Annotated in this window: 52 protein-coding genes and 2 riboswitches (2 of these 54 only partly in view); of the genes, 27 read left to right on the top strand and 25 right to left on the bottom strand. The window is 73.8% G+C overall.

Annotated features, from left to right (window positions below; translation table 11 throughout):
* The 4 genes from ACIP5K_RS15280 to ACIP5K_RS15265 all read right to left on the bottom strand — a co-directional run.
* Nucleotides 1–285, bottom strand: partial view of a Na+/H+ antiporter gene (locus ACIP5K_RS15280; RefSeq protein ID WP_401409584.1) — the 5' portion only. 1329 nt of this gene lie to the left of the window's left edge; the window shows 285 of its 1614 coding nt (coding positions 1–285); its start codon is at nt 283–285; the stop codon falls past the left edge of the window.
* Between the two features lie 92 nt (nt 286–377).
* The gene (locus tag ACIP5K_RS15275; RefSeq protein ID WP_401409583.1) at nt 378–815 is read right to left on the bottom strand and encodes a hypothetical protein; all 438 of its coding nucleotides are present in this window, start codon (nt 813–815) and stop codon (nt 378–380) included.
* Nucleotides 812–1507: an RNA polymerase sigma factor gene (locus tag ACIP5K_RS15270; RefSeq protein WP_401409581.1), complete on the bottom strand. Its 696-nt coding sequence runs from the start codon at nt 1505–1507 to the stop codon at nt 812–814. Before ACIP5K_RS15270 ends, ACIP5K_RS15275 begins: the two co-directional genes overlap by 4 nt.
* Nucleotides 1508–1528: 21 nt before the next feature.
* Nucleotides 1529–1963 carry a sortase-dependent protein gene (locus tag ACIP5K_RS15265; RefSeq protein WP_401409579.1) on the bottom strand — a complete coding sequence of 145 codons (435 nt, stop codon included), beginning with the start codon at nt 1961–1963 and terminating at the stop codon, nt 1529–1531.
* Between the two features lie 222 nt (nt 1964–2185).
* Nucleotides 2186–2422, top strand: a riboswitch (cobalamin riboswitch).
* Between the two features lie 160 nt (nt 2423–2582).
* Between ACIP5K_RS15265 and metE the strand changes: the two genes are divergently transcribed.
* Together metE and nrdR are read left to right on the top strand one after the other, a co-directional pair.
* Nucleotides 2583–4901, top strand: a complete 2319-nt coding sequence (metE, locus tag ACIP5K_RS15260; RefSeq protein ID WP_401409577.1) for a 5-methyltetrahydropteroyltriglutamate--homocysteine S-methyltransferase — start codon at nt 2583–2585, stop codon at nt 4899–4901.
* Nucleotides 4902–5135: 234 nt separating this feature from the next.
* Nucleotides 5136–5597 carry a transcriptional regulator NrdR gene (gene nrdR / locus ACIP5K_RS15255; RefSeq protein WP_401409575.1) on the top strand — a complete coding sequence of 154 codons (462 nt, stop codon included), beginning with the start codon at nt 5136–5138 and terminating at the stop codon, nt 5595–5597.
* 33 nt (nt 5598–5630) lie between these two features.
* On the opposite strand, the gene cobF is transcribed toward nrdR, so the two are convergent.
* A complete protein-coding gene (gene cobF, locus ACIP5K_RS15250) occupies nt 5631–6542 on the bottom strand; it encodes a precorrin-6A synthase (deacetylating) (RefSeq protein ID WP_401409574.1) in 912 nt (303 codons plus the stop codon).
* A gap of 276 nt (nt 6543–6818) precedes the next feature.
* Here cobF and ACIP5K_RS15245 point away from each other — a divergent pair, with 276 nt between their 5' ends.
* Nucleotides 6819–7478: a histidine phosphatase family protein gene (locus ACIP5K_RS15245; protein ID WP_401409572.1), complete on the top strand. Its 660-nt coding sequence runs from the start codon at nt 6819–6821 to the stop codon at nt 7476–7478.
* A 441-nt stretch (nt 7479–7919) separates the two neighbouring features.
* Here ACIP5K_RS15245 and ACIP5K_RS15240 read toward each other — a convergent pair whose 3' ends face one another.
* Both ACIP5K_RS15240 and ACIP5K_RS15235 read right to left on the bottom strand, forming a co-directional pair.
* Complete coding sequence (locus ACIP5K_RS15240; protein ID WP_401409570.1) at nt 7920–8675, bottom strand: CbtA family protein; 756 nt, start codon at nt 8673–8675, stop codon at nt 7920–7922.
* A gap of 25 nt (nt 8676–8700) precedes the next feature.
* Nucleotides 8701–8922 carry a CbtB-domain containing protein gene (locus ACIP5K_RS15235; protein ID WP_401409568.1) on the bottom strand — a complete coding sequence of 74 codons (222 nt, stop codon included), beginning with the start codon at nt 8920–8922 and terminating at the stop codon, nt 8701–8703.
* 62 nt (nt 8923–8984) lie between these two features.
* Nucleotides 8985–9055: riboswitch (cobalamin riboswitch) on the bottom strand.
* 559 nt (nt 9056–9614) lie between these two features.
* On the opposite strand from ACIP5K_RS15235, the gene ACIP5K_RS15230 reads away from it, so the two are divergent.
* From ACIP5K_RS15230 to ACIP5K_RS15200, 7 genes are all read left to right on the top strand, one after another.
* Entirely contained in the window at nt 9615–10850 is a 1236-nt protein-coding gene (locus ACIP5K_RS15230) for an ATP-binding protein (RefSeq protein WP_401409566.1), read from the top strand.
* Nucleotides 10847–11692, top strand: a complete 846-nt coding sequence (locus ACIP5K_RS15225) for a roadblock/LC7 domain-containing protein (protein ID WP_401409564.1) — start codon at nt 10847–10849, stop codon at nt 11690–11692. The genes ACIP5K_RS15230 and ACIP5K_RS15225 overlap by 4 nt, the downstream gene beginning before the upstream one ends.
* Entirely contained in the window at nt 11685–12071 is a 387-nt protein-coding gene (locus tag ACIP5K_RS15220) for a DUF742 domain-containing protein (protein WP_401409562.1), read from the top strand. Before ACIP5K_RS15225 ends, ACIP5K_RS15220 begins: the two co-directional genes overlap by 8 nt.
* Before the next feature lies 1 nt (nt 12072).
* Nucleotides 12073–12633: a GTP-binding protein gene (locus ACIP5K_RS15215; RefSeq protein ID WP_401409561.1), complete on the top strand. Its 561-nt coding sequence runs from the start codon at nt 12073–12075 to the stop codon at nt 12631–12633.
* An 88-nt stretch (nt 12634–12721) separates the two neighbouring features.
* Complete coding sequence (locus ACIP5K_RS15210) at nt 12722–14116, top strand: cytochrome P450 (protein WP_401409560.1); 1395 nt, start codon at nt 12722–12724, stop codon at nt 14114–14116.
* Between the two features lie 93 nt (nt 14117–14209).
* Nucleotides 14210–15460: a cytochrome P450 gene (locus tag ACIP5K_RS15205; RefSeq protein WP_401409558.1), complete on the top strand. Its 1251-nt coding sequence runs from the start codon at nt 14210–14212 to the stop codon at nt 15458–15460.
* 14 nt (nt 15461–15474) lie between these two features.
* A complete protein-coding gene (locus ACIP5K_RS15200; RefSeq protein WP_401409556.1) occupies nt 15475–16248 on the top strand; it encodes an enoyl-CoA hydratase/isomerase family protein in 774 nt (257 codons plus the stop codon).
* Nucleotides 16249–16340: 92 nt separating this feature from the next.
* Here the strand turns inward: ACIP5K_RS15200 and ACIP5K_RS15195 are convergent, their stop codons facing one another.
* Nucleotides 16341–17123 (bottom strand): SDR family NAD(P)-dependent oxidoreductase, encoded by a 783-nt coding sequence (locus ACIP5K_RS15195; protein ID WP_401409555.1) that lies wholly within the window; start codon nt 17121–17123, stop codon nt 16341–16343.
* Between the two features lie 85 nt (nt 17124–17208).
* On the opposite strand from ACIP5K_RS15195, the gene ACIP5K_RS15190 reads away from it, so the two are divergent.
* Nucleotides 17209–18060, top strand: a complete 852-nt coding sequence (locus ACIP5K_RS15190; protein WP_401409554.1) for a helix-turn-helix transcriptional regulator — start codon at nt 17209–17211, stop codon at nt 18058–18060.
* Between the two features lie 13 nt (nt 18061–18073).
* On the opposite strand, the gene ACIP5K_RS15185 is transcribed toward ACIP5K_RS15190, so the two are convergent.
* Nucleotides 18074–18910 (bottom strand): SDR family NAD(P)-dependent oxidoreductase, encoded by an 837-nt coding sequence (locus tag ACIP5K_RS15185; RefSeq protein WP_401409552.1) that lies wholly within the window; start codon nt 18908–18910, stop codon nt 18074–18076.
* 171 nt (nt 18911–19081) lie between these two features.
* Here ACIP5K_RS15185 and ACIP5K_RS15180 point away from each other — a divergent pair, with 171 nt between their 5' ends.
* Nucleotides 19082–19759, top strand: coding sequence for a TetR family transcriptional regulator (locus ACIP5K_RS15180; protein WP_401409550.1), 678 nt, complete (start codon nt 19082–19084; stop codon nt 19757–19759).
* Between the two features lie 112 nt (nt 19760–19871).
* Nucleotides 19872–22115 carry a hypothetical protein gene (locus ACIP5K_RS15175; RefSeq protein ID WP_401409549.1) on the top strand — a complete coding sequence of 748 codons (2244 nt, stop codon included), beginning with the start codon at nt 19872–19874 and terminating at the stop codon, nt 22113–22115.
* Nucleotides 22116–22188: 73 nt separating this feature from the next.
* Here ACIP5K_RS15175 and ACIP5K_RS15170 read toward each other — a convergent pair whose 3' ends face one another.
* Nucleotides 22189–22509, bottom strand: coding sequence for a hypothetical protein (locus tag ACIP5K_RS15170; RefSeq protein WP_401409547.1), 321 nt, complete (start codon nt 22507–22509; stop codon nt 22189–22191).
* Nucleotides 22510–22804: 295 nt separating this feature from the next.
* Between ACIP5K_RS15170 and ACIP5K_RS15165 the strand changes: the two genes are divergently transcribed.
* Nucleotides 22805–23056 carry a hypothetical protein gene (locus ACIP5K_RS15165; RefSeq protein WP_401409545.1) on the top strand — a complete coding sequence of 84 codons (252 nt, stop codon included), beginning with the start codon at nt 22805–22807 and terminating at the stop codon, nt 23054–23056.
* A 91-nt stretch (nt 23057–23147) separates the two neighbouring features.
* On the opposite strand, the gene ACIP5K_RS15160 is transcribed toward ACIP5K_RS15165, so the two are convergent.
* The 4 genes from ACIP5K_RS15160 to ACIP5K_RS15145 all read right to left on the bottom strand — a co-directional run bounded on the left by ACIP5K_RS15160 (nt 23148) and on the right by ACIP5K_RS15145 (nt 28157).
* Nucleotides 23148–23480: a hypothetical protein gene (locus ACIP5K_RS15160; RefSeq protein ID WP_401409544.1), complete on the bottom strand. Its 333-nt coding sequence runs from the start codon at nt 23478–23480 to the stop codon at nt 23148–23150.
* A 29-nt stretch (nt 23481–23509) separates the two neighbouring features.
* Nucleotides 23510–24229 carry a hypothetical protein gene (locus tag ACIP5K_RS15155; RefSeq protein WP_401409543.1) on the bottom strand — a complete coding sequence of 240 codons (720 nt, stop codon included), beginning with the start codon at nt 24227–24229 and terminating at the stop codon, nt 23510–23512.
* A gap of 209 nt (nt 24230–24438) precedes the next feature.
* On the bottom strand, nt 24439–25425 hold the full coding sequence (locus ACIP5K_RS15150; RefSeq protein ID WP_401409541.1) for a GNAT family N-acetyltransferase: 987 nt from the start codon (nt 25423–25425) through the stop codon (nt 24439–24441).
* A 200-nt stretch (nt 25426–25625) separates the two neighbouring features.
* Nucleotides 25626–28157, bottom strand: coding sequence for a discoidin domain-containing protein (locus ACIP5K_RS15145; RefSeq protein WP_401409540.1), 2532 nt, complete (start codon nt 28155–28157; stop codon nt 25626–25628).
* Nucleotides 28158–28551: 394 nt separating this feature from the next.
* Between ACIP5K_RS15145 and ACIP5K_RS15140 the strand changes: the two genes are divergently transcribed.
* The gene (locus ACIP5K_RS15140; protein ID WP_401409538.1) at nt 28552–30861 is read left to right on the top strand and encodes an Ig-like domain-containing protein; all 2310 of its coding nucleotides are present in this window, start codon (nt 28552–28554) and stop codon (nt 30859–30861) included.
* Nucleotides 30862–30995: 134 nt separating this feature from the next.
* Here the strand turns inward: ACIP5K_RS15140 and ACIP5K_RS15135 are convergent, their stop codons facing one another.
* The 7 genes from ACIP5K_RS15135 to ACIP5K_RS15105 all read right to left on the bottom strand — a co-directional run bounded on the left by ACIP5K_RS15135 (nt 30996) and on the right by ACIP5K_RS15105 (nt 35834).
* Nucleotides 30996–31457 carry a hypothetical protein gene (locus tag ACIP5K_RS15135; RefSeq protein WP_401409536.1) on the bottom strand — a complete coding sequence of 154 codons (462 nt, stop codon included), beginning with the start codon at nt 31455–31457 and terminating at the stop codon, nt 30996–30998.
* A 96-nt stretch (nt 31458–31553) separates the two neighbouring features.
* Nucleotides 31554–31955, bottom strand: coding sequence for a VOC family protein (locus ACIP5K_RS15130; RefSeq protein WP_401409534.1), 402 nt, complete (start codon nt 31953–31955; stop codon nt 31554–31556).
* A 152-nt stretch (nt 31956–32107) separates the two neighbouring features.
* On the bottom strand, nt 32108–32662 hold the full coding sequence (locus ACIP5K_RS15125) for a GNAT family N-acetyltransferase (protein WP_401409532.1): 555 nt from the start codon (nt 32660–32662) through the stop codon (nt 32108–32110).
* Nucleotides 32663–32699: 37 nt separating this feature from the next.
* Nucleotides 32700–32987, bottom strand: coding sequence for a hypothetical protein (locus ACIP5K_RS15120; RefSeq protein WP_401409531.1), 288 nt, complete (start codon nt 32985–32987; stop codon nt 32700–32702).
* A gap of 7 nt (nt 32988–32994) precedes the next feature.
* Nucleotides 32995–33651, bottom strand: coding sequence for a DUF5994 family protein (locus ACIP5K_RS15115; RefSeq protein ID WP_401409530.1), 657 nt, complete (start codon nt 33649–33651; stop codon nt 32995–32997).
* Between the two features lie 218 nt (nt 33652–33869).
* Complete coding sequence (locus tag ACIP5K_RS15110; RefSeq protein ID WP_401409528.1) at nt 33870–35120, bottom strand: low temperature requirement protein A; 1251 nt, start codon at nt 35118–35120, stop codon at nt 33870–33872.
* Nucleotides 35121–35204: 84 nt separating this feature from the next.
* Nucleotides 35205–35834 carry a TetR/AcrR family transcriptional regulator gene (locus ACIP5K_RS15105; RefSeq protein WP_401409526.1) on the bottom strand — a complete coding sequence of 210 codons (630 nt, stop codon included), beginning with the start codon at nt 35832–35834 and terminating at the stop codon, nt 35205–35207.
* 195 nt (nt 35835–36029) lie between these two features.
* On the opposite strand from ACIP5K_RS15105, the gene ACIP5K_RS15100 reads away from it, so the two are divergent.
* The 4 genes from ACIP5K_RS15100 to ACIP5K_RS15085 all read left to right on the top strand — a co-directional run bounded on the left by ACIP5K_RS15100 (nt 36030) and on the right by ACIP5K_RS15085 (nt 41853).
* On the top strand, nt 36030–37592 hold the full coding sequence (locus ACIP5K_RS15100; protein WP_401409524.1) for an MDR family MFS transporter: 1563 nt from the start codon (nt 36030–36032) through the stop codon (nt 37590–37592).
* Nucleotides 37593–37703: 111 nt separating this feature from the next.
* Nucleotides 37704–38561 (top strand): hypothetical protein, encoded by an 858-nt coding sequence (locus ACIP5K_RS15095; RefSeq protein WP_401409522.1) that lies wholly within the window; start codon nt 37704–37706, stop codon nt 38559–38561.
* 184 nt (nt 38562–38745) lie between these two features.
* The gene (locus ACIP5K_RS15090) at nt 38746–40332 is read left to right on the top strand and encodes a Na+/H+ antiporter (protein ID WP_401409520.1); all 1587 of its coding nucleotides are present in this window, start codon (nt 38746–38748) and stop codon (nt 40330–40332) included.
* Nucleotides 40333–40629: 297 nt separating this feature from the next.
* Nucleotides 40630–41853, top strand: a complete 1224-nt coding sequence (locus tag ACIP5K_RS15085) for a cytochrome P450 (RefSeq protein WP_401409518.1) — start codon at nt 40630–40632, stop codon at nt 41851–41853.
* A 341-nt stretch (nt 41854–42194) separates the two neighbouring features.
* Here ACIP5K_RS15085 and ACIP5K_RS15080 read toward each other — a convergent pair whose 3' ends face one another.
* From ACIP5K_RS15080 to ACIP5K_RS15065, 4 genes are all read right to left on the bottom strand, one after another.
* The gene (locus ACIP5K_RS15080; RefSeq protein WP_401409516.1) at nt 42195–43010 is read right to left on the bottom strand and encodes an MBL fold metallo-hydrolase; all 816 of its coding nucleotides are present in this window, start codon (nt 43008–43010) and stop codon (nt 42195–42197) included.
* 47 nt (nt 43011–43057) lie between these two features.
* The gene (locus ACIP5K_RS15075) at nt 43058–44224 is read right to left on the bottom strand and encodes an MFS transporter (protein ID WP_401409515.1); all 1167 of its coding nucleotides are present in this window, start codon (nt 44222–44224) and stop codon (nt 43058–43060) included.
* Between the two features lie 187 nt (nt 44225–44411).
* A complete protein-coding gene (locus ACIP5K_RS15070; RefSeq protein WP_401409514.1) occupies nt 44412–45701 on the bottom strand; it encodes an amidohydrolase family protein in 1290 nt (429 codons plus the stop codon).
* Between the two features lie 54 nt (nt 45702–45755).
* A complete protein-coding gene (locus tag ACIP5K_RS15065) occupies nt 45756–46934 on the bottom strand; it encodes a trans-sulfuration enzyme family protein (RefSeq protein ID WP_401409513.1) in 1179 nt (392 codons plus the stop codon).
* Between the two features lie 158 nt (nt 46935–47092).
* Here ACIP5K_RS15065 and ACIP5K_RS15060 point away from each other — a divergent pair, with 158 nt between their 5' ends.
* The 8 genes from ACIP5K_RS15060 to ACIP5K_RS15025 all read left to right on the top strand — a co-directional run.
* Nucleotides 47093–47530, top strand: a complete 438-nt coding sequence (locus ACIP5K_RS15060) for an Lrp/AsnC family transcriptional regulator (protein WP_401409511.1) — start codon at nt 47093–47095, stop codon at nt 47528–47530.
* Nucleotides 47531–47702: 172 nt separating this feature from the next.
* Nucleotides 47703–47906, top strand: coding sequence for a hypothetical protein (locus ACIP5K_RS15055; RefSeq protein WP_401409509.1), 204 nt, complete (start codon nt 47703–47705; stop codon nt 47904–47906).
* A 367-nt stretch (nt 47907–48273) separates the two neighbouring features.
* The gene (locus ACIP5K_RS15050; RefSeq protein ID WP_401409507.1) at nt 48274–49326 is read left to right on the top strand and encodes a pyridoxal-phosphate dependent enzyme; all 1053 of its coding nucleotides are present in this window, start codon (nt 48274–48276) and stop codon (nt 49324–49326) included.
* Entirely contained in the window at nt 49323–50597 is a 1275-nt protein-coding gene (locus ACIP5K_RS15045) for an MFS transporter (protein WP_401409505.1), read from the top strand. The genes ACIP5K_RS15050 and ACIP5K_RS15045 overlap by 4 nt, the downstream gene beginning before the upstream one ends.
* A 67-nt stretch (nt 50598–50664) precedes the next feature.
* Nucleotides 50665–51738, top strand: a complete 1074-nt coding sequence (locus ACIP5K_RS15040) for an ornithine cyclodeaminase family protein (protein WP_401409504.1) — start codon at nt 50665–50667, stop codon at nt 51736–51738.
* 12 nt (nt 51739–51750) lie between these two features.
* Entirely contained in the window at nt 51751–52566 is an 816-nt protein-coding gene (locus ACIP5K_RS15035; protein WP_401409502.1) for a class I SAM-dependent methyltransferase, read from the top strand.
* Nucleotides 52563–55880 (top strand): amino acid adenylation domain-containing protein, encoded by a 3318-nt coding sequence (locus ACIP5K_RS15030; protein ID WP_401409500.1) that lies wholly within the window; start codon nt 52563–52565, stop codon nt 55878–55880. The genes ACIP5K_RS15035 and ACIP5K_RS15030 overlap by 4 nt, the downstream gene beginning before the upstream one ends.
* Nucleotides 55877–56264, top strand: the start of a protein-coding gene (locus tag ACIP5K_RS15025; RefSeq protein ID WP_401409498.1) for an AMP-binding protein. The gene runs 1367 nt beyond the window's last position; only the first 388 of its 1755 coding nucleotides appear in the window; its start codon is at nt 55877–55879; its stop codon lies off the right edge, out of view. The genes ACIP5K_RS15030 and ACIP5K_RS15025 overlap by 4 nt, the downstream gene beginning before the upstream one ends.

Here is a 56264-nt window from a genome sequence, read left to right as displayed (position 1 = left end):
GGCCGAGGCGATGACCAGCACGGTGGCGGCGAGGGCGACGTCGGTGAGGTGGCGGCGGATCTCGCGCAGGGAGGTGTTGAGGCTCTCCCAGGCCAGCAGCACGGGCAGGAACAGCAGCAGCACCACCTCGGAGGGCAGTTCCACCTCCCGCAGCGCGGGGATCAGGCCGATGAGCACGCCCATGACCATGAGCACCACCGGCGGTGCGATGCGCAGTCGGTCACCGAGCGCGGAGCCGACCAGTACGGCGATCCCCAACAGCACGACCAGTTCCAGACCGAGCACGCGTTCCTCCCTCAGGCACGGCACCGACACGGTGCTGCCCCAACTGTGCCGTGTGCCCGGGCGGAAGACCGCGCCGGTGTGCCGGTGTCGGGTCAGCCGGGGGTGTTCGGCGTCGCCGAGGGGGCGCCCCGGTCCGCGTCGGCCGGGGCCGACGGTGACGGCACCGCGGTCGACGGCGGCGGCGAGGCGGACGGTGTCGGCGGCGTGGGGCGGGGTGTGGGCCGGCCGTCGGGCGCGGCCGGCGGGGCGGGCACGCGGTGCGGCTCCGGGTCCGGGGCCAGGGCGGACCAGCCGGCGACGAGGGCCGCGGCGGCGGCGAGCCCGGCGAGCGGCAGCGCGATCCGGCGCCGGACGTGGTGGAGCAGGGGCGGCCGGCGCGGGTGGGGTCCGGGCGGGGCGGCCGGGCGCAACGCCCGGACGGTGACGGCGTCGGCGCGGGCGGCGAGCGCGTCGTGCAGGCGGCGTTCGGTCGGCCGGGCGGGCCGTCCGGCGGGGTCCGGCCATGGGGGGCGGGGCGGTCGGGGCGTCATATCCGGCCCTCCAGGATCTTTTCGAGTGCGTCCAGCGCGCGGCTGGCGTTCGACTTCACCGCGCCCCTGCTGATGCCGAGGGTGGTGGCGATCTCGGCCTCGCTGAGGTCGGCCCAGTAGCGCAGCACGAGGACCTCGCGGCGGCGCGGGGTGAGCCGGGCGAGCGCGGCGAGGACCTCGCGGTGCGCCTCGTCGAGGACGACGGATTCCTCGGCGGAGGGCGTCTCGCCGGCCGGCGGCGGGGTCCAGGCGCGGGCCGTGCGGCGCCGGCGCAGCACCGAACGGGCGGTGTTGACGACCGACGTCCGCAGGTAGCCGAGCGCGTTGTCGACCTCCGTGATCCGCTCGCCGTGGCGTCGGTAGAGCGCGGTGAACGCGTCCTGCACGACGTCCTCGGCGGTGGACAGGTCGTCCACGAGCAGCACCGCGAGCCGGACCATGCGCAGCCGGTGCGCGTGGTAGAGCTCGCTGATCGTGGGCGGCCGCTCGGGCCGTGCGGGCGGGTACGGGCGCGTGCCGCCGTACGCGGAGGTGTGCGGCGGCGTGTCCGGTCCCGGCGCCGTTTCGAGCGTGCCGCGGTCGTGGCGCAGCAGCCCGCGCAGCACCTCCCGCCACCCGGGGCGGCCCCGGCCGTGCGGGAGCGTGAACGGCCGGGGCCGGTGGGCGGGTTCGATGGCTGCGGGGCTGTGCACGGGGGTTCCTCGGGGCGGGTGTCAGCGGTGCGAGCGGCGGCGTGCGGCGAAGAGGGCACCCGCCCCGCCGGCGACGAGGACGGCGGCCCCGGCGCCCAGGGCGGTGGTGCCGGTCCGCGAGGCGCCGGTGTGGGCCAGCTCGTCCTGGGAGGGGGCGGGCGCGGGCGCCGCGGTGCCGCCGGGCGCCGCCGAGGGGGCTTCGCTCCCCGCCTTCCCCGGGGCGGCCGGCGCGGCCGAGGGCGCGTCGGACGGCGGCTCGCTGGCGGCCGGGGTCGGAGCGGCGGTGCCGGGGGCGGAGGGCACGGGGCTCGGCGTGGCGGTGGCGGCGGCCGTGGCAGCGGCCGTGGGGGCGGCCGACGCGTGGGCCGGGGCGGCGTGGGCGGCGGGCGTCGTGGCCAGGGCGGCCAGCAGGCCGGTGGCGATCAGGGCGCTGCGGACGGGGACGAGGTGGTTCACGGTCGTACTCCACATGTCGGGACGGGCAGACGGTCGGGGCCGTCGGGGGGACGGGGACGAGTCGGGAGGGTCGGGAGGGTCGGGACGGGGCGCCGGAGGGCGCCCTTCACCTCCACACGACGCGCGAGCCCGCCGCGGGTTGCCGCGCTCGGAGAGATTTCTTCGCCGGGAGCGCGGCGGGCGCCGGGGCCCCAGTCTGGCCATCGCGGACGGCGGGCCCGTAGGGTGGGCCCCGCAGCTGGTTCGCCCCGTCCGCCAGGCGGGATGCGTCGCAAGAGGGAACCCGGTGGGAATCCGGGACTGCCCCGCAGCGGTGAGTGGGAACGACCGCCGTCATACGCACTGGGCCCGAGGAACGGGACCTGGGAAGCGACGGCCAGTAGATGTCCTCCGTCCGGACGAACCGTACGGAGAACGCGCCCGCGAGTCCGAAGACCTGCCAACTGCCCGTGCGCGTACGACGCGTGCGCGGACATCCCGGTGACCTCGTGGGCGGGTCGGCGTGCATATCCGGCGGACGGCCGCGCGGCACAGCGCGGGGAGCCCCGCCGTTTCTGTCGCTCCTTCACGCGTTCGGGTCCTCGGGATCCCAGGGATACGTCTCTCGAAGGAGAACTCCGTGACCACGAGGACCGCAGCCGCGGCAGCACGGGCCACCGTGTACGGCTACCCCCGTCAGGGGAGCGACCGTGAACTGAAGAAGGCCGTCGAGGGGTACTGGAAGGGCCGGGTCACCGCCGACGCCCTGCGGGACACCGCCGCCGGGCTGCGCCGCGCCCGCCGCGCGGAGCTGGCGGCCGCCGGCATCGACGAGATCCCCACCGGCGACTTCTCGTACTACGACCACGTCCTGGACACCACGGTGATGGTCGGCGCGATCCCCGAGCGCCACCGGGCCGCCGTCGAGGCCGACGCCCTGGACGGCTACTTCGCGATGGCGCGCGGCACCCAGGACGTGGCGCCGCTGGAGATGACCAAGTGGTTCGACACGAACTACCACTACCTGGTGCCCGAGTTGGGACCGGACACGGTGTTCGGCGCCGACTCCGCCCGGCAGGTCGCCGAGTTCCGGGAGGCGTCCGCCGAGGGCCGCGCCGCCCGTCCGGTCCTGGTCGGCCCCGTCACGTACCTCCTGCTGGCGAAGCCCGCTCCGGGCGTCGCCGCCGGGTTCGACCCGCTGACCCTGCTGGACCGGCTGCTGCCGGTGTACGCCGAGGTCCTCGCCGACCTGCGGGCCGCCGGGGCGGACTGGGTGCAGCTCGACGAGCCCGCGCTGGTGCAGGACCGCACGCCGGCCGAACTGAACGCCGCGGAACGGGCCTACCGCGAGCTGGGTGGGGCGAGCGACCGGCCCCGGCTGCTGGTGGCCTCCTACTTCGACCGGCTCGGCGACGCCCTGCCGGTGCTGGCGAAGGCGCCCGTCGAGGGTCTCGCCCTCGACTTCACCGGCGCCGCGGCGGGCCAACTGGACGCGCTCGCCGCCGTCGGCGGGCTGCCGGGCAAGCGGCTGGTCGCCGGCGTGGTCGACGGCCGCAACATCTGGGTCAACGACCTGGAGAAGTCCCTCGCCACGCTCGGCACCCTGCTGGGGCTCGCCGACCGGGTGGACGTCGCCGCGTCCTGCTCGCTGCTGCACGTGCCGCTGGACACCGCCCTGGAGCGGGAGATCGACCCGCAGATCCTGCGCTGGCTCGCCTTCGCCCGCCAGAAGACGGCGGAGGTCGCCACGCTCGCCAGGGGGATCGCCCGCGGCACGGACGCGATCGCCGCGGAGCTGGCGGTGAACCGTGCGGCGCTCTCCTCCCGTGCCACCTCGCCCCTCACCCGTGACCCCGCGGTGCGGGCCCGCGCCGCCGCGGTCACCGGCGCGGACACCCGGCGCTCGCTGCCGTACCCCGAGCGGGCGGCGGCCCAGCGCGCCCGGCTGAAGCTGCCGCTGCTGCCGACGACCACCATCGGCTCGTTCCCGCAGACCGCCGAACTGCGCACGGCGCGCGCCGATGTGCGTGCGGGACGGATCGACACCGCGGGCTACGAGGAGCGCGTCAGGGACGAGATCCGCGAGGTCGTCGCCTTCCAGGAGAAGACCGGCATCGACGTCCTGGTGCACGGTGAGCCCGAACGGAACGACATGGTGCAGTACTTCGCGGAGCGGCTCACCGGCTTTCTGGCGACGCGGCACGGCTGGGTGCAGTCCTACGGCACCCGTTACGTCCGGCCGCCGGTCCTGGCCGGTGACATCTCCCGTCCCGAGCCGATGACGGTGCGCTGGACGTCGTACGCGCAGTCGCTGTCCGAGCGCCCCGTCAAGGGCATGCTGACCGGGCCGGTGACCATGCTCGCCTGGTCCTTCGTCCGCGACGACCAGCCGCTCGGCGACACCGCGCGCCAGGTCGCGCTCGCGCTGCGCGACGAGGTCCACGACCTGGAGGCGAGCGGCACCCCGGTCATCCAGGTCGACGAGCCCGCGCTGCGCGAGACGCTGCCGCTGCGGGCCGCCGGCCGCGCCGCCTACCTGGACTGGGCGACGGAGGCGTTCCGGCTGACCACCGCGGGCGTGCGGCCGGACACCCAGATCCACACGCACATGTGCTACGCCGAGTTCGGCGACATCGTGCAGGCGATCGACGACCTCGACGCCGACGTGATCAGCCTGGAGGCGGCGCGCTCGCACATGCAGGTCGCCGCGGAACTCGCCGCGCACGGCTACCCGCGCGAGGCCGGTCCCGGGGTGTACGACATCCACTCGCCGCGCGTGCCGAGCGCGCGGGAGGCGGCGGCCCTGCTGCGCAAGGGACTTGAGGCGATTCCGGCCGAGCGGCTGTGGGTCAATCCGGACTGCGGCCTGAAGACCCGCGGCTGGCCGGAGACCCGCTCGTCCCTGGAGAACCTGGTGTCGGCCGCGCGGACCGTGCGCGGGGAGCTCGGTCCGGCCTGATCCGGTGTCACCGGGCCGGGACCCGAACGGTGTCCCGGCCCGGTGACGACGCGCAGGTCGGAGCGGACATCCCGGGTCCCGCCCGGCCGGCCGCGCGCGTGCCGAATGCGGGCAGAATCGGCCGAGTTCGAGAAAAACTGCAGGTCAGTTGCGTTACCATGAGCGTCGCTCCACGATCGGCCGGACACCGGACACGCACCCCACGGTCCGAGGCAATCCGAGAGGACATGAACGGTGTACTGCCCCTTCTGCAGGCTCCCCGACAGCCGTGTCATCGACAGCCGGTCGACCGATGACGGCACATCGATCCGCCGCCGCCGGCAGTGCGCGCACTGCCAGCGCCGTTTCACCACGCTGGAGACGTACTCCCTGCTCGTGGTCAAGCGCAGCGGTGTGACCGAGCCGTTCAGCCGCACCAAGATCGTCAGCAGTGTCCGCAAGGCGTGCCAGGGGCGTCCCATCACGGAGGACATGCTCGACCGGCTCGGCCAGCAGGTGGAGGAGAACCTGCGGGCCGCGGGGAGCGCCCAATTGAGCACCCATGACGTGGGGCTCGCCGTTCTGGAGCCGCTCAGCGAGCTGGACCCGGTGGCCTACATGCGGTTCGCCTCCGTCTACCGCGCCTTCGAGTCCCTCAGCGACTTCGAGAACGCCATCGCGGAGCTGCGGGCCAAGTGCGGCCAGGCGGTGGACTGACCACCGCGGGGTGGTCAGTCCGTGGAGGGGTGGTCAGTCCGTGGCGGGCGCGGGCCGCTCGCCCGGCCCGTCCGGGTTCCGCAGCAGGTAGGTGTCCATGATCCAGCCGTGCCGCGCGCGGGCCTCGGAGCGCACCTGCCGGATGCGGTCGCGGACCTCGTCCAGGGGCCCGGCGATCAGCAGTTCGTCCGGGGTACCCAGGTAGGCGCCCCAGTAGATCCACCGGCCCGCGCCCTCGACCCGGGTGAACGACTCGCCGCCGTCGAGCATGACGACGACGTCCCCGTCGTCGTGCCGGTCGACCTCGGGCAGCCGGCGGGCCGGGGTGATGTGCACGGGGCGGCCGACCTGGTTGAGGGGGATGCGGTGGCGCGCGGCGAGCGTGGACACGCTGGTGATGCCGGGGATCACCTCGACGGCCGCGTCGACCCGGCCGCGGGTCCCGATGTCGGCGAGGATGCCGAGGGTGCTGTCGTAGAGCGACGGGTCGCCCCACACGAGGAACGCTCCGGTCCCGCCGGGCTCCAGCTCGTCCAGCATCAGCCGCTCGAAGAGGTCGCCGCGCCGGGCGCGCCAGTCCTCGATGGTGGACGTGTAGGCGGAGCGGTCCATGGGACGGCGGTTGCGGCTCGGGTCCTCGACCTCCACCACGCGGTACGGGGCCTCGGCGTGCTCCTCCAGCATCTGGTGGCGCAGGTCCGTGAGCGCGGACTTGTCGGCCCCCTTGCCGACGACGAAGAAGACGTCGGCGCGCCGGATGGCCTTCACGGCCTGGAGGGTCAGGTGGTCGGGGTCGCCGGCGCCGATCCCGATGACGAGGATGGTGCGCTGCCGTGTGTCCGACGCGTCCGGCGTCTCCAGTGTGTCCGACGTGTGCGGCGTGTCCGCTGTGTGCGCGTCGTCCTGCGTGTGCGCGTGCTGCGTGCCCGTGTTCTGCGTGCCCATGACGACAGTCTCGCAGTACCCGGCGGCCGTCTCCGTGCGGGCCCCTGAGTGGGGGCAGGTCGGGCGTGGCGGGGAGGTCCGTGGCGGGCGGGGGCCGGTACGGGCCGGGTGCTAGGTTCGCCACGCCGCGGGGACCGGCGCCCGCCGGGGGCTCCCCGACCTCCTCCGCCGAACTCCCCTGGACTCCCTTGGACTCCCCTGGACTCTCCCGGGGTGGCTCTCCCGCACTCCCCCGAAGGCTCTCCTGAAGGCTCACCCGGAAAGAAGGAACGCGTCGTGACCCGCCGTGTCTGGTTCGTCCCGCCCGCCCTGAACGCCTCGCTGCGGCAGGCCCGGTTCGACGACGGGGCCGCGCTGGATCCCGCCGGCCGGGCGGCCGCCCGCGCGGCGGCGCCCGCACTGCCCGCGCCCGCGCGTGCCGTGGCATCCGGGAGCCCGCGCTGCCGGGAGACGGCCGCGCTGCTGGGGCTCGGCGCGCCGTCGACGCCGGAGGCGCTGGCCGCGCCGGACACGGGGAGCTGGCGCGGCCGGACCCTGGCCGAGGTGAGCGGGTCGTCGCCGGAGGAGGTGGGCCGCTGGCTCGGCGATCCCGCGTTCCGGGCCGGCGGCGGGGAGTCGGTGGCGGACGTGTGCGCGCGGGTGGCCGGCTGGCTGGACGCGCTCGACGCACCCGGGGTTCCCGGCGCGCCCGGCGGGAGTGCGGCGGGGGCGGACGCCGGGCTCGTGATCGGGGTGGTGGAGCCCGAGCTGGTGCGCGCGGCCGTGGTGCACGCCCTGGGCGCGCCGCTGTCGGCGTACTGGCGCTGCGACGTGGCGCCGCTGACGGTCACCGAGCTGAGCGGGCGCGCGGGCCGGTGGAACGTGCGCTGCGGACGGCCGCTGACGGCGCCCGGCTCCGCCACCGGCGCGGACTCCCAGGAGGCGTCGTCCCGGTAGCGGCGCAGCGCCCTGGCGAGGGCGCACCGCGGGCAGCCGGGATCGGGGGGCGGCCCGCGCCCGGGGTATGGCGCAGGTGGTCCCGATGCAGTCGCCCGCAGTGCTTCCAGGTCCGCCAGCGGGCGCGCGGTCCGCTTGGCCTGCCGGGCCAGGACGCGGACCCGTGCGCTCCGGCCGCCGATCCGCCGTCCGCTCGCGACGAGCCGGCCGTACTCCTCGACGGTGACGGCGATCGCCTCGCGACCGTCGAGCACGATGTGCCGTGGTCGAGCACGATGTGCCCGTGGTCGAGCACGATGTGCCCGCGGTCGTGGCGCTCCGCTCCTTCGGCTCCTCGCTCCGTGCGCCGGACCCGCGGGGCCCCGGTTCGACGCGAGAGGGCCCGCGGATGGTTCCGCGGGCCCTCTGCTCAGGTTCGATCCGGCTGCGCGAACGGCCTGTTCAGTTCGCCGCGGGTACCGCCCGGCGGACCGGGGCGGGCCCGGGGTTGAGCAGCCGTTCGGCCAACTCGCCGAAGAGCAGCCCGAATCCGGTCCACAGCGTGATCTGGATGGCCAGCGTGGAGACCCGGAAGCGCCAGAGCACCGAGGCCGGGAAGTGTTCGGGCACCTCGTTGATCGCGGGCAGGAACTGGAAGGCCAGTGCGATGACGACGGCGAAGGCGAGGACGGCGGTCACGGTGGCCCACCAGGTGCCCAGGCGCGGCGCGAGTCGCTTGCCGAGGATGGTCGCCGCGACCGCGAGGAGGATGCTGAGCACCATCATGAGGAAGTACAGGGTGGTCCGTTTGCCGATGGTGTCGTGGTTGCCGACGGCGGGCGGATTGGCCGGGTACTTCAGGAACGGGACGAGGTAGACGGCGACCAGCGCACAGCCCGACAGCAGCAGGGCGGTCGCGCGGGGGCCGAAGCGTCCCACCCGGCCGAGCGCGAAGCAGAAGGCGAGTGCGGCGATGCCGCCGAAGGCGACGCCGTAGACGAGGACCCCGGTGGCGAGTCCGGCCGTCGATTGCAGGCTGCGGGAGACGAGTTCGACCTCGTCGCCGTGCGCGTGCCCGGCGTGGGCCTCCTCGAAGCCGATCGCCTTGTCGACGAGCGGCTCACCGAGCCAGTAGGAGATGACCAGGGCGAGCACGCCGGCGGCGAGGCCGGCGAGCATGCCCCGGACGAGCAGGTTTCGTACGGTGGTCGAGTTCATGGGAGCGCGACGTTCCTCCGCCTTCTCAGTGGCAGGGGAAGCCGAGCAGGTGACGGGCGTCGTGCACCCATTCGTGGACACCCGCCCCGCTGAACACGGAGGTGGCGCCCTGTTCGGCGCCGACGAAGTACAGCAGGACCAACATCAGGACGCCGAAGAACGCCGCCCAGGGGGCGATGGCCTTCAGCGGCAGCTTGGCCGGTATGGCGGGGGTGGTGGCGGTCGGCTGGGCGACATGCTGCGCCATGGCTGGGCCTCCTTCGGGAGTTCGCGTCCCGTCTCGGTGGTGCACATGGACGACCGTCACGGGTCTGACTCAGCGGGCGCGCGAGGCGTCCGTATCACAGTGGCGCGACCGTGCCGGATTCTCACCGGCTTCCGTCGACCGTCGTCGATAACGCCCTGACATTACCTTCTGTCGCGTTCATGGCCAAGACCACCCGGCTCCGGGCCGCGCTCCCGGGCGCCTCCGGACCCGGCCCGCCCCGGCCGCCGCTCCCGCCAGGATCCCTTCCGGCCAAATTCGGCCGTCGAGCTGGCCGAAAAGAGCCCTTCACGGCGGACGGGCGGGCTCCGCTACACCCCATACCCCCTAGAGGTATGAGCCCACCCTCTCACCGCCCCTCGCCACCCACTTTTGTCAACGCGCTGTCAAAACCGGCGCATTGAGGCTGGTGGCGCCGTCGGGCCGGGCCCCGGGCACCCTCTCCGCGCGCGCCCCGGCGGCCCGTCCCCCCGCCCCCAAAGGCCGCTGTGGGCGCGGAATCTGAGGGGGGATCACGGTGATAGCATCCCGGCATCCGCGATCTTGATCCACATCGTCCCGCGCGCCTCCTTGCGATGTGCCCCCGTGTGTGCATCGCCGGTCGGGTGACGCTCTGGGCCGTGTCGCGGGCCCTGACGAAGTGCATCTGTCGCCATGCGCCGAGAAAGGTTTCCATGACACGAGACGCACTGGTGTGGTGCCTGTTGGCGATTGCGGCGATATCCGTCGCCGCCGTCGTGGCCCTCACCATCCGCAGTAGAGCGCTCGCGGCGAAGAAGCAGCGGTCGGAGGCCGACCTGCGTCAGCAGCTGAGCGCCCTGGAACGTCAACTTCATGGCTCATCAGCTGAGTTGCAGCGGATCTGGACCGAGCGCGAGAGCGCCATCCTGGCCGCGAAGGAAGACGCCGAGGAGAACACGAAGGCGGTCCTCAAGGGTGCCGCCAGCTTCCTGCAGAGCCTCGCGGCCGAGCAGACCACCCTGCTGCACGGCGTGCAGCAGCGGTACGGAGGGCACGCCGTCCTCAGCGACCTGCTGGACGTGAACCACTCCAACGCCCAGATGGCCCGCAAGGCCCAGGGCATCGCCGTGATGTGCGGCGCGCCCCTCGGCCGCCGCAGCCGGCCGGCCAGCGTCTACGACGTGGTGCGCAGCGCCCAGGGCCAGATCCGCAACTTCAGCCGGGTCGCGATCATGCAGCAGCCCGGTCTCGCGCTGAAGGCGTCCGCGGTCGCCCCGGTGGCCCTCGCCGTCGCCGAACTCCTCGACAACGCTGCCAGCTTCTCGCAGCAGGACGCGCCGATCGAGGTCAACTTCCAGCGCATCCAGAACAATCTGTGCATCATCATCGACGACGCGGGCGTCAGCATGAGCGACGAGGACCGCCAGCGCGCGACCGCGCTGCTCTCCGGCGACGACGTGCCCCGCCTGTCGCAGCTCGGCACCCAGCCCAAGTTCGGCTTCCCCGTCATCGGTCTGATCGCCCGTCAGTACGGCTTCAAGGTGGACGTCACCGGAGTGTCCCGGTACGGCGGTGTCCGCGCGGTCGTGCTGCTGCCCGAGGAGCTGTGGACCATGGAGGAGACCCCGCCGAGGCCCGAGGCCCCCGTCAGCCCCATCCGCCAGGCCGCCCCGGCCGCGCCGCCGGCCGAGCGGGCGGAGGCGCCCGCGGAAGCCCGTACCGAGACGCGCGCCGAGCCCCCCAAGCGCACGGTGCACGGCCTGCCGAAGCGGGGGGAGCGCCAGTCGCCCGTCGCGAGCGTGCCCGACGCGCCGGCCCGCCGGTCCGGCCTCGCAGGCTCCGAGGGCGCGCCGCGCACCTCCGGCCGCAGCCTGGGCGCCCTGCAACGCGGAACGCTCTCGGCCCGCCGCATCGACACCTCGTCCGCCGAAGGGTCTGAAGACGAATGACACCGGACCTGTCCTGGATGCTCCAGGACATCGTGCAGAACGTGCCCCTGGCGCGGCACGCCGTCCTGCTGTCGGCCGACGGGCTGCCCCGCGGCTCGACGGAGGGTCTGGACCCGAAGGACGTCGACACCATCTCCGCGGCGATGGCCGGCATGCAGTCCCTCAGCCGGGCCACCGCCCACTTCGCCGGCCCGGCGAAGGACGGGGAGTGGAGCCAGACGGTCATCGAGTTCGAGCACGGCTGGATCTTCCTGATCGGGGCCGGGCAGGGCGCGTACCTGGCCGCCGCCGCCGAGCCCGATGTCGACATGCAGCAGATCTCCTTCCGCATGCACCGGCTGGTGGCCCGCCTCGGCAACAACCTCACCTCGCCGCCCCGGGTCCCGACGGACCCGAGCGGCACGGACGGCGGCGCCCCCGCGGACCGGCTCGTTGCCACCGGCGGCTCCGGGTTCGTGCTGCCCGCACTCGACCGGGCGGTCGCGGACGTGCCCGGCGCCCGGCACGCCGTCCTGCTGGGCGGGGACGGACTGCCGCGCGGGGCCACCTCCTCGATGAGCCGGGACCTGGCGGACACCATCTCCGCCGCCATGACCGGCATCCACGCCTACAGCCGGGTGACGGCCCAGTTCGCGGGCACCGTCGGGCATCCGACGTGGCGGCAGACGGTCATCGAGTTCTCGCACGGCTGGATCTTCCTGATCTCCGCGGGCGACGGCGCCTTCCTCGCCGCGTCCGCCGAACACGACTGCGACATCGAGGAGTTCACCACCCGGCTGCACCAGACGGTGCCCGAGCTGACCGCGCCGTCCGTGCACGGAGGAGGGGCCGGCCGTGTCTGACGATCCCGACGAGGGCCTGGAACTCACCGCTCCGTTAGTCCCGCTCTTCGTGATCACGAACGGCCGTGCGCTGCCGCCCGAGCACCAGTACGCGCACACCGCCCTGGTCACGGCAGCCCGCGACGCCGAGACCGCCGTGCGCGCGCTGTCCCCCGAAGCCCGTACGGTCCTCGACCTGGTGGCCAACGGCTTCCTGTCCGTCGCCGAGGTCGCCGGACACACCCACCTGCCGCTGGGCATCGTCCGCATCCTGCTGGCACAGCTGGAGGAGAGCGGCCTGGTCCTCGTCAGGAAACCCATTCCGAGCGCCGAGAAGGTGGACAGAGAGCTGGTCAGCGCCGTCCTCGATGGCCTGAGGAAGAAGCGATTCGGAGCGTAACGTGTACTTGGATCCAGACGTCTCCACCGCGGTGAAGATCCTCATAGTGGGGCACTTCGGCGTCGGGAAGACCACCTGCATCGGCGCTCTCTCCGAGATCGAGCCGCTGCGGACCGAGGAGGAGATCACCGAGGCCAGCGTCGGCTTCGACGACCTCTCGGGCGTGCCGAACAAGACGACCACGACCGTGGCCATGGACTTCGGCCGGCTCAGCCTCAGCGACTCGCTCGTCCTCTACCTGTTCGGCACGCCCGGACAGGAGCGCTTCAAGGAGATGTGGGAGGAGCTGTCCCGCGGTGCGCTCGGCGCGCTCGTCCTCGTGGACCCCGAGCGCCTGGAGGAGTCGTTCCCGGTCCTCGACCTCGTGGAGCGGTTCGGCCTGACCTACGCGATCGGTGTCAACCGGTTCGACGGCACCGCCGACTATCCCCTCGAAGAGGTCCACGAGGCGCTGAACCTGTCCCCGGACACCCCGGTCGTCGGCTGCGACGTCCGCGACGAGGAGTCCGCGGGGCAGGCGCTCATCACCCTGGTGGAGCACCTGATGACCCTGCTCGCCTAGGGCCTGTCCTCCCCCGCCCACCCGCACCGACCAGTGATCACCACCCACGCGCGGCCCGCGCCGCCGGCCAGGCCCTAGGAGCACGGAAATGCAACAGCCCACCGAGTCCTCGCACATACCGCCGGGCTGCCCCGCGCACGGGAACGTCCCCCTGTACGGCTCCGCGTTCGGATCCGACCCCGACGGCCACTACGCGCACCTGCGCGCGTCCGGGCCCAGCGCACCGGTGGACATCGCCCCGGACGTCGAGGTCGAGCTGGTCACCAGCTACGACGCGGCGCTGTACATCCTCCAGAACCCGGCGTCCTTCGTCCGCGACTCCCGGCGCTGGAACGCCCTGAACGAGGGCCGCGTCCCGGCCGACAGCCCGGCCCTGCCGATGATGGGCTACCGCCCGAACGCGCTGTTCAGCGACGGCGCCGCGCACGCCCGGCTGCGCCAGGTCGTGACCGAGAGCCTCGCCACGGTCGACGAGCGCCAGGTCGTCCGGCTCACGCAGCAGTCCGCCGACTACCTGATCGGCCGCTTCAGCGCCGACCCCAGCGGCCAGGCGGAGCTGATGGCGTCCTACGCGCAGCCGCTGCCGCTGCTGGTCTTCAGCCAGCTGTTCGGCTGCCCGCCCGAGCTCGGCGACCGGGTGATCGCCGGGATCAGCGGCATCTTCGAGGGCACGCCCGGGGCCGACGAGGTCCTCGGCGGCGCGCTCGCCGAGCTGATCGCCCTCAAGCACCGCAGCCCGGGACTCGACCTGACGACCCGTCTGATGCAGCACCCGGCCCAGCTGTCGGACGAGGAGGTCCTCCACCAGCTCGTCACCCTGCTGTCCGGCGGCACGGCCCCGCTGGCGGCCGCCATCGGCACCAGCAGCGCCCTGTACCTCGGCGAGGAGTGGCAGGCCGGGCTGCCGGTCGAGAGCGCCGTCTCCCACACGCTGTGGAACTACGCGCCGATCGCCAACTACGCCGCCCACTACCCGACGCACGACGTCGAGCTGGGCGGCCGGGTGGTCCGCGCCAACGACCCGGTGCTGATCTCCTTCGCCGCGGCCAACACCGACCCCAAGCTGAACGTGCACCGCGAACAGCTCAGCGCCAAGGCCCACCTGGGCTTCGGCGCCGGGCCGCACGCCTGCCCCGCCAAGGACCCGGCGTTCATGATCGCGGTGACCGCCGTCGAGTCCCTGCTCAAGCGGCTGCCGGACGTCGAGCTGCGCCAGCCGTTCGCGACCCTCGCCTGGGTGCCCTCGCCGTGGAGCCGCTCACTGGTGACGCTCCCCGTCCGCTTCACCTCGCGGGCCGTGCCGTACGCCCTGGGCGACACCGGGCAGCCGTCGGCGGCGTCGGGCGCCGGCGCGGCGGCCGCGCCCGCGGACGCGTACCGCGCGCAGGGCGTCCAGAGCGGGGCCGGGGCCGCCGCCACGCGGCAACCGCAGCGCAAGGGCGGCCTGTTCAGCCGCTTCGTGGCCTGGACGAGAGGCGAGTGACCCAAGTAACCCAATGAGAACAGTGGGTTATTGGATGGTTGAACGATCATGTGGGTATTCATGGCGGCTGACGCTCAGAAAGGAGCTTCCGCCATGGGAGTTGTCTCCGCCCGGCCGTACGACCGCCGGGCCGCGGTCTCACTGTTCTCCCGCCTCAGGACCGCGGCCGGGCAGGCCGATCCCTTTCCCTTCTACGCAGAACTCGCGGAGCGGGGCGGCGCCGTCGGTCCCGCCCCGTGGGGCGGCTCCCTCGTCACCGGATTCGATCTGTGCGACCAGATACTGAGAAGTCGCGAATGGCTCGAACCGGACGCGCACTGGCGAGAACGGCAGGGGGCCGGCACGCGCTGGAACGCCCCCTCCTCCCGGGAGATGGGCAGGACCCTGCCCGCGCTCAACCCCCCGGACCACACCCGAGTACGCCGCGCCGCCGGCGGATTCGACCGCACGGCCGTCCAGGACATGGGCCGGACCCTCGACGAGGTCACCCACCGGCTGCTCGACGACCTGGCCGACCGGCTCCGCGACGGCGAGGCCGACTTCGCCACCCTGGTCAGCGAGGAACTTCCCGTCGCGACCATCGGCCACTGGCTCGGCCTGCCCGCCACGGACTGGCCGCTGCTGCGCGACCTGACGCACGAGCAGGTCTTCACCCAGGAACTGCTGCCCTCCGCCACCCAGTTGGCCCGCTCGGACGCGGCCACCGCCGCGCTGCGCACCTATTTCGTCGACCTGGTGCACGGCAGACGGGACCGGCCGGGCACCGACCCCGTCTCCCGGTGGATCCGGGCGTGGGACGCCGTGGAGCCGGACCGCGCCGAGGCCGACGAACAGGTCTACCTGCTCGCGCTGTTCGTCGTGCTGGCGGCCCTGGAGACGACCTCGACCCTCCTGACGATGGTGGCGCTCCGGCTCGTCGAGCAGCCGGACCGCTGGAACCTCATCGCCTCCTGCCCGGATCTCGTCCCCTCATTCGTCGAGGAGACGCTGCGCTACGACCCGCCCACCCATGTCATCAGCCGGGTCGCCGCCCGGGACACGGTGCTGGGAGGGCGCGAGATCCGCCGGGACGAGATGGCGCACCTCCTGGTGGCGGCGGCCCACCGCGATCCGGCACGGCACGCCGACCCCGACCGCTTCGACCCGTTGCGCAAACCCGCCCACCTGGCCTTCAGCGGCGGCATCCACTACTGCCTCGGCGCTCCGCTGGCCCGGCTGGAGGCCCAGACGCTGCTCCGCCACCTGACCCGGCGCCTGCCCCGCCTCACCCTGGTGCGTCCCCCGACGTGGGCGCCCCGGGTGGCCTTCCGGCGCCCGCTGAACCTGGACGTCGCCCTCGCATGACAGAGATGACAGGCATGACTGAACAGAATCGTTTCCTCTCCCCGGTCTCCCCCAAGGCCGTACGGGTCGAGCAGGACGGTCCGGTGCTCCACGTCCGGCTCGACCCGGAGGGACAGGACCCCACCCTGAGCGTCGCCGTCCTCGACGACCTCATCGCGGTGCTGAACGATCTCCACGAACGCCCCGACATCCGCATCCTGGTGCTCTCGTCGATGGGCGAGGACTTCTGCCTGGGCGCCGACCGCGCCGAGTTCCAGGCGGCCATGGACCAGGATCCGGGCGGAGCGGCCCTGCGCCGCATCGCGGACAAGGCCCACCGGTTGTGCCAGGCGCTGGAGAGCACCCATGCCGTCACCATCGCCCGGCTCCACGGCAAGGTCGTCGGGGCCGGTCTCGCGCTCGCCTCGTACTGCGACCTGCGGGCGGGCGCGGACACCTGCCGGTTCCGCATGCCGGAGGTGGGCCTCGGCCTGCCGCCGGCCTGGGGCGGGGCGATGGGCCGCCTGATCTCCGAGGGCGGGGCCGCCAGGATCCGCGAACTCATGCTGACCTGCGACACGTTCGACGCCGCCACCGCGCACCGCATCTCGCTGCTGCACAAGGTGACGCCCGCCGACGCGCTGGACCGCGCCGTCACCGCCTGGACCAGGCCCCTCGCCCGACGCTCGCCGGAAGCCCTGGTCATGACGAAACGCATGCTGGCCGGCTACTCCCGCGCCGACCGCACCGCCGACATCACCCTGCTCGACTCCCATCTGCTCGCCGCGCAGGTGGTACGCGCCCGCTGACGCACCCCGCACCGCGACACCGTCCTCCGCCCGCGCCGGGCGGGCCGCGCCACGCACCGCGCCGGCCCGTCCGTCGCCGGGGCGCGCGCCCGTCAGGCGCCGGCCCCGCCGTCCACCGGGAGCACCGCGCCGGTCACCATCGCCGACCGGTCGCTGAGCAGCCACGCCGCCGCCTCCGCGACCTCGCGCGGCTCCGCCATCCGGCCCAGCGGGACGGACGCGGTCAGCCGCTCCTTGATGCCGGGCGTCGCCGCCTCCCACGCCTCGATCATCTCGGTGTCGGTGCCGCCCGGGGTGATGCCGTTGACGCGGATCCCGTCGGGGGCCCAGGTCACCGCCGCGGTCTCGGTGAGGCTGTTGAGCGCCCGCTTCATCGCGCCGTACGCCGGCAGGGCCGGATTGGCGCGGCGGCTGCCGATGCTCGACGTGTTGACGATGGCGCCCCCGCCGCTGCGCCGCATGAGGGCGGCCTGCGCGTTCATGGCCGCCCAGTGCCCGCGGAAGTTGACGGCGAACTGCTCGTCGATGTCCTCGTCGGTGGTGGTGTCGAGCGGGCCGGGGCGCTGGATGGCCGCGGCGTTGTTGAAGGCGCCGTCCAGCCGTCCGTACAGGTCCCCGACCCGGTCGACGGCGGCGCGGACGCTGCCGCGGTCGGCGAGGTCCATCGCCACCGCGTGCGCGCCACCGCCCTGCGCGCGGATGCCGGCGACGATCTCTTCGAGGGCGGCCGTCCCGCGCGCCGCGAGCACCACCTCGGCCCCCTCGCGGGCGAAGAGCACGGCCGCCGCGGCGCCGATGCCGCGGCTGGCCCCGGTGATGAGGACGACCTTGCCGGTGAGCAGTCCTGCGGTGATGAGTTCATTGGTGTGCTTCATGTCCACAGTCTTGGACCGGCGGCCCGGCGGATACAGGCACAGGTGGTACCAGGATGCGCCGCCGTCCTCCCGGCACACTGGTGTCATGGACAGACAGGAGCTGGGCGCGTTCCTCCGCAGCCGCCGGGAGCGGCTCGCGCCGCAGGACGTGGGCCTCCCCTCGGGACCGCGGCGGCGGACCCCCGGCCTCCGCCGCGAGGAGGCCGCCGTCCTCGCGCACATCTCGACGGAGTACTACGTGCGGCTGGAGCAGGGCCGCGCGCCCCGGCCGTCCGGCGAGGTGCTGGCCGGGATCGCGCGTGCGCTGCGGCTCACGGACGCCGAGGCCGACCATCTGCACGTCCTGGCGGGCACCGCGCCGACCCGGGACCGGCTGCACCGGCGGGAGGTGCGGCCGAGCATCCTCGTACTCCTGGAGCGGCTGCCGCAGACGGCGGGCATCGTCGTGTCCGCGACGTTCGAGGTGCTCGCCTGGAACTCCCTCGCCGCCGCCCTCATGGAGGACTTCGCGTCCGTCGGCCGCGAGGACCGCAATCTGGCGCGCCGCGCGTTCCTCGGGGCCCGGGATCCCGGCCGCACCCTGTACGGGGTGTCGGACGCCACCGAGTTCCGGCACCACGTCGTGACGGGGCTGCGCGCCACCGCGGCCCGCTACCCCGGCGACCCCGACGTGACCCGGCTGGTCGCCGAACTGCGCGCGGGCAGCGCGGACTTCGCCCGCCTGTGGGACCGGCACGACGTCCAGGCCGCACCGACGCTGACGAAGACGTTCGACCACGCGGTCGTCGGGGAGGTCACGGTGGACTGCGACAGCCTCGCCCTCACCGACTGCGACCAGCACCTCGTGCTGTACAGCGCGCCCGCCGGGTCGCCCGCCGCGGAGGCGCTCGCCCTGCTGAACGTGCTGGGGCCCCGGGCCGCCGACTACCGGCTGTAGCGGGCGCCCTCGGTCAGGCCCAGGCGGACTCGGAGACCGGACGCCAGGCGTCGTCGCACGCGGCGAGCGCCTTCGAAGCGTCCTCCCAGTAGCGGACCGCGTCGCGGCCGAGGAGCAGCCGGGTGGGGGCGTCGGCGCGGCCGGCGAGGTCGACGACGACGCGCGCCACCCGGGCGGGGTCCGCGGAGTGCGCCGCCGCGGCCTCGGGGTCCCGGTCCCGGATCATGTCCGCGAAGGCCCCGACGGTCCGCCGGTAGGGCTCGCTCACGGGCGGCACGGTCATGGAGGAGCCGGCCCAGTCGGTGCGCATGGCGCCCGGCTCCAGGACGGTGACCTTGACACCGAAGGGGGCCAGTTCCTGGGCGAGGGCGAGGGAGAAGCCGCCGACGGCCCACTTGGCGCTCTGGTAGGCGGACAGCCCCGGGGAGGTGATCCGGCCGCCGAGCGAGGACACCTGGAGGAGGTGCCCGCCGCCCTGCTCGCGCAGGATCGGCGCCATCGCCCGGCTGACGTGGACGACCCCGTAGAAGTTGGTGTCGATCTGGGCGCGGAAGGCCTCCGTCGTGGTGTCCTCCACGGAGGCGAGATTCCCGTATCCGGCGTTGTTGACGACGACGTCGTAGCGGCCGTAGGTCTCCAGCCCCTCCCGGACGGCGCGCCGCACGGCGGCCTCGTCGGTGACGTCGAGGGCGACGGGGTGGACGCGCTCGCCGTACGCGGCGACCAGGTCGGCGAGCCGCTCGGGGGTGCGGGCGGTGGCGACGACGCGGTCGCCCGCCTCCAGCGCGGCGACGGCGATGGCGCGGCCCAGGCCGCGGGAGCTTCCGGTGACGAACCAGACCCTGGACATGGCTGTCCTCGTTTCGTTTTTTTGGAGGGGGGTGGTGGGGGCGGGCCGAAGGCCGCCCGGGGTGCGGCCAGGACACCCGGGATATTTCAGACCGGCGGTCTGTTGGCGCTCTCACAACGTAAGGGACCGGCGGTCTGCTGTCAAAAGACCGGCAGTCTGTAATATGGGTCCATGACGACGAACTTCCAGCGCGCCCGCAGCGAGGAGCAGCGCGAGATCCGGCGCCGGGCCGTCCTGGACACGGCCGCCGCCATGCTCGACGAGATGCCCGTGGCCGCCGTCAGCCTGAACGAGCTGAGCCGGCGCGTCGGCCTGGCGAAGTCCAACGTGCTGCGCTACTTCGAGTCCCGCGAGGCGGTCCTGCTGGAGCTCCTCGACCACGCCTGGCGGCAGTGGATCGCCGACCTCCCCGCCGCCCTGGACGCGGGCGTCGACCGGGACGCGCCCGTCGCCCGGCGCGGGGAGCAGCTCGCCGCCGCCGTGACCGGCTCGCTCGCCGAGCGCCGCGTCCTGTGCGACCTGATGAGCGCGCAGGCGGGCGTGCTGGAGCACAACGTCTCGGCCGAGGTCGCCGCGCGCCACAAGCGGGCGGCGATGGCGAACGTCACCGCCATCGCGGCGCTGCTGGAGCGCCATCTCCCCGAACTCGGCGACCGGTCCGGCCGGTTGGCCGCATCCCTGATCATGACGATCGGGGCCGTGTGGACGCACGCCCGCCCCTCCGAGGCGATGCTCGCGGCCTACCGGACGGACCCCTCCCTCACGGCGTTCCGGCTGGACTTCGCCCCCGCCCTCCAGGACCTGCTGACCACCCTCGTCGCGGGCACCGTCGCCCGCGCCGCCGGCTGACCGGCAGCCCCGGTGGTCCACGCGGGTGAGGTCGGGGAGGCGACCGGAGCCCTTCCGCCGGACATGCCGCGCGGCTCACCTGACAGATCGTCAGCGGACATACCGTCCGACGATGACCCGAAGAGCATTCCTCACGCGCCGCGCCGGGCCGCGTCCCGTCGGACCGCGTCCCGTCGGACCGCGCGTCGTCGCGGGCGCGGCGGTGGCCGGGTGCGTGTTCGCCGCCGCCGCGCTGGCCCTGCCCGTGTCCGCCTCGCTCGCCGCGGCGCCCGTCGCCGGTTCCGACCTGCTCCAGGAGGACTTCACCGGGACCTCCGTCGCGGACCCGGGATTCGTCCCGCTGAACTCGACGTGCCTGACGGGCGCGGCGACGGATCCGCCGGCCGGGCGGTCGGCCACGGGCCCCTGCTCGGACGCGGACCAGCAGACGGCGCCGGTGCCGCCCGCCGGCCGCACCCCGGGCTGGCTGCAACTCACGGACCAGGGCAACTACCGGCGCGGCGGGCTGCTCTACAACCGCCCGCTGCCGGGCAACGGCGGACTCCAGGTCACGTTCGACCAGTTCCAGTACGGCGGCAACGGCGCGGACGGCATCGGGTTCTTCCTGGTGGACGGGTCGGTCGACCTCACCTCCACGGGCGCGGAGGGCGGCTCGCTCGGGTACGCCCAGCGCAATCTGACGCCCGGCGTCGACGGCGGCTACCTCGGTGTCGGGCTCGACGCGTACGGCAACTTCGCCAACGACGCGGAGAACCGGGGCAACGGCTGCACCGGTTCCGACGCCTCCCCTGTCAACGGCTTCAACATCGTGCCGGACTCCGTGGTGCTGCGCGGCCCGGGGCAGGGCCTGGACGGGTACTGCTACCTGGCCGGCACCCTCGTGCGGGACGACTCGAACATCGCCGGGTACACATCCGACCTGCCCGGCCCGCTGCGCGCCTCGACGGACGAGCCGGAGGAGGCGCTGCGTACCGCGCGGGTCACGGTCAGCGCCGAGCCGCGGCCGCTGGTGACCGTCGAGATGGACTTCAAGGACGGCGGCGGTTTCCGTACGGTGCTGACCCGCCGGATGCCCACGGAGGCGCCCAGGACCTACAAGTTCGGGTTCTCGGGCTCCACCGGCGGGCTGACCGACACCCATCTGCTGCGCGGCCTGACGGCCCGGTCGGTGGAGAACCTCGACAGCCTCAACCTGGTGAAGACCGTGTCCGCCACGCCCGCCCCGGCGCACACGCCGTACCGCGCGGGAGACACCGTGCCGTACGCCTTCCTGGTCACCAACACCTCGGCCGAGGAGCTCTCGTCGATCACGGTGACGGACCCGCTGGTGCGGGACATCACCTGCCCGCGGAGCACGCTGGGCGCGGCCGGCGGCCCCGACGCCTCGATGGAGTGCACCGGCACGTACGTCGTCACCGACGACGACGCCGCGCGCGGCACGATCGTGAACACCGCGACGGCGCGGGGCCTCAGCCCCGGCGGCGCGGAGGTCCCCTCGAACCCGTCGAGCGCGACGGTCCCGGTGTTCACCCCGCGCCCGCGCCTGACCCTCACCAAGACGGCCACCCCTTCGGACGCGGACCCCGGTGACACGGTGACGTACACGGTGAAGGCGATGAACACCGGCAACATCCCGTACGCACCGGCGCGGTTCTCGGACGAGCTGGGCGGGGTGCTCGACGACGCCCGCTACAACGACGACGCGGTGGCCTCCACCGGGACCGTGGTCCGCACCGGCGACCGGCTCGACTGGAGCGGGGACCTCGCCCCGGGGGACACCGCCACGGTCATCTACAGCGTCACCGTGCACGACCCGGTGAGCGGGGACGGGACGCTGCGCAACGTGGTGGCCACGGACACCGAGGGCGGCGGCTGCGCCGACTCCGCGCCCGCCCCGCCGCGCCGGCGTGCCGCGGAGTCCTGCACGGTGGACGTCCCGGTCCTCACCCCCACCCCGACACCCACCGACTCCCCCACCGACTCGCCCACCCCGACGGACTCACCGGGCCCGACGGATTCGCCGGGCCCGACCGGCTCCCCCAGCCCCACGGACTCGCCCGGCCCCACCGACTCGCCGGCCCCGTCCGACTCCCCCGGCCCCACCGACTCGCCGGCCCCGTCCGACTCCCCCGGCCCCACCGACTCGCCGGCCCCGCCCGGCTCCCCCGCACCGTCCGCCTCGGCGCCCGCCCCGGCTCCCCCGACGGAGCCGGCACCGCCCGCCCCCCGTCCGGGCCACGGCGGCGGGGGCAGCCTCGCCGAGAGCGGCACCACGGCGCTCGCCGTGTTCGCGGCCGCGCTCCTCGCGATCTGCGCGGGCACGGTCGTCGTCACCCGCAGGCAGCGCCGCCGCTGAGCCGAGCGGGCGGGTGACGGCGGCGGGCCCCCACGAGGACGTGGGGGCCCGCCGCCGTCGCCGTGTCGGACCGTCAGGGCGTCATCGTGAAGCCCGTGGCGGTGGGGAAGGCGGTGTCCGTCGGATCGGCCCAACCGTCCGTGTCCAGATCGGAGTTGCCGAAGGCGACGGGCGGGGTGTCGGTGACGCTGCCGCCCTGTTCGCGGCACTCGGCGGCGCTCAGCGGCCGGGGCACGGAGGTGACGGTCTCCTGCGGTCCGCCGTCGGCCGTCAGGCTGACGATCCGGCAGTACTGCGTGGTCTGCGGGATGCCGTCGTCGGCGTGGGCGGCCACGGCGGAACCCGTGGCGAGGGCGGCGGCGGCGAGCACGACGAGCGGGATGCGAACGGGCACAGCGTCTCCTTGGGAAGGGTGCGTGAACATGCGGGAGGCGCCTGCCCGGGGTGTGGCGCAGCCGCCCCGGTTCAGCGTGCCGTCTGTCTCCGCGTCGCGCGATCCCTGGCCCGCGGGCCGGGGCAAGGACGGGGTGCGGCCGGGGGTCCGTCACTCTCCGGGACCCTTGCGGATGCGCGCTGTCACGAGTGCGGGCAATGTGTGTTGCGGCGGAGCGTGGCCGTCTTCGCCATCCCGATGCAGTCCATCGCATCGAGGAGCTCCAGGCCGGCAAACCCTGAAAGGACCGCATCAGATGCGCAGCATTGCCAAGTACGTCGCTGTCGGTGCTCTTGTCACCCCCCTGGTCATCGGTGCCGCGGGTATGGCCTCCGCGCACGACGGCCCCGCGTACAACAAGTCGCAGAACTCGGCGAACTCCAGCGGTGGCATGACCTCGAGCACCGTCAGCGGCTTCACCCCCGACGGCAAGGCCTACTTCAAGACCACGACGAAGCAGGCCGGCCCGACGGGCGCCACTGGCAACACCACGGGCTCGCACTCCTGACGCGGTCCATTCCGGTCTGACGGGCGCTGAGCCCGTCGGGCCGGGTGTGTGCCCCGCAACCTCATCCGGGTTGCGGGGCACAGCCATGCCGTCAGGAGTGCGAGGCGGTCTCCTCGTAGCGCGGGCCGCCGGCGCCGCCGAGGTGCAGGGCTTGGGTGCGGAAGTACGCGCCCGTCGCGTCGAACCCGGACAGGGTGCGCGAGTAGGCGATCTGGTCACCGCCGAGGTCGAGCGTCGTCCGCTGGAACCAGGGGCCGTCGGTCCCGGCCGGCGCGGACGCCTCGCGGGCGGTCACGGTGCCGGGACCGTCGGGCTGGGCAGGGGTGGCCGCCTGCGCCGTCCCGGCGAGCACGCAGGGCAGCGCGAGCACGGCAGGCAGCAGGAACACTCGGGTACGGCGCGGGGAGCGGGAGGAGTTGTCCATCCTCCGACCCTGCCCCCGTCAGGGCCGGATCACGGCGTGGGCGCGCCGGGGACACCCGATGAGGTGCTGGGGGCGGGCGCCGGGGTCCGGGCCGGCGCCGGGGCGGACGCGGTCGGCGTCGCTCCCTCCGATGGCGGAACGGAAGGGCCGGGAGCCGCGGCGGGGGACGCACTGGACGACGGCGTGGGAGCAGCCGGGGTGGCCGACGGGGTCGCGGCCGCCGGTGCGGGTGGCGGGGTCGCGGCCGCCGGGGTCGGCGAGGGCGTCGCGGCGGCGGGGGTGGGCGTCGGCACCGGGGTGCGCGGCGGTGTCGCCGTCGGGGCGGCGGCGATGCTGGTGGTGGCCTCGGCCGGCGCGAACAGGGCGTTGCCGGCGAACCGCACCGCCACACCGGATACTTCGTGCGCCGCCGTGTGGAAGGTGCAGGAGAAGCGGCCCTGGTCGGTGGTGACCGTGTTGCAGCGGTGCGCGCCGGTCCCCGACCGGCCGGAAGCCTCCACGGCCAGCGCCAGGCGGGCCAGCGGATAGGTGAGCGTCTCCCCCTCCACCAGGCGGCCGGTGACCGTCAGCGTGGAGGCCGTGTCGACGGTGATCTCCTGCGCGCCCAGCTCCGTGACCACCACCGCGGTGCGCGTCGAGACGAACGACGCGTCGGGCGAGGGCGGTCCCGGCTTCGCCGCGACGGCCGCGGCACCGGGTCCCAGCACCACCAGCATCGCGGCGCTCAACAGCGTTTTCGAGGCGCGCATCAACATCACATCCACATTCCAGGCGACAGTCGGAAGACCCTGCCAGGTATGCCACCCGACGGCACTTCCGTAACGGGCCGCTCGTCGCCCGCCCGGCCACCGCGCCCCCGCGCGGGGCGGCACCGGGCGCCCCCACCGCCTTTCCCCGTCGGCGGCGCCCGCGTGGCAAAGGAGTGACGTCCGATGCCCCCGCGCCGGACGCGTCGCCGCTACTGCGCCGGGACGGAGAAGTTGATCCGCGTCTCCGTGTTCCGGTACCCGGCGCGGGCGAAGGCCGCCGCCATGGGGTGGTTGGCGAGGTCGGTGGTGGCGGTGACGCGGTCCGCGCCGTCCTCGGCCTGGAACCGGGTGATGGCGGCGAGGATCTCCGACACGTAGCCGCGGCCGCGCAGTTCCGGGACGACGCCGAGGTAGCCGACGTTGCGGTGGTACGGGGTGGCGGAGGGGATCGCGAGGCCGGCGAGGGCGCCGTCGGGGGTGTGGGCGAGGCGCCACCACTCCCGCGCGCCGGGGCGGTCGAGGTAGAACGCCAGGTTCTCCCGGGCGGCGGCCTCCCGGCCGCTCGCGGCCTCGCTCTCCACGGTCTGGGCGTCGAGCGTGCCCTCGGCGACCCGGGTCATCGCCGCGAGGAAGACCTCGTCGTCCGGCTCCGGGGAGAACACCAGCCGCTCGGGCGCGGCGGGCAGCGGCACGTCGGGCGTCCACTCGAACTGCAACCGCTCCACCTCGACGCCCAGTCCCGCGCGCCGGGCGGCATCCTGGCGCCAGGCCACGGCGCGGGCGTGCGCGGGGTCGTCCCGCCAGGAGCCGGGCAGGCGCAGGAGGTTGTACAGCGGCGGCGTCCGCGCGCCCGCCCCGCGGAAGGCGCGGTGCCCCGCTTCGAGGAGCGCCGCGGCCAGCGCGGCCCGTTCGTCGGGCGGCACCTCGTCGGCCGTCGCCAGGCAGTCGAGCGCCAGCGGGTACGCGCTGTCGCTCTGCCCCCACCACAGCGCGCGGGCCAGGACCCGGCCGTCGTCGCCGTGGGCGGCCCAGGTCCACTCCGGCCGGTACTGGCGCAGGGCGGCCTCCTCCCGGTACGCGTCGGCGGACAGCCGCCACACGGGCTCGGTGGAGGGGAGGGCCAGGACCCGGTCCAGTGCGGCACCGGGACCCGGTATCGGGGAGAATCGAGGAGCGGAACCGCTCGGGAACGTCATGCAGTCGCCTTCGAGGGGAGGAGGGGGATGACGGCCGGTCCACCCGGGTGGCCGGCCGCGGGTGATCATCTCAGGCGGGTCCGCGAGCGACAACGGCTTTTGCGCGTCGGCGGAGGTGCCGGACGCGGCGATGTGCCCGGCCGGTTCCTCCCGGCCGGGCACATCGGGCGGACGCGGCGGGTGGCCGCGCCGGGTGCGGGTCAGCCCACGGTGACCATCCGGGCCCTGCTCGGCACGCCGGCCGCGTCGAGCGCGAACAGCAGGTAGCTGCCGGGCAGCGCCACTCCCGGGTCGGAGGGGACGCTGAGGGTGTAGGAGGTCGCGCTGTCCCGGGTGAAGGTGAGCGGTACGCGGCGCTGGTCGTTGTCCGTGGAGTGGGTGGCCGCCCCGGCCCGCACCAGGACGAAGGAGGTGACCGCCGAGTCGGTGGTCACGGGGACGGTCGCCCCGTTGGCCACGTGCGCGGGCACGGTGCCGGTGATGGCGGGCCGGGTGCGCTCGGTGCCGTCGGCGTTGAGCAGGTAGGGCGGGGTGAAGACGGCCCCGTCGGCGTGGTTGGTGGCGCAGTCGCCGCACAGGCCGCCGCCGCCGGAGAAGATGCGCCCGTCGGGCAGCAGGTTGGCCACGCTGTGGTAGTTGCGCGGCACGGCCATGCTCGCCATGCGGGTGAATCGTCCGGTCGCCGGATCCCAGATCTCCGGGGTGAGGGAGGAGGTCGCGTCGCTGAACGGCACCGGGTAGGACTGCCCGCCGAACACGGCGACCTTGCCGTCCGGCATGACCACGCTGTTGCTGAAGGACCGGGCGAAGTCCATGTCGCCGGTGCGCGTCGCGACCGGTGTGCCGCCGCCCAGGTCGACGGTGTACGCGCGCCGGGTGGCCGTCGTGTTCTCGTAGGCGGTCGCGCCGCCCAGCGTGAGCAGTTTGCCGATGTCGTACGCGACGGCGTTGCCGTTCATGGCGTCCGCGCTGTCGGCGCGCGTCCCGGCGGCGGTGACGGAGCCGTCCCCCTGGGTGGAGATCCAGTTCATCTGCTTGCTGGGTCCCAGTTGGAGGACGCGGCCGTTCGACGTCGCGTGCAGCCACTGGTGGTTGTCGGCGCGGTAGGGGCCGGCCGGGTCGGCGGTCATGGTGGTGGTCACCGGGACGCCCGGCAGCTTGCGCCAGGTGCCGGTGTCCGGCGACCAGACCTCGCCGTCCTTGCCGCCCTGGCCGCCGCTCCAGGAGCCGCCGAGGACGAAGGCGTCGCCGTTGGAGAGCAGCGTCATGGCCTGGTATCCGCGGGCGATGTTCATGTCGGCGGTGGCCGACCAGGAGTCGGTGGCCGGATCGTAGAGGCTGGCCCGTTCGGCGTTGCTGCCGCCGGTGACCAGGACCCGGCCGTCCTTCAGGACCGCGATGCCGGGGCAGAACATGTCGTGCCGGGTGTTGTCGACGCGCCGCTGGGTGACGGCCCCGGTGCCGAGATCCATGATCGCCGTCTGGGTGTAGCCGTTGCTGCCGCCGAAGCGGTCGACGCCGTACGCGGACCAGGCCAGGAGCTTGTTGTTCGGCAGCAGGGCGGTGGCGACGGGAACCAGCGGGAAGCCGGTGACCCGGCCCCAGGAGCCGGCGGTCGCCGGGTTCGCCGGGCCGCTGAGCCGGATCTCCGCCGCCGAGGACCACGGTCCGCGTCCGCCCGCCTCGGTGGTGGCGGTCAGGCGTACGTACCGCGCGCTGACCGTGCGGGAGAAGGTGGCTCCCTTGACGGTGTCGTCGTCCTTCCAGGTGCCGCTCGCGACCGGGGTGCCGAACGTGGTGCCGTCCGTGCTGGTCGTGACCGTGTAGGCGCCGATCCGGCCGTTCGCCCCGGACCTGCGCGGCTGGTAGGTCAGGGCGGACACGTCGCGGGCGCTCTTCATGTCGACGGTGATGCTGTGCGGCAGGGGTGCGGCGGTACCCGAGTAGCGGCTGTGCCAGAGGGTGTCGGGGTCGCCGTCGAGGACGTTGGCGGCGGCGTTCGCCGAGGCGCTCACCTCCTCGTCGCTCGCCGTCGCGGTCCAGCCCGTGCGCGGCAGGTCGACCACGGAGGCGGGCGAGCCGGGGTCGCCGAGGAGGTTGATCTCGGCGGCGGACGACCAGGGGCCGCGGTTGCCCGCCTCGCTCGTCGCGGTGAGCCGTACGTAGCGTGCGCCCTGCGCGGCGAAGCTCAGGGTCTTGGCGGTGGCGTCGTCGCCGAGGGTGCCGGACGCGACGGCGGATCCCCAGCTCGTCCCGTCGGTGCTCAGCTGGATGGAGTACGAACCGACCCTGCCGTTGGGGCTGTTGGTGCGCGGCTGGTAGACGAGCGCGGACACGACGGCCGTGCGGTGCATGTCGACGGTGAGGGTGTGCGGCAGCGGCGCCGCCGTGCCGCTCCACCTGCTGTGCCAGAGGGTGGCGGTGCTGCCGTCGAGCACGTTCGCGGCGCGCCCGTTCTCGGCCGCCGTCTCCTCGTCGCTCGCGGACACGGTCCAGCCGTCCCTCGGCAGGACGGGGGCGGTGGGTTCCATGGCGTCGGCCGGCACCACGAGTTCGTGCGGCGCTCTCATCGGGTGCCGGGGGTCGGGGGCACCGGCGCCGGCGGCCGCGGTGGCCGGGCCGCCGCCGGTCAGCGGGAGCAGCGCGGCGACGACGGCGGCGAGCGCCAGGGCGATGAGGCCGGTGGATCTGAGTCTGCCGGGCAGGAAGGGCGTGAACAGACGGGTCAGCATGGGGTCCCCCCAGAGGTGCGCGACAGTCGCGCAGATGAGGGCATGACCATGCCAATGGGACGGGAGGGTGTAAAGGGCGTTCTCCCGCCAATCGGCCGAGTCCGGCGCCCGGGCGCGACGCGGTGGCGGACTCCCCGGCCCGGCGCAGTAGTGCACGCCCGGGCCCGGGCGCAGACGGACTGATACCTCCTCAGTAGGGGCCGCGCACACAGGTGTCGTGCCCGCTGCGATCGACCGCACGGCCGCCGCTTGGATCACCGCGCCCGGGGCAGTCATGGGCACGGCAAGGCCCTGGGCGCGGCGACGGGCGGACCCGGATCGGCCGGCGGCCCCGGCGGGCCGGGAGCCGGTCGGCACGCGTCGGGGCGGGTTCCCCTTCCGACAGGAGAAGACCGTGACCGTATTACGCCTTCGAAGACGCGGGCGCGTGCCCGGCCGGCCGTCGCCCCGGACGGCGGGCTTCCTGCTCGTCCTGTCCCTCATCGGTGTCGTCCTCGCGGCTCCCGCGCAGGCACGGGCGGACACCACCTTCTCGGCGAAGGTCGACTTCGGCACCGCGACCACCGTGCCCGTGAGCGGCTACGCCCTCGACTACGGGCAGGCCTACGGCGCCCGGACCGGCGCGGGCCAGGGCACCGGGCTCGCCTACGGCTGGGTGGGGCTGACGAACAGCACCCCGCTCGACCTGACGGGCAACGGCCGGGACCGGGGCAGTGCCGAGCCCGACCGGCTCCTCGCCACCTTCGTGCACATGCAGCTGCCCGCCTCGTCGGCCGGTGTGAAGACGCCGGGCCGGTGGGAGATGGCCGTCCCCGACGGCACGTACACGGTGACGGTCGCGGTGGGCGACGCCACGAGCGTGGACAGCGCCCACGCGCTCCAGGTCGAGAACCAGAACGCGGTCGACGGGTTCGTCCCCACGTCCAGCGGCCGGTACCGGACGAGCACCGTCCACGTGACCGTGGCGGACGGCCGGCTGACGGTCAGTCCGCTGGGCGGCACCAACACGAAGATCGCGTACGTGAGCGTCGCCCCGCTCACCGACGCCGCGGCCCACCCCGAGGTCAGGACGGTGACCCCGGCGAACACGGCGACCGGCGCGGCGCCGACCGGCAGCGTCGTCGCGGACCTGCGGCTGGTGGGTCCCGGCGTGGACGCCGCGAGTCTGACCTCCGACACGGTCCGGCTGGAGGAGTCGGCGACCGGCGCGGCCGTCCCCGCCCACGTGCTGACCAGCGGCGGCGGCGACGTCATCAACCTCTCGCCGACGACGGGCCTCAAGCCGAACACCCGCTACCGCTTCACGGTCACCAGCGGCGCCGAGGACCTGGACGGCCGGGCGTTCACGCCGTGGAGCTCGGTGTTCACCACCGGCGCGGGCGGCGGCACCGGGACCGTCGCCTTCGACAAGGTGGCCACGTCGGCGACGGGCCGGAGCTTCGCCTCCGTACTGAAGGGCCCCGACGGCAAGCTGTACGCGTCGACGCTCGACGGGTACATCATGCGGTACGCCATCGCCGCCGACGGCACCCTGAGCGGCGCGGAGACGATCTCGACCGTGCGCACCGACGCGACGGCCCGCGGGCTGCCGGGCGCGCCCAACCGCTCCGTCATCGGGATGGCGTTCGACCCGTCCTCCACGGCGGCCGCCCCGGTCCTGTGGATCACCTCCAACACCATGTACGCCGGTGGCACCCCGAACGAGCCGGACTGGTCGAGCAGCATCGCCCGGCTGAGCGGTCCCGGGCTCGGCACGTACACCGAGGTGATCAGCCACCTGCCCCGCTCGGTGAAGGACCACGAGACCAACTCCCTGGCCTTCGGGCCGGACGGCGCCCTGTACGTGACGCAGGGCGCCAACAACGCCATGGGGGCCGCCGACGCGACCTGGGGCAACCGCCCCGAGCACCTGCTCAACGCGGCCGTGCTGCGGCTCGACCCGGCCAAGCTCCCGGCGTCGGGCGCCGTCGACGTGCGGACCGAGAGCCCGGGGACGTACGACCCGTACGCGGCCGGTGCGCCGCTGACCCTCTACGCGACGGGCGTGCGCAACGCGTACGACCTGGTGTGGCACACCAACGGCCACCTCTACACGCCCACCAACGGGTCGGCGGCCGGGGGCAACACCCCCGCCACGCCGTCCCCGCTGCCCGCCGCCTGCACCCGCCGGATCGACGCGGCGACGGCCGGGGCGTACACGGGCCCGGCCGTCCCGGGGCTCACCTCCGTCCCGGTCGCGGAGACCGACTACGTCTTCGACGTCAGGAAGAACCGGTACTACGGGCATCCGAACCCGTCGCGCTGCGAGTGGGTGCTGGCCGGCGGCAACCCCACATCGGGCACCACTCCGTTCGAGGTCACCGGCTATCCGGTGGGCACCCAGCCCGACCGGAACCTGGACACGGCCGGCATGTACGACGCCGGTCTGCACGCCTCCGCGGACGGGGCCGTCGAGTACCGCGGCACCGCCTTCGGCGGCGCGCTCACGGGCAGGCTCCTCGTGGTCCGGTACAGCAGCGGCCAGGACATCGAGGTGTTCGGCGTCGACGCGCAGGGGCGGCTGTCCGCGCCCACGACGGGCATCACCGGGTTCACCGGTTTCCAGCAGCCGCTGGACATCACGGAGGACACGGCCAAGGGCACGCTGTACGTGACCGAACAGGGCGCCTCGAAGATCACCCTGCTCAGGCCCAGGGTGACGTAGGCGATCGGACCGGGCGGGGCCGCGCGCGTGCTGCGCGTGCGGTACCCGCCCGGGCCGGGGCGACGCCTCGAAGGCGCGGGGGCGTCCCGGAGGTCGCAGACGCAGGGACGTCTCAGAGGCGCAGGCGGTACGGCTCAGAGGCGCAGGCGGTACGAGCGCCATCCCTCGGCGTCGACGACCGGCTCGGCGCCCAGGGCAGCCGCGATGCCCTCCGCGAACCCGGGTTCCGCCGGCCACCAGCGCAGGTCGGTGTGTCCCGCCGCGCGGGCACGGTCCGCCGCTGCCGACGCCAGGGCGCACAGCACGTCGATCTCGGCGGGGCTCGCCGGGTGTGCGGTGGTGAAGCCGCTGGTGATGCGCTGCCGCTCCCGGTCGGACAGCAGCCATTGCAGCACCGCGGCGCCGGGTTCCCCCGGGGCGGGGAAGAGCTCGGCCCAGCCCACCAGCTCGCCCGCCTCACGGGCCGCCACGACCTCCGTCGGAGCCGGCCCGGACGCCTCCCGCACGAGGTCGGGGACGGGCCCGGGCAGTCCGGCGTACAGCGCGCGGTAGAGGTCGGCCGCCGCCTCGTCCGGCACGGGTTCCACTTCGAGCACAGCGCCTCCAGGGACTCACCGCTCACCCTCGGCCGTGCGTGCCCGCGCCGCAACTCCGTGCCGCGCCGTCCGGCCGCCCGGGGTGCCGTCAGGCGGTCACTTGGCGATCTCCCAGATGTGGCCGCCGGGGTCGCGGAAACTGGCGGTCCGGATGCCCCAGGGCCGGTCCATGGGTCCGTTGAGCAGCGTCACGCCGCGGGCGGCCAGTTCGGCGCACATCGCGTCCACGTCCGCGACGGGGAGGGTGAGCACCAGGCGGGACCCGGCGTCGGCCCGGGCGGCGTGGGCGGGTGCGATGAGTTCGGGCGCCGCCGCGGACGTCAGCAGGTTGATGAGGGTGTTGCCGAATTCGAAGACGGCCGAGTTGTCGTCCTCGAAGGCCACCGGCAGTCCGAAGACCTCCCGGTAGAACCGTTTCGTGGCGTCCAGATCCTCGGCGAAGAGGGTGATCGCGCTGATGCCCGTGGGCCATGGGTCGGTGCGAGGCGTGTCTGTCACAGCTACGAAGGATCTCCGAGAGGAGGCGCCACGTACAGGGGCCGGCCGGATCTTCGGCACCGTGTCCGCCCGGGGGCGCGGGACGCGGGCGTCCGGCAGCGCCGCCGGACGGGTGGCGCGATCCGGCCCGGCCCCCGGGAGGCCCCGGCCGCTCAGCGCACGGGGCCGCGCGCCCACACCTCGCGGCCGTCGCGGTCCGTCCGGCCCGTCGCCCGGGTGCCGGGCAGTTCCTTCCAGCCCCAGGCGCGCAGCAGCTCCCGGAACCCGGCCGCGGCCACGTCCGGGTCCACCGCGGCCACCACCAGGTCGGGCGCGTGCCGGGCGAGCAGCAGTTCCGCGAGCCGGGTCGCGACACCCCGGCGGCGGTGTCCGGGCAGCACCATCAGCTCGGCGAGCGCGAACACCCGCCCGGACGCCGTCAGTTCCTCCGTCTGCGGCGACACCTCGACGGAGGAGTCGTTCCACCACGCCCCGTCGCGGTCCAGGCGGTACCCGTAGGCGCAGCCGACCAGCCCCGGCGCGTCGGCGACGGTCATGTCGAAACCGTCGCGTCCCCCGTGCCGCTCGAAGCGGCGCAGGAAGCCGCCCCGGTCATGCTGTTCGGCCCCGGCGGCGCCGCGGTAGGCGGTGACGTACACGTCGGCGACGTCCTGACGCTGCTGCTCGGCCTGCCATCGGGTGAGCCTGCGCAGATACACCTCGGCCATCCGGACTCCCCTCAAAGCCCTGGCGGATGCGGCCCGGTCAGCGGGCCTGCTTGTGCGTGGTGCGGTCGCGGCGGCGGCGGGCCGGGAAGCGGCCGCGTCCCCCGTCGCGGTGGTCGTGCCGTTCGGCGGGGGCGGCCGGCGGCGGGGGCGGGGGCGGCGGCGCGGCCCCCGTCCCCGGTTCGGCGAGGCCCCGGCGCCCGGACGGTTGGCTGCGGTAGGTACGCAAGGCGGTCCTCTCGGCGCGCTGGGTGTTGATGCGGTGGATCACGTACGCGGCCACGGTGATCAGCAGCAGGAAGACCGCCGCGGTGAGTGCGGCGTCCACGGCGGCCTCACCGCCCCGGCGTCGCGGCGGCGGCGCGGGGTGCGTCGGCCGCAGGAGCAGCGTGGGGCGCAGTAGTCGTGGGAGTGGCGGGGGGTGCAGTGGCCGTGGGAGTGGCGGGGGGTGCCGTGGCAGCGCGGGAGGCGTGCGATCCGCCCTCGTCCTCCCACGACTCCTCCGTGCTCCACGCCCGGTCGTCGACGCCGATGTCCTCATGGCGCGCCGTCTCCGCGGCGATGAGCGCGGTGGCGGTCAGCGCGGACCCCTCCGGGTCGCAGGCGGCGGCCATCAGCCGGCCGGCGCTCGCGTCGTCGGTCTCGGGCGGGATCACCAGGAGGTCCCAGCGGCCCGACCGGTAGGAGAGCAACAGCAGCTTGTGCGGGTCGAGTTCGGGGGTGAACCAGCCGACCTTCAGCACGTGGTCGCGCACGGTCACCTTGCGCGGGACGACGGGCCAGAGCATCGGATTGATGGCGACCCGCGTGATCCGCCCCCACTGCGGCCCCAACACGGCGGCCAGCGCGGGGAGTTCGGCGGACAGGTCACGCGAGCGGGGCCACCAGGCGCCGTCCAGCAGGCCCCCTCCCGTCGGGGACTTCAGCGCCACCCGGGCGGCGGGGGGCGCAGGGGGGCGGGTGGCCGGTGTGGGCGTGGTGGTCGCGGTCATGATGCGGACCCGTCTTCGGGAGCGGCGCGGTGGCCGCCTCCGATGCCATTGCTCACCGAGGACGAGACCCGCGCGGATGCCGGAGTGCGAAATGCCCTTGGTCCCTCCACGGTACTCCTGCGGGCGAGTTGGGGACGCCGGGCGGCGGGCCCGGACCCGCTCCGTCCGTCGGCTCCGACGGCGCGTCGCCCCGAACCGCCCTCCCCGGCGGGGGACTTCTAGCCGGTGGTCCGTCGCCGTCGCGGGTGTCCGGCGGCGGCCGGGCCGGGGGTGTACAGGATCTGCCAGCAGGCGACGGCCGCGAGGATCCACACGACCGCCCAGGTGGGAAGGTGTGCGCCGAAGGCGCCCAGGGCCAGAGGGAGCAGGATGCAGGGCGCCGCCCAGCCGGCCACCCATGCCGCTTTCGGAGCCGTGGTCAGCGCGGCGACGAGGTCGATGGTGAAGTAGCCGGCCAGGGCGGCGCAGAGGAGCCAGCGCTGGGCCGCGGGCAGCTGTGTGTCGGGGTGGGCGACGGCGACGCCCAGCGCGGCGGCGAGGGCGGCCATGGCGGCGGTGATCGCGGCGTGCAGGAGCATCGCCAGGCGTGCGGGCAGGTCGCTGCCGCGGAGTTGGGGGATGCCGCGTGCACCGTAGAGCAGGCTGAGTGCCCAGATCGCGGCGAGGAGGGCGAAGGAGCCGAGCGCGGCGGCGGCCAGGGGCAGGTTCCACTCCTCGTGCTCCGCTGCCGCGTCGATGACCTGGATGACTCCTTCGCCGAGTACGACGATGACGTAGAGGCCGAGGCGTTCGGCCAGGTGGGCGGGGTCGACGCGGGCCTCGCTGAGTCGCGGGGGCGTTCCGTCGCCGCGGCGGGGGTCGCGGATCCGGTGCCGGGGACGCCGGGCCTGCTGCTCCTCCGCCGCCCGCAGTGCGCGGTCCCGGCTGGAGGTGAGCAGGACCACGAGGTCGACGACCAGGCCCAGGGTCCACAGCCAGTACTTCCAGGGTTCGCCGACGAAGAGGGAGACGAGCCAGGGCAGCGCCCCGGCGCCCATCTGGGCGAGGGGCCGGTCCGTGATGACGCTGCCGCGCTCCCAGACGCGCCCGGCGAGCCAGCGCAGGGCGACGTAGGCGATGACGAAGGCGTCGGCCTGCGCGGTGCCGTAGCCGTGGCTGTGGATGCCGTCGACCGCGGCGGCCATCACGGCCATGCCGAGCATGGCGATCAGCAGCGTGCTGGTGCGGGCGCTCCGTGCGGCGACGTCGCCGTAGACGGAGAAACCGGCCCAGGACACCCAGAACGCCAGGTACAGAAGCGCGTAGAGGCCGAGGTCGCCCCAGCCCGGGCCGGAGTGCAGCAGGTGGGCGAGGCGGCCGACGCCCGCGACGGCGATCAGGTCGAAGAACAGCTCGTTCCACCCGGCGTGCCGCTCGTGCCCGGCGGCTGGTTCCGTGTCCGGGGACGAGGTGTCGCTGCTGGACGTCATGGACCGATGATCGGGCGCGGCCGGGCGGTCGGCATGTGGTGCCGGTGCGGCCGGGGTGCCCGCCGAGGGTGTCGCGCGCCGGGGTCACCGGCCGGGCGCGAGTCCGCTCCAGCCGCTGTCGAGCAGATCGAAGGCGCGGACGAGGGCTTCGCGGGGGTCGTCCCGGCCGCGGGTGGCGCGGGGGGCCGCGAGAGCGAAGTGCGCCAGCGCGGTGCAGGCGGGATCACCTTCGGGCAGGCCGCTCTCCTCCCCGATGGCGCGGGCGAGCGCGTCCGTGTGGCGCGACCACATGGCCTGGGCGTAGTCGCGCAGGGCCGGGGTGGAGTCGATCAGGTCGAGGAACGCGGTGAAACGCGCGTCGGTGCCGGCGGCGGCGAGCCGGTGCTCCAGCGCGTGCGCGCACAGGGCCGCCGGGATCGACTGCCCCTCGGGGCGCTCGCGGACGGCGGCGAGCAGGTCGGCCTCCTGGTCGTCGTCCTGGTCGAAGACGAGGGCCTCCTTGACCGGGAAGTGCTTGAACAGGGTGGTGGTGGAGACGTCCGCCGCGTCGGCGATCTCGCGGATGCCGACGTCGTCGTACCCGCGCTCCAGGAACAGGCGCAGCGCGGCGTCGGCGATGGCCTGTCGGGTGGCGGCCTTCTTGCGCTCGCGGCGCCCCATCGGCGGCGCGGGCGCGGCGTCGGTTCCCGAGGTCGGCAGGTCCGTGGTCGGCATACCGCCACCCTAGCCCCTTCCTTGCACAGCATCAAAAGGTGAACCGTTGCACTTATTTATCGAGTGTGCTTTTCTGGGCGGGCGGCTGCGGAGCGTCGACCACCCGACTCGCTCCCCCTTTTCCTCTCCCGCCCCCTTTTTTCTCCGCTCGACCCCTTCTCTTCTCTTCCTGCTCCCCGAAAGGAGTGATCCGTCATGTCCGCGTCCCTCTCCTCCACCCCGTCTCCGTCCCCGTCCCCGTCCACGGACGCGCCGGCCCCGCCCAGGAACGTGCGCTGGGTGCTGCTCGGCGTGATGCTCGCGATGCTGCTGTCGATGCTCGACAACATGGTCGTCAGCACCGCGATGCCCACGATCGTCGGCGACCTGGGCGGCCTGGAGCACATCTCCTGGGTCGTCACCGCGTACACGCTGGTCACAGCGGTGACAACACCCGTCTGGGGCAAGTTCGGCGACCTCTTCGGCCGCAAGCCCATGTACCTGGCCGCGATCGCGGTGTTCATCGTCGGGTCCGCGCTCTGCGGGGCGTCCCGGTCGATGGGCGAGCTGATCGCCTTCCGGGTGGTCCAGGGCATCGGCGCCGGCGGGATCGGCGCGGGCGCCTTCGCGCTGATCGGCGCGCTCGTACCGCCGCGCGAACGCGGCAGGTACCAGGGCATGACCGCCTCCGTCATGGCGATCGGCACCATCGGCGGCCCGCTGCTCGGCGGGTTCGTCACCGGCCACTTCGACTGGCGGTGGGCCTTCTACGTCAACCTGCCCCTCGGCCTGGTCGCCCTGGTCTGGCTGTGGCTGAAGCTGCGCGTACCGGCCACCCGCGTCGAGGCGCGGATCGACTGGGCGGGCATCGGCCTGCTCACCTTCTCCATCACCGCGATCGTCCTCGCCGCCACCTGGGCCGGAGGCACCTACGCGTGGGGCTCCTGGCAGATCCTCGGCCTGGCCGCCGCCGCGCTCGCGGGTCTGTCCCTGTTCGTCGCCGTGGAGCGGCGCGCCGGCGAACCGCTGATGCCCCTGAGCGTGTTCACCGGACACCGCAACTACCCGCTGGCGATGGTGATGATCCTCGTCGCCGGTGTGGTCATGTTCGGCGCCGGCCTCTATCTGCCGCTGTTCCAGCAGACGGTCCAGGGCGCTTCGGCCACCGACTCCGGCCTGCTGATGCTGCCCATGATGATCCCCGTGGTGATCGTCTCCACGATCGCCGGCAAGGTCATGTCCACCACCGGCCGGTACAAGGTCTTCCCCGTCGTGGGCACCCTGTTCCTCACCGCCGGTCTGGGACTGCTCGCCACCATGGACACCGGCACGTCGTCCGCGCTGACCGGCCTGTACATGGTGCTCGTCGGGATCGGTCTCGGCTGCACCCTCCAGATGGCGGGCACCATCGCCCAGAACAGCGTCCCCCTGCGGGACATGGGCGCGGCCATGAGTGCGGTCAACCTCTTCCGCACTCTCGGCGGATCCCTCGGCGTCGCCGTCTTCGGCTCGCTGTTCACCCGGGCGGTCGGGCCCCACGAGCCCGGCGGCGCCGGGTCCACCGGCGCGAACGCGCTGACCGGCATGTCCGCGGGCGCCAAGGACGCCTATCTCGGCGCGGTGGCCCAGGGCACCGGCCACATCTTCACCACGGCGGCGGTCCTGTGCGCCCTCGCCTTCGTCGCCGCGCTCTTCGTCGTCGAAGTCCCGCTCAAGAAGGCCGGCCCGCCCTCCCCGGCCACCGACCGGACGCCCACCCCGGCAACCGCCACCCGCTGATCGAGCCCCTCCCCTCACGTCCCGCATACCCTGGTGCGCGCCCGAGCGGAACACCGCCACCGCTCACCGCAGCGCCCGAACCCGTGACCGCCCACCCCGGAGAGCCCGCCCGTGCAGAAGACCGCCCTCCTCCCCTACGCCCATCTCCCCCGAGCGCACCACGCCCGCCACGTCCTGACCAGCACCGTCGATGTCTTCGGCACCGCCCACTGGCTGCTCGCCGACCGCGCTCCGCAGCCCGGCGGCGATCCCCTGCCCCTCGACGCGCTGGTCGTCTCCGTCCATCCGGGCGGCGACGTCGAACTCACCGAGCTGAGCGCGGTGCGGGCCCGCTGGCCGCGCCTGGACCGCCTGCCTGACGGCGGGTTCATCGTCGCGGCGTCACGCGCCAGCCGGTACGAGGACGCGGACCAGGTCCAGGTCTTCGACGCGCTCGGCCGCGAGGTCTCCTCCTTCTCCGTCGGGGACGCCATCGAGCACCTGCTCGTGGACGAGGCCGGCCACATCTGGGTCGGGCACTTCGACGAGAACCCGGCCGGAATCCGCCGCTGGAGCCCCACGGGCCACATTTGGTGGACGTCCGACGGCGCGGGCATCCCCGGCCTCTTCGACTGCTACGCCCTGAACGTGTCGGGCACCACCGCCTGGGCATGCGCGTACACCGACTTCCCGCTCGTCCAGATACGCCCCGACCAGCCCGTGAGGGTGTGGCCGAACCAGGTACGGGGCGCCACGGCCGTGGCCATCCACGGCGAGCGGGTCGCCTTCTACGGTGGCTACGGCGACGAGGCGAACCGGCTCGCCCGCGGAGAACTCACCGAAGCGTGCGTCGAGCCCACGGCCGTCGGCCTGCTCACGCTGCCCGACGGCCACCTGCCCGGACGCCGCCGCGCCGTCGGCCGAGGAAGCAGGATCTACGTCCAGGCCGAGCCGTTCACCGCGTGGGGCGTGGTTGACCTCAGCGGCTGAGCCCCCGAAAGGGGTTGCCGCGTCGGGGTTGTCCACCCACGCCGGTGGGCCCCGACCGCCTCATCCGGACCGACCCCACCGGCCCCCTGCTCGACGCCTGCGGCGGGAGTGCGGAAGGGGCGCGGCCCGCCGAGACTGTTCGCGGAAGCGCAGGGCGGCGGAAAGCGGAAAGGGGACCTGGACGGTGGCGGGTCTGGAGCTCGTGGTCGTGCTCGGCGCGTGCGTCCTGCTGTGCGGGATGATCGCGCCGCGGCTGCGGGTGGGCCAACCCGTACTTCTGCTCGCCTGCGGAGTCCTCGCGGGACTGCTGCCCTCACTCAGCGGCGTCAGGCTGCCGCCGGACGTGGTGCTGCTGCTGTTCCTGCCGGTCCTCCTGTACTGGGAGAGCCTGACGGCCTCGGTGCGCTCCATCCGGCGCAGCCTTCGCGGCATCGTGCTGTCGTCCACCGTCCTGGTCATCCTCACGGCCGCGGCCGTCGCCGCGGTCGCGCACGCCCTCGGCCTGGGCTGGGGCGCCGCCTGGGTCCTGGGGGCCGCGGTGGCGCCCACGGACGCCACGGCCATGGCGGCCCTCGAAGGCCTGCTGCCCGAGCGCAACCTGACCGTCCTGAAGTCCGAGAGCCTCGTGAACGACGGGACGGCACTGGTCGTCTACGGGGTCGCGGTCGGCGTCGCGACCGGCAGCGAGAGCCTGGGATTCGCGCATGTGAGCGGGCTCTTCGTGGTCGCCTACGCGGGCGGGGCGGTGGCCGGCGCCCTGGTCGCCTGGCCCTCCCTGATGCTGCTGCGCCGGATGTCCGACCCCGTCCTGTCCGTGGTGCTCGCGCTGCTGACGCCGTTCGCCGCGTATCTGCTGGCGGAGTCCGTGGACGCGTCGGGGGTCCTGGCCGTGGTCGTGTGCGGGCTGATCGGCAGCCGCGTCGCTCCTCGCGCGATGGGCGCCGCGGGCCGGATGCTCGGATACCCGTTCTTCGCGGTCGCCACCTTCGTCCTGAACGCGACCCTGTTCGTACTGGTCGGCCTGGAGATCCCCACAGCCGTACGGGACCTGGGGAGATCCGATCTGGTGTGGGCGCTGTGGACGGTCGTGGCGGTCTGCGCGACCCTGGCCGCGGTCCGGGTCGGCTTCCTGTTCCTGTCCGCGTACGCCATCCGGGCCCTGGACCGCCGTCCCCAGCAGCGGCTGCGCCGGGTCAGTCACCGGGCCCGCATCGTCAGCGGCCTGTCCGGTTTCCGCGGAGCGGTCTCCCTGGCGGTCGCCCTCTCGGTGCCCGCCACGGTCGAGGACGGGACGCCGTTCCCGGATCGGGCCGCGATCGTGTTCGTCACCACCGGCGTCATCGTGGTCACGCTGGTCGTGCAGGGCGCGGTGCTGCCCGCCACGGTGCGCTGGGCGCATCTTCCCGAGGACTCCAGTGCGCACGAGGAGCTGCGGCTGGCCGAGAGGACCGCCGCCCAGGAAGCGCTGGACGCCCTCGACGGGCTGGCGGCACAGGTGCGGGCCGAGCCCGGCGCCACCGGCCGGGTGCGCGACGAGCTGCGCCGTCACCTGGAGGTGCTCACCGCCGACCCGGCCGGCCCGGAACTGCGGCCCGCGCTGCGCGTCAAGGCCGACTACGCCGCCCTCGGCCTCGCGGTGGTGGCGCACAAGCGGGACACCGTCATCCGGCTGCGCGACGGCCAGCACATCGACGACGGCGTCCTGCTGCGACTCCAGCACCGGCTGGACGCGGAGGAGATGCGGCTGAGCGCGAAGCACGATCCCACCTGACCGGCCCCCGGACAGGGCAAGCGGGCGGGCGACGGAGTGCCCCCTCGCGGCCTCCACTGCGGGCACCGGACCCCGCGCCGTGTCGTCCCCGGGGCTGTACGGGTGGCGTTCGGTGGGACGGTCGTGTCGCACGGCCCGGTCGCGGAACGGGGGTGACGTGATGGACGCAAAGCCCTGGCGGGGCACCCGCGGCCCCGACCAGCACCTTCTGCTTCCTGCGGACCCCGTGCGCTCGCGGACGCGCCACCGCGGCGCAGGAGAGGACGCGCCACCGCGGCGCAGGAGAGGATGCCCCCCATGACGTCCGAGTCCCCCTCGGCTGCACCGGCACCCGACGTGCGTTTCTGGCCGGTGGACGATCTGCCGAGCCTCCAGCCGGACCCCTTCCTCGACGACGTGCTCCGCGAGGAGCCCGTGACGCGCATCAGGCTGCGCCACGGCGACGGTCACGCCTGGCTCGTCACCCGCTACGAGGACGTCCGCTTCGTCACCTCCGACCCCCGGTTCTCACGGGAGAAGGTCGTCGGCTGCCCGGTGACCACCATGGCCCCCACGCCGGTGGCGTCCCAGACCGCCGGACTGCAATACATCGACGCGCCCCGGCACACCCACCTGCGCCGGGTGGTCGCCCGCGCCTTCACGGCGCGCGGCATGCGACGGCTGCGCCCCATGGCCGAGCGCACCGCGCACAGCCTGCTCGACACCATGGAGAAGGCCGGCCCGCCCGCCGACCTGATGGAGCACCTGCACACGCCGTTCCCCATCGCCGTCGTCTGCTACTTCCTGGGAGCGGAGGAGGGCGACTGGGTCGCCTGGGCCGACAACTCCCGGACGATGCTGTCGACGGCGGGCGACAGCGAACGCGGCCGCGCGGCGCGCGCGGACACCCGCGGCCGGGTCGCCGACCTCCTCCGGCGCCGCCGGGAGGACCCGCGCGAGGACCTGGCGAGCGTCCTCGCGCAGGCCGCCGCGACGGGCGAGATCACCGACGACGAGGCGCTGTCCCTGGCCATGGCCGTCTACGTCAGCGGTGGGCACGCGGTCGCCAACAACAGCGGATCCATGCTGTACGCACTGCTCACCCACCCCGACCGGCTGGACCGGCTGCGCCGCGACCCGGCCGTGGTGACCGCGGCGGTGGAGGAGCTCTACCGGTACGTCCCCCACCGCAACGGCGTGGGCATCCCGCGGATCGCGACCGAGGACGTGGCGGTCGGAGGGCACGTCATCCCGAAGGGCGACGCCGTCTACAACGCCTACGTCGCCGCCAACCGCGATCCCGGCGTCTACCCCGATCCGGACCTGCTGGACTTCGACCGCCGGGGCCCCGGACACCTCGCCTTCGGCCACGGACCCCACTTCTGCCTCGCCTCGCTCATGGCCCGGATGGAGGCGGAGGTCATGATCACCACTCTCCTCGACCGCTTCCCGAAGCTGCGTCTCGCCGTGCCCGCCGCCGAGGTCGACTTCCAGCGCGAGGGACTGATCCGGGGCCCCAGCACCCTACCCGTCACCTGGTGAGCCACGGGTGAGCGACGGCCCCCGGGCGAGGGCACCGTCTCATCCGGCCGATCCCTGAAGGGGCCCGCCCGCTCCGTGTCCGTGCCGGTCCGCGGACAGCCGAGCAGTGCGGACATGACCCGGCGGCGCCCGAAGGCGTAGACCTGCGCACCGCGTGGGCCAAGTGCCGTACGCGGCGGGCTTCCGGCACGTCGGCCGCGTCCCCGAGCTCCCTCAGCCGCACCACCTCGGTGACACAGGACAGGAAGGACCGCGCGGTCCGCCGGATGTGCTCCTCGTCGGCCATGGCGGCATTCCGCACGGACGCCCCCGGTCCTTTCCGGGCCGGGGCCGTCCGCGTCTCAGGGGGTCGGTGGTGCGAGGTATTCCAGGGTGTAGCCGTCGCCGTCGCGGGTGACGTGACCGACGCCGGGGAAGTCGAGGTGGGCGCCGGCGACATAGTGGTGTGGCTCGGTCAGTTGTTCCAGAAGGGCGAGGCGGGCCCGGCGTGCCTGCGGCTGGTCGCTGTCGAGTTCCCAGGACGTGCGGGGCCGGGCGAATTGCAGTGAGGGCACGTGGACGGTGTCGCCCCAGACGAAGAGGCGCCCGGTGGTGCTCCTGACGTCGTAGACGGTGTGGCCGGGGGTGTGCCCGGGGGTCGGGACCGCGGTGATACGGGCGTTGACCGCGACCCGTCCGGTGACAGGGACCACGCGGTCGCGGACCGGCGCGAGACGGCCCCGGAAGACGGACGTGTCGTCCGCGCCGGTCCAGACGCGCTGGAGCGAGGGGAACGCCTCGGTGCCATCGGGTGCGATGAGGCCGCTCACGTGGTCCTCGTGGTGGTGCGTGAGCGCCACGTCCGTGATGTCCGCGCGGCCGATCCCGGCTTCGTCCAGGGCGTCGAGGAGCGATCCCATGGTGGAGTGCCAGGCGTTGGAGGCACCGGTGTCGATGAGGACCGACCGTGCACCGTCGGAGACGAAGAAGGCGTTGACCGACAGGCGCAGATTGCCGTCGATCAGCGGGACGGTGCCGGGCAGCTCGGCCAGGGGTCCGCCGTGCTCGTCGCGAAGCCTGGTCGGCGGCATGTCGACGTAGCCGTCACGCAGCGGGACGACGGTGAGATCGCCGAACTCGAAGACGGCGTGGAGCCGGCCCTTCGAGAGGTAGCGCATGAGGTCTCCCGTGTCAGTGGTGAGGGGATGGGGTCGGGTCGCGCTTCTCAGGAAGCCTGGTCCCGGCTGCGTGGCAGCACGGTCAGGGCGCCGGCGGCGGCCAGCGCCGCGACGACGATGCCGAACACAGTGGTGCCGGTGGTCAGGCCCGCCGCGTCGCTCAGGTAGCCGTCCGCCACCGGCAGCGTCCCGGCCATGAGGTAACCCCCGGCGGTCAGTGCCGCGTTCGCCTCGCCGAGTCGGGCCGCGGGCACGGATGCGGCCAGCGTCGAGAGTCCGGCCAACTGGGCGGCGCCCTGACCGAACCCGGCCAGGACCGCCGCGGCCAGCAGCAAGGCCACCGACGTGAGCACCACCGCCGAGATCAACGCCGCCATTCCGGCCACGGTCAGCGTCGCGCCCAGGGCGAACTGCACCGGCACCTGCTGTCGGCGCACCGCGAACTGGATGCCGGTGGCGGCCGCGAACAGTACGAAGACGAGTCCGCCGGAGATCAACCGGTTGTCCGTACGCAGGAGTTGGGCCAGCAGGGACGGGCCCAGGCTCAGCACGAACCCGGTTGCGGTGATGGCCGGGGCGAAGACGGCCAGGCCGGCCAGCAGATCGCGGCGGTGCGCTCGCGGTGCGGACGGGATGAGCGGCAGCCGCTCCCCCGGGCGGCCGGCACCCGCCGCTCCGCGGGGCAGCGGCATACGCAGCACCAGGAGCACGGCGATCAGCAGCAGAACGAGCTGGAGGACGAAGACCGTGACGGTCGGGTGGGGCAAGGTCTGCGAGAGCACCCCGGTCAGGAGCGGCCCGAGCGCGGCCCCGGCCACCATGGACGTCGAGGCGATCAGTCCCCCCAGCTTCCTCTCGCCCTCCGGGGCCAGGTCGGAGACGGCAGCCATGCCGGCCGACAGGACGGCGCCCACCGATACGCCGCTGAGGACGCGAGCGGCCCCCAGGACGGCCACCGAGTCCGCGGTGATGAACAGCGCGGTCGCCGCCAGGCCGAGCAGCAGGCCGGGCAGCAGTACCGGCCGACGTCCGTACCGGTCGGCGAGCGAGCCCGCGAGGGACAGGGTCAGCACCAGTCCCGCGATGTACCCGGCGTAGATCAGGGTCAGCGTGGCCGCGCTGAAGCCGATCCGCTCCTGCCACAGCACGTACAGCGGGGCCGGCTCGTTCGACAGCGCCATGGCGGCGACCACCGGCCAGGCGGCCAGCCACATCCAGCGGCGCGACAGCGTACGGGGAAGCGTCCGCGTGCCCGCCGGGGCCGGCCCGGCGGAGGCTGTCGGGGAAGGGGGTGGGGACATGGAAATGCTCCGGAGCGAAGGGCAGTCGGGGGATGTCGGCGGTCAGGTCGGTGACGGGGGCGCCCGGCGTGGGGTGGACGCGGCCGGCTCCGTGGCTCGGTCACATCTGAGGGGTCCACGTGCCGTCGAGCGGGACCCCGGCGGCCGCGGCGATCCGGTCGCGTGAGGCGAGCAGGCGGGCGCGCAGGGCCGGCAGGTCCACGCCGACCAGGGCGCCGTCGCGCTTGACCACGCGGCCGGCGACCAGGACGGTGTCGACGAGTCCGGGGTGTCCGGCGCTGACCAGGGAACCGACCGGATCCGTCACCGGGAAGATCGTCACGTCGTCGCTGCGCAGCAGGACGATGTCGGCTTCCTTGCCGGGGGTGATGCTGCCGGTGCGGGCGTCGAGTCCGCAGGAGGCCGCGGCGTCGATGGTGGTGAACCCGACGAGGTCGCGGGCGCGCAGGCTGCCGTCCAGGCCGCGCTGGGCGGCGAAGGCGGCGCGCATCGCGGCGAACATGTCACCGCCGACGGAGGGGACGACGTCGATGGACAGGGTGGGGCGCAGTCCGGCGGCCAGGGCCCGGCCCGTCATCGGCGCGCCGAACCCCATCTTCAGTTCGACGTCGGGGCTGACGGAGAGGGAGCTGCCGGCATCGGCGAGCATCCGTAGTTCCTCGTCGCTGACGCCGTTGCCGTGGACGAAGGTGGTGGTGTCGCGCAGCAGGCCGTGCTCGCGCAGGTCCGCGACGGGGCGCCGGGTGCCGTCGGATCCGGTGTGCAGGCTGGTGCGCAGGCCGAGTTCGTCGGCGAGCCGCACCTCCCGGGCCAGGGTGTCCATGCCGGTGTCGTCGGCGCCGCGCAGGCCGAAGGCCATGGTGACCGGTCCGGGCCCGTCGAGTTCGGCGCGGACGCGGCGGATGTCGTCGTCGACGGGGCGGGAGGTGGCCCAGCCGGCGCCGAGGCAGAAGACCGATCGCGCGGGTGCCTCGCGCAGTGCGGCGATGGCGGCGTCCTCGTGCGCGTGGTCCTGGGCGACGTGGTACCAGTCCAGCATGGTGGTGATGCCGCAGTGCAGGGCCTCCAGACGGCCCAGGAGGGTGGCCGCGTAGACGTCCTCGGGCGTGTAGTGGGCCTTGACGGTGCCGTGCATGGCTGTCGCCCACTGGGCGAAGGTCCAGTCCGCTCCGATGCCGCGGAAGGCGGTCTGCCAGGTGTGGCGGTGGTTGTCGACGAATCCGGGCATGACGATCCGGTCGCGTGCGTCGATCAGTTCGGCGTCCGGGGCGTGGATGTGGACGGCGACCTCGGCGATCACGCCGTTCTCGATGAGGACGTCGGCGCGGTCGTGGTCGCCGACGGCCGGGTCCATGCTGACCACGGTGCCGCCGGAGAGCAGCGTCTTCATGGGTCGCTCCTTGCTTTCGGGGTGGTGCGCGGGAGGCGGGTGGGGTCGGGCCGTTCAGGAGGCCGTGGCCCGGACGCTGTCGGCTGCGGCGAGCGCGTCGGCGACCAGGTCGTCGGTGTCTTCCGTGCCGGCGGCGAGGCGGACCAGGCCCGGCGGGACGGCCTCGGTGAGCTGCTCGGCGCTGAGCATTCCGGCCCACATGGAGGCGGGGTGCACGGCGAGGGACTCCACGCCGCCCAGGCTGGCCGAGCGGCGCGGATGGCGGAGGTGGCCGAGGAAGGCGTCGGCGCTCTCGTACCCGTCGGCGAATTCGATGCCGAGGACTCCGCCGAATCCGTCCATCTGGTCGGCGGCCAGCTGGTGCTGGGGGTGGGCGGCAAGCCCCGGGTAGTGCACGTGGCGGACGGCCGGGTGCCGGCTCAGGGCTTCGGCCAGGGCAAGGCCGTTGGCGTTGTGGCGGGGTACGCGCAGGGGCAGGGTGCGGATGCCGCGCAACAGCAGCCAGGCGTCGATGGGTCCGAGGGTGGCGCCGGTGAGGAGGCTGGTGTCCCAGATGCGGTTCAGGAGATCCGCCGGGCCGGCCAGCACTCCCGCGGAGACGTCGCTGTGGCCGTTGAGGTACTTGGTCGCGCTGTGCCAGACCACGTCGACACCGAGGTCGGCGGGCCGCTGGTTCAGCGGGGTGGCGAAGGTGTTGTCCGCCAGGGTCAGCACATCGTGGGCGCGGGCCACTTCGGCGACAGCCCGCAGGTCGGTGATGTGCAGCAGGGGGTTGGACGGTGTCTCCAGCAGGATCAGCCGGGTCCGGGCGGTGAGCGCCTTCTCCAACGCCTCGGGGTCCCGCTGGTCGACGAGCGTGGTGGACACGCCGAGGCGCGGCAGCAGGTTCAGCAGCACCGATGCGGTGCCCCCGTAGGTGGACCGCTGCCCGATGACGTGGTCGCCCGCGGACACCAGGGCGAGCACGGCCGTGGTGAGCGCGGCCATCCCGGAGGCGGTGACCATCGCCGCCTCGGTGCCCTCCAGTGCCGCGACGACGGCAGCCACCTGCGCGTGGTTGGGGTTGCCGAAGCGGGTGTAGAAGTCCCGGCCGCGCGGTTCGACGGCCCCGGCGGCGAAGCCGGCCGCGTCCTCGGCCGAGAACGCGGCCGTCTGGTAGATCGGGGGCGCCACCGCGTGGCTGGGGTGGATCCCGCGATCGGCGTGGACGGTGACGGTGCTCTTGCCCAGCATGACTGGCCGGCCTTTCCGAATGCGACGTTATGTCGGTATCCATCATGGGCGGCGGCGATCGGGCAATGCCCCGGTCGGCGGCAATTTTGGCAGCAAATTGCGTCGCAGCACGCCATGCGTTTGTGCCGTACGGGTCTATTCAGCAATATTCTGCTGCCATGGACGAAGTGGACCGGTCGATCCTGGCCGTACTCGAACGCAATGGGCGGATCAGCAACAACGAGCTGGCGGCCCGGGTCGGCCTTTCTCCCTCACCGTGCCTGCGCCGCGTGCGCCAGCTCGAGGAGGCCGGGGTCATCCGCGGCTACCGGGCGCAGATCGATCCGGCGGCGATCGGCCGCGGACTGCGCGTGTTCGCGGGGGTGCGGCTGATGCGGCACACCCGCGCGGACGTGGTCGCCTTCGAACGGGACGTCATGGAGCTGCCCGAGGTGACCGCCTGTCACCACATCACGGGCAACTTCGACTACCTGCTCCACGTCGAGGTGGCCGACCTGCCCGCCTACGAGGAGTTCCACGCCAATCAGCTCGCCGCCCTGCCGGGGGTGGGCACGGTCAACAGCTTCGTCATCATGAAGACCCTCGACAACCTCTGACCCTGGCGGCCGCAGATACGGGACAGGGACGGGCCCCATCCGGGCCGGATGCGGGAAAGCCTGCCGGATGGCGCCTGCCCCACCCGTGCGCGATCTTTGATCGAGGACCGCTCCCCCGCGCCCAGGACGGGCGAGGACCCGCTCGCCGCGCGCCCAAGACCCCGGAGGCCCCATGGACCCGCTCAGCAGCAACGGCAGGTGCGAACTGGACCCCGTCACCTGGGACGCCATGATCGACGCGCTCAAGGCCAACGGCGTACCGGACGACACCCTGAGCGCCGTCTGCGCCCAGGCCCTCGTCACGATCAACAACACGCCCGCCACCGTGCGCACGCAATGGCTCGCCACGGGCGCCAGGCCCGACCTGGACAGCTGACCTGGCCGGCCGGTGACCGCGGCGGGTCCGGAACGCCGCCTGCCTCCCCCACCCCACGCCCACCCCGCGTCTTTTCGGCAGACACCCCCACCACCCGCCACCGTCCGCCCGACCCAGGCGTGCGAGCCGCGATCGGAGTCGGCCATTCTGCGCGGCCCCCGCACCCTTCGCCCCGCTACGGACACGCGCGTCCGGCATATGTCGGCACAGGTCGTCGAGGTGGGGACGGCGGATGGCCGATACCCGCCCCCCGGAATTTCAGCCAGATTGCGTCAGGTGCAACGGTCATATCGTTGATTACCTCGGGGGGCTGATGCCTAAAGTCCTTCTGCATTCGGTTCACCGGCGCCGAGCTCAGGGGGAAGCGATGTCGCGTGTCAGGCCTGTCCTGGACCGGGCACTCGGCAGGACTCCGTTACTCCACCTCACCGTCGCGCACCGAGGGCGTGCGCGGTGGCTGGCGCTGAAGCTCGAAGGGCACGGTCCCAGCGGTTCGGTCAAGGACCGTAGCGCCGTCGGACTGTTGCGGGCCCTGCACGACGAGCAGCCGCTGACCCCGGGCACCGTGGTCGTCGAGTCGACCTCCGGGAACCTCGGCCTGGCGCTGGCCCGGCTGCTGCGCGACGTCGACTGCACCTTCCTCGCGGTGGTCGACCTCAAGACCCCGCTCATCACCCGCCGCATGCTGGAGGCCGACGGCGCCCGCATCGTGGTGGTCGACGAGCCGGACGGCCAGGGCGGCTATCTGCTGAGCAGGCTGCGCACCGTGCGCGAACTGCTGGCCCAGAACCCCGGCTACCGCTGGCCCAACCAGTACGAGAACTGGGCCGCCCCCGAGGTGCACCGCACCACCACGGGCCCCGAGATCACCGAGGAGGCGGGTGCGGAGCTCGACGCGGTCTACGTCCCCGTATCCACCGGCGGCACCCTCTCCGGCATCGCCTCCCACCTGCGCGAACACCGCCCCGACGTCGCCCCGGTCGCCGTCGACGTACGCGGCTCCCTGGCCGTCGCCGGCAGCGCGGGACGCCGGCTGATACCGGGCATCGGCGCCAGCCGCCCCTCCGCCTTCCTGAAGGGCGCGGACAGCTACGACCGCCTCGTGCAGGTCGACGACGTCGAGGCGATCACCGTCTGCCGGATCATCGCCGAGGACCTGGGGCTCGCGCTCGGCGGGTCCAGCGGCTGCGCCGTCCGCGCCGTGGTCGCCGACTTGGAGAACGACCGCGCGCCCCGGGGACTCTCCGTCTGTGTGGCCGCCGACGGCGGCGGAAAGTACCGCGACACCCTCTACTCCGACGACTGGGCGAACGAGCAGGGTATTGCCGAAGGGATAGCCGCCACGACGGAACAGCTGCGCCGCGAGGGCCTGTTCTTCAGCTGGCGGGAACCGCACCACCTGGAGCACCAGCGCCTATGAGTACGAGCATCACGCCCGGACGACCGGACGGCGGCCGCGACTACCGGCAGTTCCTTCCGCTGGTCCAGGGCGCCACCCTGATCGAGTGGACCGGGACCGGCCTGTTCCTCGCCGTGTCGACCATCTACTTCGTCAAGGTCGCCCACCTCAGCACCTCGTCCGTCGGCATCGGCCTGACGATCGGCGGCGCGATCGCCGTTCTCGCCGCCCTGCCCATCGCCCGGCTGGCCGGACGCTTCGGCCCCAAGTCCGTGCTGATCGGCGTCATGCTGCTGCGCGCCCTGGCCACCGTCGGCTACCTGTGGGTGGACGGCTGGTGGAGCTTCCTGCTGATCGTCGCCCTCATCGCCGTCACCGAGCAGTCCTCGCCCCCACTGGTCCAGGCGTACGTCGGCGCGCGGTCGCCGGAGAGCCTGCGCGCGAAGGTGATGGCCGTCCAGCGCACCGTCGTCAATCTGGGCATCAGCCTGGGCGGGCTGATCGCCGGAGTCGCCCTGGGGTCGGGCTCGCCCGGCGCGTTCCGGCCGCTGCTGATCGGCGGCGCGGTCGCCTACGTGATCGTGGCCGTGGTGTTCGCCACCGCACGCGACGGGGGCACGCCCGGCCCGGTCGGGGCGACGGGCGTACGGGACCTGCTCAAGGACCGGCGGCTGCTGGGCTTCACCGCGTACAACGCACTGGTGTCGTTGTGGATGCCGGTGCTCAACGTGGCGTTCCCGCTGTGGCTGGTGACCGCCACCGAGGTGCCGGAGCGCTACGTCGGCATCCTGTACGCCGTCAACACCGTGCTCTGCATCGCCCTCCAGTACCCCCTGAACCGCTGCTACAACACAACGACCCGGGCCTGGATCTCGTACGCGACCGCCGCGGCGCTGTTGAGCTGCGGCGCGCTGGCGTTCGCCGCCGCGCCGGGTTTCGGGGCGCACGGCGCCCTGCTGACGCTGGGCGGCGCGGTCGCCCTGCTGACCTTCGCCGAGCTGCTCCAGGTCGGCGCGTCCTGGACGCTCTCCTTCGCCCTGGCCCCCGAGGGGGCGCGCAGCGCCTACCTGGTGCTGTTCAACACCAGCCGTACCGTCGCCAACCGGGTCGCGGGCCCGGTCCTGATGACGGGTGTGGTGCTCGCCCTGGGCAGGGCCGGCTGGATCGCGCTCGCCGGTGTGCTCCTGCTGGGCGCGGTCGTCCCCCTCGCGGTGCTGCGGCGGACGCGGCGTGCCGGGACGGCCGGGCCGTCGGAGCGCGCGAACGCACGAAGGGCGCGTACCCGCCACTGACCCCCGGCCTGTCGGGCCGTCCCCTGTCCGAGCATCCCCCATCCCGGCCGAGGAGGCCCCGCTCCCCATGGACTTCGAGCGATACCCAGACAGCCCCTTCCTCCATCTGACGCGCGCGGACGTCGTCGAGGCCGCCCGCGGCGTGGACATCGTGCAGACGGTGGCCGAGGCGCTGACGCTGCACGGCGCGGGGCAGTCGGCCCTCCCCGAGGAGGCCTACCTCGGCTGGACGACCCCGAAGGGCGACGCCGCCCGGCTCCTGGCCATGCCGGGCGCACTGCTCCGGGACGGCAGCCCGCCCGTCATCGGCATGAAGACCATCAACGCCTCACTGGGCAATCCGGCACGCGGCATTCCGCGCTCCCAGGGCTTCACCCTGCTGCTCGACCCGGAGACGGCACGGCCCGTCGCGCTGATGGAGGCGGCCTACATCAGCGCCATGCGCACGGCGGCGGTGACCGCGCTGGCCGTGCGCCACCTGGCGGTGTGGTCCCCGCAGCGGCTGGCGCTCGTCGGCTGCGGGGCCCTCGCCCAGGCGCACGCGGCGCTGTTGCTGCGCACCGTGCCGAGCCTGCGCACCCTCGCGCTCTACGACGTGACGCCCGACCGCGCCGACGCCCTCGCCGCGTACGTCGCGTCGCTGCCCGAGGGCGCGAAGGTCGAGACCGTGCGGGCCGCGAGCGCACGCGAGGCGGTGCGGGACGCCGAACTCGTCGTGCCCGTCACCACGGTGACGCAGGGGTACATCGAGCCGGACTGGCTGCGGCCCGGCGCGCTGGTCTGCCACGTCTCCCTGGACGATCTCACCGAGGGGGCGGTGCTCGCCGCCGACACGGTGATCGTCGACGACTGGAGCCTGGTCCGCGACGACCCGCGCCGCCTGCTCGGCCGGATGCACCGGGCGGGCACCCTGCTCGGCCCCGACGGCGCCCCCCGCGACGGGGTGACCGCGCAGCCCGGCGCCCGCCGGGTGGACGCCACCCTCGGCGACGTGCTCGCCGGCCGGCACCCGGGCCGCCGCCACCAGGACGAGACCGTCGTCAGCAATCCCTTCGGCATGTCGATCCTCGACGTCGCCGTCGCCGACCGCATCCACGCCCGCGCCGAGGCCGCCGGTCTCGGCACCCGGCTCACGCTCTGAGGGGGACGCACCATGGCCATCGACCTCAATGTCCAGGAGATCAACCGCACCATGTGGTCGTACGGGGAGTACCGGCAGGTCGCCGATCTGCTGCGCCCCGGCGCGGTCGAGCTGATCGAGCGGCTCGCCCCCGAGCCCGGCCTCCGTCACCTCGACGTCGCCACCGGCAACGGCAATGTGGCGCTGCTGTCCGCGCGGCGCGGATCGACGGTGACCGGCCTCGACCTGACGGACGAGTTCTTCCCCGACGCGCGCGAGCGCTTCGCCGAGGCGGGGGTGGAGGTGGAACTGCACCGCGGCGACGCCCAGGAACTCCCCTTCGCCGACGGCTCGTTCGACCTGGTGACGTCCACCTACGGCGTGCAGTTCGCGCCCGACCACGCCGCCTCCTCCGGCGAGATGGCCCGGGTGCTGCGCCCCGGCGGCCGGATCGGCATGTGCAACTGGACGGCGCGCAGCTGGACGGCGCACTTCCAGGAGATCCTGTCGGCCTACTTCCCGTCGCCCAACGGCCATCAGGGTCAGCCGATGCTGTGGGGCTCGGCGGACTACCTCACCGAGCTGTTCGGCCCCTCCTTCACCATCACGGCCGAACGCAGGGAGCTGTTCTACCCCTTCGCGACCGCCGAGGACCTGGTCGCCTTCTTCGAGGACTGCTTCGGTCCGTGCATCGCCGCGAAGAACACGATCTCCCCGCCGTCGCGCTGGAAGGAACTGCGCGCCGAGATGGTCGAGATGACCGAGGAGTTCCACACCACGGACGAGCGGGGAACCGGAGTCCCCGTCGAATACCTGCTCGTCGTCGCGGAGAAGAAGGGGTCCCGGTGATCGGTCTGCCCACGCACCACCCCTCCCTGCCGCTGGCCGACGGGGCCCGGGAGCGGGCCGCCGCCGCCGCGCTGACCCGCACCGAGCCGTACCCGCTGGGCGAGGGCGTCCACGCCCACGTCGAACGGCACGCGGCCGACCGGCCCGACCGCACGGCGATCGAGGACGGCGAACAGACCCTCAGCTACGGCGAGTTGGCCGACCGGACGCAGCGCATCGCCGCCCAGCTGGCCGCGGCGGACGTCACGCACGGGCAGATCGTCGCGGTCGGCGGCCGGCGCGGCGCCGACGTCGTCTGCGCCTTCCTCGCGCTGGAACTGCTGGGCGCCGTCTATCTGCCCATCGACGCGAGCTGGCCCGCGGCCCGCGTCGACGCGCTGCTGCGGGACAGCGGCGCGGTGCTCCTCCTCACCGTCGGCGGCCCCGCCGACAGCGGCGAACTCGTCAAGGGCGCTCAGGCGGCCGGCGTGCGCACCGCCTCCCCTGCGCCCACGGACGCCCGCCGCACCCGGTCGTCGCCGCCGCCCGCCGACGAGGTGCGCTACGTCCTGTACACCTCGGGATCGACCGGCCGCCCCAAGGCCGCCGCCGTCGAGCATCAGGGGATGCTGAACCACCTGTGGGCCAAGGTCGACGACCTCGGGATGACCGCCGACGACCGGCTGGCGCAGACCGCGCCGCTGAGCTTCGACATCTCCATCTGGCAGATGCTGGCACCCCTGCTCGTCGGCGGCCGTGTCCAGATCTTCGGCGACGACGAGGCTCAGGACGGCGCGCTGCTGCTGGAGGCGGTGCGCCGGAGCGGCACCACCGTCCTGGAGACCGTGCCCACGCTGATCCGCTTCCTGCTGGACGCCCAGCAGAGCGCGGGGATCCGGCCCGGGGCGCTGCGCTGGATGATCGCCACCGGCGAGGAACTGCCGCCCGCGCTGGCCCGCCGGTGGCACGAGGCCCTTCCCGGCATCGCGCTGCTCAACGCCTATGGGCCCACGGAGTGTTCGGACGACGTCACCCACGCCGTCCTCGGCGCGCCCGGCCCCGGCGTACGCCACCTGCCGATCGGCGCGCCCATCGGCAACGCCGCGCTGTACGTCCTGCGCGCCGAGGACGGCCGGTGGCACGCCTGCGACCACGGGGAGACCGGCGAGCTGTTCGTCGGCGGCCTCGTCGTGGGCCGCGGCTATCTGGGCGATCCGGAGCGGACGGCGCTCGCCTTCTTCGCCGACCCGTTCACGGACGGCGGCGGGCGGCTGTACCGCACCGGTGACGCGGTGCGGGTGCTGCCGGACGGCCAGTTGGAGTATCTGGGCCGGATCGACCGGCAGGTGAAGCTCGGCGGCGTCCGCATGGAGCTCGCCGAGATCGAGGCGGAGCTCGGCGCGCACCCCTCGGTCGCCGCCTGCGCGGTCATGGTCCGCGCCGACGGCGACGAGGGCGCGCTGGTGGCCCGCGAGAGCGCCCACGCTCCGGCGCCGGGCCACCAGCGGCTGGTCGCGTACGTCACGACCCCCGACGAGGAGGTGACGGAGGAGGCGCTGCGCGCCCATCTGGCCGGGCGGCTGCCCGCGCCGATGGTGCCGCACACGTTCGTGGTGCTCCCGCGGCTGCCGCTCACCCGCAACGGCAAGACCGACTACAAGGCGCTGCCCGCACCGCCGCGCCGGCGCCGCCCCGGCACCCGTCCCTTCAGCCCGCCGCGGGCCGGGGCCGAGGCCGCGATCGCCGCGCTGGTCGCCGAGCTGCTCGGCAGCGGGCAGGTCGGCCGCGACGACTCGTTCCTGGAGCTGGGCGGCGACTCGCTCCAGGCCATGCGGCTGGTCGCGCGCCTGCGGGACACGGGATCGGCGGTGAGCCTGCGGGAGGTGCTGCGCGACGGCAGCCCGGCCGCGCTCGCCGCTCTCGGCAACCGGACCCCGCCCACCGGCGCCGACACCGAGACCGCCACCACCGCCACCGCCACCGATCAGGTCGGGGACGCCCCGCGCACCCGCCCGCTCACTCCGCAGCAGGCAGGCGTCTACTTCCACTGGCGGCTGGATCCGCACAGCCCCTCGTACAGCTACCAGGGCTCCCTGGAGCTGGACGGTCCGCTGGACGTCCCCCGGCTGGCGGCCGCCTGGCGGCTGCTGCTGGCCGAGAATCCGCTGCTGCTCGCCCGGTTCGCCGAGCCGGAGGAGGCGCAGGGCGACGAAGTGGTGCACCACTTCCCGCACTGGGACGTCCCGCTGCCGGAGCGGCCGCGGGAGGTCACGGCGGACACCTACCGACGGCTGGCGGCCGAGGAAGCCGCCCGCCCCTTCGATCTGCTGGCCGCGCCGGGGCTGCGCGCGGGACTGTTCAGGCTGCCGGACGGACAGCACCGCCTGCTGGTCACCATGCATGAGCTGCTGCTCGACGGCTGGGGCGCCACCGTCCTCTTCCAACGGCTGGCCGAGCTGTACGAGCGGCGTCCGGCCGCCCCCGACCCCGAGCGCCGCACCCGCTACGACCGCTACCTCGACCACCTCGACCGGGTGCTGGCCGCCGAGGAGACGGCCGAGGCGGGCCGGTACTGGCTGCGGCAGCTCGCGGGCGATCTGCCGGTGCTCCAGATCGCGCAGAAGCCGCGCCCGGCCGCGCCCACCTACCGGGGGGCGATCATCGAGGCGGTGCTGGACGAGGCCCTGTCGCAACGGCTGCGGGAGACCGCGCTGTCCGCGTCCGCGACCCCGTTCGTACCGCTGCTGGCCGCCTACGCGCTGACGCTCGGCTATTACGGCGACGCCGACGAGGTCGTCGTGGGGGCGCCGATGGCGGGCCGGGAGCGGCCGGAGACGGCCGACGTGCCGGCCTTCATGCTCGCGATGCTGCCGCTGCGGCTGCGCATCGACCCGGCCGCGACACTCGCCGAGTTCACCACGCTGGTGCGCGACACGGTGTACGACGCGTACGCCGCCGCGGACCACCCCTTCGGCTGGACGCTGCGTCAGCTGCCGGCCGCCTCCCGGAGCTCGGCGGCGACCCCCGTCTTCCAGACGATGCTCAACATGCTGCCGTACCCGGCCCGCGCGACCAGCGCCGACGGCGTCGGCTTCCGCTTCGTCGAACTGGAAACCGGATACACGAAGTACGACTGCGCCCTGTACGTGCAGCCGCACGGCCCGGACCGGCTGCTGCTCCAGTACGCCTACCAGCAGGAGTTGCTCGACGAACCGGTCGCGCGCAACGTCCTCGACTCCACGATGATCGCGCTGCGGGCCCTCACCGACCCGCGGCGTGCCGCGCACACTGCCATCCGATCCCTCGACCTGCTGCCCGGAGGCGGACCGTCATGACCACCCCGACCCTGCTGGAACGCTTCGCCGCGCAGGTGGCGGCCCGCCCCGAGGCCGTCGCCCTGCGCCACACCGGCACCTCGCTCACCTACCGCGAACTCGACGAGTGGAGCGGCCGGCTGGCCGCCCAGCTCGCCGCCAAGGGCACCCGCTCCGGCTCGCTGGTCGCGCTCGCCGCCCAGCGCGGTCCCGCCGCGGTCGCCGGGGTGCTCGCCGTGCTGAAGACCGGGGCGGCCTATCTCGGGCTCGATCCGGCGATACCCGTACGGCGTCAGCGCCGCATGGTGGAGGAGACGGGACCGCAGGCGGTGCTGGCCGAGCCGGGGCTCGACCAGTTCCCCACCCTGGAAGCGCCCCGCGTCCGGCTGGCCCCGGTCGCGGACG

The sequence above is a fragment of the Streptomyces sp. NPDC088785 genome, from assembly GCF_044750685.1.
Classification (GTDB): Bacteria; Actinomycetota; Actinomycetes; order Streptomycetales; family Streptomycetaceae; genus Streptomyces.
This window is presented reverse-complemented; position numbering and strand designations above follow the sequence as displayed.

Bases quoted from the DNA above. Each gene is read 5' to 3' on its own strand.
- ACIP5K_RS15275 (WP_401409583.1), bottom strand. From the start codon at position 815: ATGACGCCCCGACCGCCCCGCCCCCCATGGCCGGACCCCGCCGGACGG.
- cobF (WP_401409574.1), bottom strand. From the start codon at position 6,542: ATGGGCACGCAGAACACGGGCACGCAGCACGCGCACACGCAGGACGAC.
- ACIP5K_RS15155 (WP_401409543.1), bottom strand. From the start codon at position 24,229: ATGCGCGCCTCGAAAACGCTGTTGAGCGCCGCGATGCTGGTGGTGCTG.
- ACIP5K_RS15230 (WP_401409566.1), top strand. From the start codon at position 9,615: ATGACACGAGACGCACTGGTGTGGTGCCTGTTGGCGATTGCGGCGATA.
- ACIP5K_RS15035 (WP_401409502.1), top strand. From the start codon at position 51,751: ATGGCCATCGACCTCAATGTCCAGGAGATCAACCGCACCATGTGGTCG.
- ACIP5K_RS15110 (WP_401409528.1), bottom strand. From the start codon at position 35,120: ATGACGTCCAGCAGCGACACCTCGTCCCCGGACACGGAACCAGCCGCC.
- ACIP5K_RS15175 (WP_401409549.1), top strand. From the start codon at position 19,872: ATGACCCGAAGAGCATTCCTCACGCGCCGCGCCGGGCCGCGTCCCGTC.
- ACIP5K_RS15165 (WP_401409545.1), top strand. From the start codon at position 22,805: ATGCGCAGCATTGCCAAGTACGTCGCTGTCGGTGCTCTTGTCACCCCC.
- ACIP5K_RS15200 (WP_401409556.1), top strand. From the start codon at position 15,475: ATGACTGAACAGAATCGTTTCCTCTCCCCGGTCTCCCCCAAGGCCGTA.
- ACIP5K_RS15055 (WP_401409509.1), top strand. From the start codon at position 47,703: ATGGACCCGCTCAGCAGCAACGGCAGGTGCGAACTGGACCCCGTCACC.
- ACIP5K_RS15085 (WP_401409518.1), top strand. From the start codon at position 40,630: ATGACGTCCGAGTCCCCCTCGGCTGCACCGGCACCCGACGTGCGTTTC.
- ACIP5K_RS15070 (WP_401409514.1), bottom strand. From the start codon at position 45,701: ATGAAGACGCTGCTCTCCGGCGGCACCGTGGTCAGCATGGACCCGGCC.
- ACIP5K_RS15105 (WP_401409526.1), bottom strand. From the start codon at position 35,834: ATGCCGACCACGGACCTGCCGACCTCGGGAACCGACGCCGCGCCCGCG.
- ACIP5K_RS15100 (WP_401409524.1), top strand. From the start codon at position 36,030: ATGTCCGCGTCCCTCTCCTCCACCCCGTCTCCGTCCCCGTCCCCGTCC.
- ACIP5K_RS15150 (WP_401409541.1), bottom strand. From the start codon at position 25,425: ATGACGTTCCCGAGCGGTTCCGCTCCTCGATTCTCCCCGATACCGGGT.
- ACIP5K_RS15145 (WP_401409540.1), bottom strand. From the start codon at position 28,157: ATGCTGACCCGTCTGTTCACGCCCTTCCTGCCCGGCAGACTCAGATCC.
- ACIP5K_RS15060 (WP_401409511.1), top strand. From the start codon at position 47,093: ATGGACGAAGTGGACCGGTCGATCCTGGCCGTACTCGAACGCAATGGG.
- ACIP5K_RS15065 (WP_401409513.1), bottom strand. From the start codon at position 46,934: ATGCTGGGCAAGAGCACCGTCACCGTCCACGCCGATCGCGGGATCCAC.
- ACIP5K_RS15210 (WP_401409560.1), top strand. From the start codon at position 12,722: ATGCAACAGCCCACCGAGTCCTCGCACATACCGCCGGGCTGCCCCGCG.
- ACIP5K_RS15115 (WP_401409530.1), bottom strand. From the start codon at position 33,651: ATGACCGCGACCACCACGCCCACACCGGCCACCCGCCCCCCTGCGCCC.
- ACIP5K_RS15235 (WP_401409568.1), bottom strand. From the start codon at position 8,922: ATGGCGCAGCATGTCGCCCAGCCGACCGCCACCACCCCCGCCATACCG.
- ACIP5K_RS15075 (WP_401409515.1), bottom strand. From the start codon at position 44,224: ATGTGGCTGGCCGCCTGGCCGGTGGTCGCCGCCATGGCGCTGTCGAAC.
- ACIP5K_RS15205 (WP_401409558.1), top strand. From the start codon at position 14,210: ATGGGAGTTGTCTCCGCCCGGCCGTACGACCGCCGGGCCGCGGTCTCA.
- ACIP5K_RS15240 (WP_401409570.1), bottom strand. From the start codon at position 8,675: ATGAACTCGACCACCGTACGAAACCTGCTCGTCCGGGGCATGCTCGCC.
- ACIP5K_RS15225 (WP_401409564.1), top strand. From the start codon at position 10,847: ATGACACCGGACCTGTCCTGGATGCTCCAGGACATCGTGCAGAACGTG.
- ACIP5K_RS15080 (WP_401409516.1), bottom strand. From the start codon at position 43,010: ATGCGCTACCTCTCGAAGGGCCGGCTCCACGCCGTCTTCGAGTTCGGC.
- ACIP5K_RS15180 (WP_401409550.1), top strand. From the start codon at position 19,082: ATGACGACGAACTTCCAGCGCGCCCGCAGCGAGGAGCAGCGCGAGATC.
- ACIP5K_RS15190 (WP_401409554.1), top strand. From the start codon at position 17,209: ATGGACAGACAGGAGCTGGGCGCGTTCCTCCGCAGCCGCCGGGAGCGG.
- ACIP5K_RS15045 (WP_401409505.1), top strand. From the start codon at position 49,323: ATGAGTACGAGCATCACGCCCGGACGACCGGACGGCGGCCGCGACTAC.
- ACIP5K_RS15050 (WP_401409507.1), top strand. From the start codon at position 48,274: ATGTCGCGTGTCAGGCCTGTCCTGGACCGGGCACTCGGCAGGACTCCG.
- ACIP5K_RS15185 (WP_401409552.1), bottom strand. From the start codon at position 18,910: ATGTCCAGGGTCTGGTTCGTCACCGGAAGCTCCCGCGGCCTGGGCCGC.
- ACIP5K_RS15040 (WP_401409504.1), top strand. From the start codon at position 50,665: ATGGACTTCGAGCGATACCCAGACAGCCCCTTCCTCCATCTGACGCGC.
- ACIP5K_RS15160 (WP_401409544.1), bottom strand. From the start codon at position 23,480: ATGGACAACTCCTCCCGCTCCCCGCGCCGTACCCGAGTGTTCCTGCTG.
- ACIP5K_RS15125 (WP_401409532.1), bottom strand. From the start codon at position 32,662: ATGGCCGAGGTGTATCTGCGCAGGCTCACCCGATGGCAGGCCGAGCAG.
- ACIP5K_RS15195 (WP_401409555.1), bottom strand. From the start codon at position 17,123: ATGAAGCACACCAATGAACTCATCACCGCAGGACTGCTCACCGGCAAG.